At 37.6% G+C, this 41,068-nt stretch carries 48 protein-coding genes and 1 pseudogene; 13 read left to right on the top strand and 36 right to left on the bottom strand.

Features of this window, described 5'->3' with window-relative positions; translation table 11 throughout:
• Positions 1 to 287: 287 nt before the first annotated feature.
• Positions 288 to 2,165, bottom strand: a complete 1,878-nt coding sequence (locus tag A1D25_RS03530; protein WP_157394318.1) for an LTA synthase family protein — start codon at positions 2,163 to 2,165, stop codon at positions 288 to 290.
• Between the two features lie 164 nt (positions 2,166 to 2,329).
• Positions 2,330 to 2,728: a helix-turn-helix domain-containing protein gene (locus tag A1D25_RS03525; protein ID WP_157394317.1), complete on the bottom strand. Its 399-nt coding sequence runs from the start codon at positions 2,726 to 2,728 to the stop codon at positions 2,330 to 2,332.
• 102 nt (positions 2,729 to 2,830) lie between these two features.
• Between A1D25_RS03525 and A1D25_RS03520 the strand changes: the two genes are divergently transcribed.
• Both A1D25_RS03520 and A1D25_RS03515 read left to right on the top strand, forming a co-directional pair.
• Entirely contained in the window at positions 2,831 to 3,139 is a 309-nt protein-coding gene (locus A1D25_RS03520) for a hypothetical protein (RefSeq protein ID WP_157394316.1), read from the top strand.
• Between the two features lie 39 nt (positions 3,140 to 3,178).
• Positions 3,179 to 3,568 carry a hypothetical protein gene (locus A1D25_RS03515; protein WP_157394315.1) on the top strand — a complete coding sequence of 130 codons (390 nt, stop codon included), beginning with the start codon at positions 3,179 to 3,181 and terminating at the stop codon, positions 3,566 to 3,568.
• Positions 3,569 to 3,717: 149 nt separating this feature from the next.
• Here the strand turns inward: A1D25_RS03515 and mnmE are convergent, their stop codons facing one another.
• Positions 3,718 to 5,076 carry a tRNA uridine-5-carboxymethylaminomethyl(34) synthesis GTPase MnmE gene (mnmE, locus tag A1D25_RS03510; protein ID WP_157394314.1) on the bottom strand — a complete coding sequence of 453 codons (1,359 nt, stop codon included), beginning with the start codon at positions 5,074 to 5,076 and terminating at the stop codon, positions 3,718 to 3,720.
• A gap of 78 nt (positions 5,077 to 5,154) precedes the next feature.
• On the bottom strand, positions 5,155 to 5,715 hold the full coding sequence (locus A1D25_RS03505) for an LOG family protein (RefSeq protein ID WP_157394313.1): 561 nt from the start codon (positions 5,713 to 5,715) through the stop codon (positions 5,155 to 5,157).
• Between the two features lie 64 nt (positions 5,716 to 5,779).
• On the opposite strand from A1D25_RS03505, the gene A1D25_RS03500 reads away from it, so the two are divergent.
• Positions 5,780 to 6,115 (top strand): MazG nucleotide pyrophosphohydrolase domain-containing protein, encoded by a 336-nt coding sequence (locus A1D25_RS03500; RefSeq protein WP_157394312.1) that lies wholly within the window; start codon positions 5,780 to 5,782, stop codon positions 6,113 to 6,115.
• Positions 6,116 to 6,201: 86 nt separating this feature from the next.
• On the opposite strand, the pseudogene rplP (A1D25_RS03495) reads toward A1D25_RS03500, so the two are convergent.
• The 12 genes and pseudogenes from rplP (A1D25_RS03495) to rpsJ form a co-directional block, all read right to left on the bottom strand.
• Positions 6,202 to 6,285 (bottom strand): annotated as a pseudogene (gene rplP / locus A1D25_RS03495) (50S ribosomal protein L16); the annotation flags it as partial.
• 81 nt (positions 6,286 to 6,366) lie between these two features.
• Positions 6,367 to 6,624 carry a 30S ribosomal protein S17 gene (gene rpsQ / locus A1D25_RS03490; RefSeq protein WP_157394311.1) on the bottom strand — a complete coding sequence of 86 codons (258 nt, stop codon included), beginning with the start codon at positions 6,622 to 6,624 and terminating at the stop codon, positions 6,367 to 6,369.
• Positions 6,624 to 6,815 (bottom strand): 50S ribosomal protein L29, encoded by a 192-nt coding sequence (gene rpmC / locus A1D25_RS03485; RefSeq protein ID WP_157394310.1) that lies wholly within the window; start codon positions 6,813 to 6,815, stop codon positions 6,624 to 6,626. The genes rpsQ and rpmC overlap by 1 nt, the downstream gene beginning before the upstream one ends.
• Positions 6,815 to 7,225 (bottom strand): 50S ribosomal protein L16, encoded by a 411-nt coding sequence (rplP, locus tag A1D25_RS03480; RefSeq protein ID WP_157394309.1) that lies wholly within the window; start codon positions 7,223 to 7,225, stop codon positions 6,815 to 6,817. Before rplP (A1D25_RS03480) ends, rpmC begins: the two co-directional genes overlap by 1 nt.
• A gap of 12 nt (positions 7,226 to 7,237) precedes the next feature.
• Complete coding sequence (gene rpsC, locus A1D25_RS03475; protein ID WP_157394308.1) at positions 7,238 to 7,945, bottom strand: 30S ribosomal protein S3; 708 nt, start codon at positions 7,943 to 7,945, stop codon at positions 7,238 to 7,240.
• 18 nt (positions 7,946 to 7,963) lie between these two features.
• Positions 7,964 to 8,296: a 50S ribosomal protein L22 gene (gene rplV, locus A1D25_RS03470; protein ID WP_005599292.1), complete on the bottom strand. Its 333-nt coding sequence runs from the start codon at positions 8,294 to 8,296 to the stop codon at positions 7,964 to 7,966.
• Between the two features lie 10 nt (positions 8,297 to 8,306).
• Complete coding sequence (rpsS, locus tag A1D25_RS03465; protein WP_005539416.1) at positions 8,307 to 8,582, bottom strand: 30S ribosomal protein S19; 276 nt, start codon at positions 8,580 to 8,582, stop codon at positions 8,307 to 8,309.
• Positions 8,583 to 8,608: 26 nt separating this feature from the next.
• Positions 8,609 to 9,430, bottom strand: a complete 822-nt coding sequence (rplB, locus tag A1D25_RS03460) for a 50S ribosomal protein L2 (protein WP_157394307.1) — start codon at positions 9,428 to 9,430, stop codon at positions 8,609 to 8,611.
• 19 nt (positions 9,431 to 9,449) lie between these two features.
• Complete coding sequence (rplW, locus tag A1D25_RS03455) at positions 9,450 to 9,755, bottom strand: 50S ribosomal protein L23 (RefSeq protein ID WP_005599290.1); 306 nt, start codon at positions 9,753 to 9,755, stop codon at positions 9,450 to 9,452.
• Positions 9,752 to 10,354, bottom strand: a complete 603-nt coding sequence (gene rplD, locus A1D25_RS03450; RefSeq protein WP_157394306.1) for a 50S ribosomal protein L4 — start codon at positions 10,352 to 10,354, stop codon at positions 9,752 to 9,754. The genes rplW and rplD overlap by 4 nt, the downstream gene beginning before the upstream one ends.
• Before the next feature lie 15 nt (positions 10,355 to 10,369).
• Positions 10,370 to 10,996: a 50S ribosomal protein L3 gene (rplC, locus tag A1D25_RS03445; protein WP_157394305.1), complete on the bottom strand. Its 627-nt coding sequence runs from the start codon at positions 10,994 to 10,996 to the stop codon at positions 10,370 to 10,372.
• Positions 10,997 to 11,012: 16 nt separating this feature from the next.
• Complete coding sequence (gene rpsJ / locus A1D25_RS03440) at positions 11,013 to 11,324, bottom strand: 30S ribosomal protein S10 (RefSeq protein ID WP_001181005.1); 312 nt, start codon at positions 11,322 to 11,324, stop codon at positions 11,013 to 11,015.
• Positions 11,325 to 11,746: 422 nt separating this feature from the next.
• On the opposite strand from rpsJ, the gene A1D25_RS03435 reads away from it, so the two are divergent.
• Together A1D25_RS03435 and A1D25_RS03430 are read left to right on the top strand one after the other, a co-directional pair.
• A complete protein-coding gene (locus tag A1D25_RS03435) occupies positions 11,747 to 12,382 on the top strand; it encodes a TfoX/Sxy family DNA transformation protein (protein ID WP_157394304.1) in 636 nt (211 codons plus the stop codon).
• 124 nt (positions 12,383 to 12,506) lie between these two features.
• Positions 12,507 to 13,571, top strand: coding sequence for an MFS transporter (locus A1D25_RS03430; RefSeq protein WP_157394303.1), 1,065 nt, complete (start codon positions 12,507 to 12,509; stop codon positions 13,569 to 13,571).
• A 73-nt stretch (positions 13,572 to 13,644) separates the two neighbouring features.
• Here the strand turns inward: A1D25_RS03430 and accA are convergent, their stop codons facing one another.
• The 3 genes from accA to A1D25_RS03415 form a co-directional block, all read right to left on the bottom strand.
• On the bottom strand, positions 13,645 to 14,598 hold the full coding sequence (accA, locus tag A1D25_RS03425; protein ID WP_157394302.1) for an acetyl-CoA carboxylase carboxyl transferase subunit alpha: 954 nt from the start codon (positions 14,596 to 14,598) through the stop codon (positions 13,645 to 13,647).
• 123 nt (positions 14,599 to 14,721) lie between these two features.
• Entirely contained in the window at positions 14,722 to 16,128 is a 1,407-nt protein-coding gene (locus A1D25_RS03420; RefSeq protein WP_157394301.1) for a multicopper oxidase domain-containing protein, read from the bottom strand.
• 13 nt (positions 16,129 to 16,141) lie between these two features.
• Positions 16,142 to 16,867: a 1-acylglycerol-3-phosphate O-acyltransferase gene (locus A1D25_RS03415; protein WP_157394300.1), complete on the bottom strand. Its 726-nt coding sequence runs from the start codon at positions 16,865 to 16,867 to the stop codon at positions 16,142 to 16,144.
• Positions 16,868 to 17,049: 182 nt separating this feature from the next.
• Between A1D25_RS03415 and tpx the strand changes: the two genes are divergently transcribed.
• Entirely contained in the window at positions 17,050 to 17,547 is a 498-nt protein-coding gene (tpx, locus tag A1D25_RS03410) for a thiol peroxidase (protein WP_157394299.1), read from the top strand.
• Positions 17,548 to 17,636: 89 nt separating this feature from the next.
• On the opposite strand, the gene A1D25_RS03405 is transcribed toward tpx, so the two are convergent.
• Positions 17,637 to 18,959, bottom strand: a complete 1,323-nt coding sequence (locus A1D25_RS03405) for an anaerobic C4-dicarboxylate transporter (protein ID WP_157394298.1) — start codon at positions 18,957 to 18,959, stop codon at positions 17,637 to 17,639.
• Between the two features lie 157 nt (positions 18,960 to 19,116).
• Here A1D25_RS03405 and dapF point away from each other — a divergent pair, with 157 nt between their 5' ends.
• A complete protein-coding gene (gene dapF / locus A1D25_RS03400; RefSeq protein WP_157394297.1) occupies positions 19,117 to 19,941 on the top strand; it encodes a diaminopimelate epimerase in 825 nt (274 codons plus the stop codon).
• 92 nt (positions 19,942 to 20,033) lie between these two features.
• Here dapF and A1D25_RS03395 read toward each other — a convergent pair whose 3' ends face one another.
• From A1D25_RS03395 to A1D25_RS03335, 13 genes are all read right to left on the bottom strand, one after another.
• Positions 20,034 to 20,453 (bottom strand): F0F1 ATP synthase subunit epsilon, encoded by a 420-nt coding sequence (locus A1D25_RS03395; RefSeq protein WP_157394296.1) that lies wholly within the window; start codon positions 20,451 to 20,453, stop codon positions 20,034 to 20,036.
• Positions 20,454 to 20,492: 39 nt separating this feature from the next.
• Positions 20,493 to 21,866, bottom strand: coding sequence for a F0F1 ATP synthase subunit beta (gene atpD / locus A1D25_RS03390; RefSeq protein ID WP_157394295.1), 1,374 nt, complete (start codon positions 21,864 to 21,866; stop codon positions 20,493 to 20,495).
• A gap of 20 nt (positions 21,867 to 21,886) precedes the next feature.
• Positions 21,887 to 22,753, bottom strand: a complete 867-nt coding sequence (atpG, locus tag A1D25_RS03385; protein WP_157394294.1) for a F0F1 ATP synthase subunit gamma — start codon at positions 22,751 to 22,753, stop codon at positions 21,887 to 21,889.
• Positions 22,754 to 22,776: 23 nt separating this feature from the next.
• On the bottom strand, positions 22,777 to 24,318 hold the full coding sequence (gene atpA / locus A1D25_RS03380; protein ID WP_157394293.1) for a F0F1 ATP synthase subunit alpha: 1,542 nt from the start codon (positions 24,316 to 24,318) through the stop codon (positions 22,777 to 22,779).
• Positions 24,319 to 24,330: 12 nt separating this feature from the next.
• On the bottom strand, positions 24,331 to 24,864 hold the full coding sequence (gene atpH, locus A1D25_RS03375) for a F0F1 ATP synthase subunit delta (RefSeq protein ID WP_157394292.1): 534 nt from the start codon (positions 24,862 to 24,864) through the stop codon (positions 24,331 to 24,333).
• Positions 24,865 to 24,877: 13 nt separating this feature from the next.
• The gene (atpF, locus tag A1D25_RS03370) at positions 24,878 to 25,348 is read right to left on the bottom strand and encodes a F0F1 ATP synthase subunit B (protein ID WP_157394291.1); all 471 of its coding nucleotides are present in this window, start codon (positions 25,346 to 25,348) and stop codon (positions 24,878 to 24,880) included.
• A gap of 63 nt (positions 25,349 to 25,411) precedes the next feature.
• The gene (gene atpE, locus A1D25_RS03365) at positions 25,412 to 25,666 is read right to left on the bottom strand and encodes a F0F1 ATP synthase subunit C (protein ID WP_157394290.1); all 255 of its coding nucleotides are present in this window, start codon (positions 25,664 to 25,666) and stop codon (positions 25,412 to 25,414) included.
• Between the two features lie 99 nt (positions 25,667 to 25,765).
• Entirely contained in the window at positions 25,766 to 26,557 is a 792-nt protein-coding gene (atpB, locus tag A1D25_RS03360) for a F0F1 ATP synthase subunit A (protein ID WP_157394289.1), read from the bottom strand.
• Between the two features lie 28 nt (positions 26,558 to 26,585).
• Positions 26,586 to 26,972, bottom strand: a complete 387-nt coding sequence (locus A1D25_RS03355; protein ID WP_157394288.1) for an ATP synthase subunit I — start codon at positions 26,970 to 26,972, stop codon at positions 26,586 to 26,588.
• A gap of 173 nt (positions 26,973 to 27,145) precedes the next feature.
• The gene (locus A1D25_RS03350; protein ID WP_157394287.1) at positions 27,146 to 27,973 is read right to left on the bottom strand and encodes a fimbrial protein; all 828 of its coding nucleotides are present in this window, start codon (positions 27,971 to 27,973) and stop codon (positions 27,146 to 27,148) included.
• Positions 27,974 to 27,983: 10 nt separating this feature from the next.
• Positions 27,984 to 30,458 carry a fimbria/pilus outer membrane usher protein gene (locus tag A1D25_RS03345; RefSeq protein ID WP_157394286.1) on the bottom strand — a complete coding sequence of 825 codons (2,475 nt, stop codon included), beginning with the start codon at positions 30,456 to 30,458 and terminating at the stop codon, positions 27,984 to 27,986.
• A gap of 21 nt (positions 30,459 to 30,479) precedes the next feature.
• Positions 30,480 to 31,181: a fimbrial biogenesis chaperone gene (locus A1D25_RS03340; RefSeq protein ID WP_157394285.1), complete on the bottom strand. Its 702-nt coding sequence runs from the start codon at positions 31,179 to 31,181 to the stop codon at positions 30,480 to 30,482.
• A 60-nt stretch (positions 31,182 to 31,241) separates the two neighbouring features.
• Complete coding sequence (locus A1D25_RS03335; RefSeq protein WP_157394284.1) at positions 31,242 to 31,829, bottom strand: fimbrial protein; 588 nt, start codon at positions 31,827 to 31,829, stop codon at positions 31,242 to 31,244.
• A 240-nt stretch (positions 31,830 to 32,069) separates the two neighbouring features.
• Here A1D25_RS03335 and A1D25_RS03330 point away from each other — a divergent pair, with 240 nt between their 5' ends.
• Positions 32,070 to 33,248: an ATP-grasp domain-containing protein gene (locus A1D25_RS03330; protein ID WP_157394283.1), complete on the top strand. Its 1,179-nt coding sequence runs from the start codon at positions 32,070 to 32,072 to the stop codon at positions 33,246 to 33,248.
• A 9-nt stretch (positions 33,249 to 33,257) separates the two neighbouring features.
• Positions 33,258 to 34,010, top strand: a complete 753-nt coding sequence (locus tag A1D25_RS03325) for an esterase family protein (RefSeq protein ID WP_157394282.1) — start codon at positions 33,258 to 33,260, stop codon at positions 34,008 to 34,010.
• 86 nt (positions 34,011 to 34,096) lie between these two features.
• Here A1D25_RS03325 and A1D25_RS03320 read toward each other — a convergent pair whose 3' ends face one another.
• The 3 genes from A1D25_RS03320 to mnmG are packed head-to-tail and all read right to left on the bottom strand — an operon-like array spanning position 34,097 to position 37,446.
• Complete coding sequence (locus tag A1D25_RS03320; protein WP_157394281.1) at positions 34,097 to 34,912, bottom strand: alpha/beta hydrolase; 816 nt, start codon at positions 34,910 to 34,912, stop codon at positions 34,097 to 34,099.
• A gap of 20 nt (positions 34,913 to 34,932) precedes the next feature.
• The gene (gene rsmG, locus A1D25_RS03315) at positions 34,933 to 35,544 is read right to left on the bottom strand and encodes a 16S rRNA (guanine(527)-N(7))-methyltransferase RsmG (protein WP_157394280.1); all 612 of its coding nucleotides are present in this window, start codon (positions 35,542 to 35,544) and stop codon (positions 34,933 to 34,935) included.
• A 12-nt stretch (positions 35,545 to 35,556) separates the two neighbouring features.
• On the bottom strand, positions 35,557 to 37,446 hold the full coding sequence (mnmG, locus tag A1D25_RS03310) for a tRNA uridine-5-carboxymethylaminomethyl(34) synthesis enzyme MnmG (RefSeq protein WP_157394279.1): 1,890 nt from the start codon (positions 37,444 to 37,446) through the stop codon (positions 35,557 to 35,559).
• Between the two features lie 643 nt (positions 37,447 to 38,089).
• On the opposite strand from mnmG, the gene A1D25_RS03300 reads away from it, so the two are divergent.
• From A1D25_RS03300 to A1D25_RS03285, 4 genes are all read left to right on the top strand, one after another.
• Positions 38,090 to 38,365 (top strand): hypothetical protein, encoded by a 276-nt coding sequence (locus tag A1D25_RS03300; RefSeq protein WP_157394277.1) that lies wholly within the window; start codon positions 38,090 to 38,092, stop codon positions 38,363 to 38,365.
• A 31-nt stretch (positions 38,366 to 38,396) separates the two neighbouring features.
• Positions 38,397 to 39,044 carry a tetratricopeptide repeat protein gene (locus A1D25_RS03295; protein WP_157394276.1) on the top strand — a complete coding sequence of 216 codons (648 nt, stop codon included), beginning with the start codon at positions 38,397 to 38,399 and terminating at the stop codon, positions 39,042 to 39,044.
• Between the two features lie 80 nt (positions 39,045 to 39,124).
• The gene (locus tag A1D25_RS03290; RefSeq protein WP_157394275.1) at positions 39,125 to 40,009 is read left to right on the top strand and encodes a hypothetical protein; all 885 of its coding nucleotides are present in this window, start codon (positions 39,125 to 39,127) and stop codon (positions 40,007 to 40,009) included.
• 147 nt (positions 40,010 to 40,156) lie between these two features.
• Complete coding sequence (locus A1D25_RS03285; protein ID WP_157394274.1) at positions 40,157 to 40,951, top strand: tetratricopeptide repeat protein; 795 nt, start codon at positions 40,157 to 40,159, stop codon at positions 40,949 to 40,951.
• The last annotated feature ends 117 nt before the right edge of the window (positions 40,952 to 41,068 follow it).

Here is a 41,068-nt window from a genome sequence, read left to right as displayed (position 1 = left end):
ATTTTAATTGGTTTATTGATAGTAAAAGCTAGGCTCAATGCCTAGCTCAGACTGATGACAAACCCCAATTTGTTGTATCCAATTAACGGACGCCAGCGTGGCGTCCCTACATAACAAAATAAAATCTGTTATTTTTCAATTGGTTATAACTTTCCTTGTAGGGACGCCACGCTGGCGTCCGAATGAAAAAAGACTTTGTCAATAATCTGAGGTGGGTCTTAGCCCACCTTACATTAAATGACTTTGTTAATAATTCGACTGCTTTCATTTATAGAGCAATTTTTTATTTAATCTGCCACCCAACGATTCTCTCGTAAAAGCTGATCGGCATATTGCATTTTTAGTTTAAGGTTTTGCAGAGCCTGCTCATCTTTAGTGGAGTAGTTTTCAGCCTTCTCTTGAATACCTTCAGGTGTAAAACCTACCCACGTTGTTGGTGTAATCATTCCAACTGTATCCCCTTGATTAAGCATTACGCTTTCACTCTTTTCATTGGCAAATAACGATTTCCCGAAAGTATAAATAGGCTGGTTAAATCCTAGTAAATCCATAATGGAAGGGAATAGATCGTACTGTGAGGCTAATTCAGTATGACGTGTTGGCGGTAATGAGCCATCAGGGCTGAATATGACCAACGGAATATGGAAACGCTGTGGCAAATTATCATCACTTTCTGCATTTAGGGTGTGGTCAGCTGTAAAAATAAAGATAGTATTTTGATACCAAGGCTGTTTTTCTGCCGATTGCATAAACTGCTGTAACGCCCAATCACTATATTTTAGCGTATTTAGGAAACCATTTTCGCCTTGGTCATCGTGTGGATATAGCTCAAATTCACTGCCAATTTTAGGAAATGGCTCGTGTGTTGTTCCTGTAAACATAAATGCAAAGAATGGCTGTTTCTTTGCTGGCTCACTTAATTTTTGATTAAAGGCTTGCAACGCATCGTAATCCCAACCAAAGCGAGGCTGCTCTTGCGGATATTCTCGTAAGAGCGGAACATCTTCTTTACCATAATATTCTTGGAAACCCAGTGCATTAGCAATGCTATCCATATGGAATGAACGGCGAGCAGAAGATTGCATCATTACAGTGCGATAATTTTGTTGATTGGCAATCTGAGCAATACGACTCATCTCTTTTAATTCTAAGCCAAAGCCAAGAGTAGGCTGACTTTGTAACGAAGGTGTAGAAGAAAGAACCGCTTGAATACCCACAATACTACGTTGCCCTGCTGCGTAGTAGTTATCCCACACTTGAGATTTCGCCACAAGGCTATCCATAAATGGTGTAACGTTATAACTCCCACCTGCTAACGCATCAATATATTTGTAGCTCCAACTTTCTAATAACACGAGTACCACATTTTTATTCGTTGGCTTATTTTCAGGGTGTTGCCATTTAAAAATAAGCGGTTGTTTGCTGGCAAAATTTTGCAACTCCGTTGAAGAAACGTAATTGAGTGGTTGCTCTTTTAAACGATTACGGCTTTCTCGATAAGTGGTATAAACAGGGTTTAAGGCAAGATTAGCTTGCTGTAATTTACTTCCTGTAAAAGCATCACTTAAATTGATTGGGCGACCAGAAAGAATAATCCCTCTAAATAAAATGAAATAGATCCCTGCAAGTAATAGCCAAATAACTAAACGTAGCCATTTATTTTGCGGAAGAACTGCCTGCTTTGTGAGTGGACGTTGAATGGCGTAGTACCACAAAACGCCCAACAACACTAAACCAACTAAACTACCTAAGGTATAAGCTAAGCGAGAGCTAAGTGCAATTTCAATTAACGCACCTTGATCGGCACTCAAATTGAGAATTTCTGCACCGATATGGTGCTGTACTTCGCCAAAATAAGTGAGATCGCCTAAACTGTAAGCACACATTACAAAAATCATTAAAGCACACAGCCAAACTAACAATGTACGGCATTTCGTTTGTTGAATGGCTTTGAAAGGCAAACTTAACAGCACCAACATTGGAGAACAAAAAAGCATTGTGGTGGCACTATCAAATTGAATGCCTTTAACCAACCCTTTGGCAACTTCAGAAAGCGTTAATGGTGAGAAATAATCATAATGAACAAAATATAAACCAATACGGCATAATCCAAAGGCAAATAATGCAAAGAGAATGATCCGAATCGGTAGAATGGCGAAGTGCATAGTGCAACCTAACAAGATAACTAAATGTTGTGAAATAGTAAGCTAATTTTGCTAAATAGAAAAGTAAGCGGTTGCTTTTCCATAAAAATTTGTAAAAGATTATGAATTATAACGAGCAATCGAGTCAAATTTGACCATTCTACAAATAAAATAAGGTTGTCTTCCTAAAAATTAGAACTCTTTAGTAGTGCTAACATCTCTTTGAGCAAATTCACTTCTTGTTGCAGATGTTCAATTTTCTCATCTTTATGGGAAATGATCAGTTGTAGTTTTTCATTCTCATTTAAGAGTTCTTTAGTGCTACCACTAATACTAAAGGCATTTGTGCCTGAACCATAATGCATTATTTGATAAGATGTTTTTTCTCCCGAATTAATTAGTTCAATTACATCAAGATCAAAAATATTCGCAATTTGTTCTAACTTATCTAATGTTAATTTCGTTTCTCCACGCTCTAATTTCCCATAACTATTTGCTGAGATTCCCATTTTTTCAGCAATCTGTTCTTGTGAAAACAGATGTTCTTCTCTCAAGATTCTGATTCGCTCATTGATTTTTGTCATAATGCACTCTTTTTTCGATAGATAAGTAACGGTTTTGGAAAGTAAAAACTACTTTTACGAGATGGCGTAAAACTGTTCTTATAAATAAAATTTAGGATTTTTATGAAAAAATTTTTATTTTCTATATTTGTTCTAGGATTGACTAGTTCTACTATTGCAGGAATAACAAATATAGTAAAACCAAAAGGATACACTAGAGACGATGAGAGCGAAGATGGATTTTATCTTGTCACAACCAAAGGAAAATTATATATTTATTTTCCTGGTTTAAGTGAACGTGATTCTCAAATAATGGATAAAGCAATTAAGAATAAATCCTGTTTACAAATCACTGAAATTGGTGGAATGTTCCTAAAAGTAAAGGAAGTTAAATGTCCATCTAAATTAAAGCCAATTAAACAATTTTATTAAATGATTTTATGATCATATGACTCCTAGAGGATATTTAGAATGAAAAAATTAGCTCTAATAACAGTTTTGCTCACAGCGACTACCCAGACTACTATGGCTAATAGCACCATCTTTTCTTGCTTTATGAAAAATGGAAAGCATCTTTCAATCGAAAAAGTTGGAAGTAATTACCAGTATAGTTATGGAAAACCAGGCAAACCTGAAATGGTATTCACAAATAGAATTTCTGATGTTGAAAATACTCGTGATAGCGGTACTCAGGCGATGAATATTACAATGTTCAATAAAGGAGTTGAATATTTTATTTGGAATAACTTTGTTAGGGAAGCTGGGGGTGGAGTATCCGTTAGTAAAAATGGTAAAGAGTTAGCAAATACATATTGTGATCCTAATCGAGAAATTTATGGATTAGAAAATTCGGCACATTAGCCTCATTATAATTTTTTTATAAATAGATAAAGCGGTCACTTCCCCATAAACTTTTGCAAAGAATTGTTGGAAAGTGACCGCTTAATTTATTGGTGTAATGGACAAAATAGTTGCTGTTTTATCCATTAAGCCTTTATTAGAAAGACTAGCTACTTACCAATACAGAAAGAGCTGAAAATGTTACCAAGTAGATCGTCAGAAGTGAATTGCCCTGTAATTTCGCTTAATGCGTTTTGCACAAGACGTAACTCTTCAGCGAGTAGCTCACCTGCGTGGAATTGCGTTAATTGAATGTGTCCACGCTGTAAATGTTCTGCGGCAGTTTCCAATGCAACTAAATGGCGGCGGCGAGCGATAAATCCACCTTCCGTAGAGCTTTGATAACCCATTGATTTTTTGAGATGTTCACGCAGTAAATCTACGCCCACTTTAGTTTGAGCAGAAAGACGAATGAGCGTAAAGTTATCCACATTGACTAAACTTTCACTTTCGCCTGTAAGATCCACTTTATTGCGGATCACCGTAACTGGAATGTTTTTCGGCAATTTACTTAAAAAATCGGCCCATTCTTGTTGGAAATGTTCACTTTGCGACTCAGTGCTATCAATCATCAATAAGACGTGGTCGGCTTGAGCAATCTCGTCCCAAGCTCGTTTGATCCCGATTTTCTCTACTTCATCACTGGCTTCTCGCAAACCAGCAGTATCAATGATGTGTAACGGCATTCCGTCAATATGAATATGTTCACGCAATACATCACGGGTTGTGCCTGCAATATCAGTCACAATCGCTGCTTCTCTCCCTGCCAATGCGTTGAGTAGGCTTGATTTGCCTGCATTTGGTTTGCCTGCAATCACCACTTTCATTCCTTCTCGCAAAATTGTGCCTTGCTTGGCTTCTTGGCGAACATTCGCTAATTGGGCAATAATTTCGTTTAATTTTGTTTCGATTTTACCGTCCGCTAAGAAATCAATCTCTTCATCAGGGAAATCAATCGCTGCCTCAACATAGGTGCGAAGATAGATTACAGAATCTACTAGTTGATTGATTTTATTAGAAAATTCACCTTGTAGTGATTTTAATGCCGAGCGAGCGGCTTGTTCTGATGTCGCATCAATCAAATCGGCAATCGCTTCTGCTTGAGCAAGATCGAGTTTATCATTTAAAAAGGCTTGTTCAGAAAATTCCCCTGCTCGTGCAATACGAATACCTTTCACTTTGAGAATGCGATTAAGCAAAATATCTAAAATCACTTGTCCGCCGTGCCCTTGTAATTCAAGGACATCTTCCCCTGTAAATGAATTTGGTGCTTTAAAAAAGAGAGCGATTCCTTGGTCTAAAATTGTGCCATCTTCATCTTTAAAAGGAAGATAATCAGCCATTCTCGGCTTTGGACATTTACCCAATACCGCTTGAGCCACTTCGGCAGCTTGTGGGCCAGACACGCGTAAAATACCGATCCCCCCACGTCCGATTGGAGTAGCTTGTGCCACAATGGTTTCTTTCATCTATATGTTCTCTACTTGGATTTGAAAATGAGCCTATTGTACCTGACAAGCGGTAGGTTAAGGCAAATTTTTTGCAAATTAGTAACGTCTTACTTCAGGTGGCATATAGTGAGCAATAAAATGGGTGATTTCGTTTAGATCATCGGAAAAAAGTGTTTTTTGGCGGTCTGTTGTGGTTAAAAAGCCTTGTTCGACCATCTTATCAAAGAATTGTCGGAGCGGTTGGTAGTAATTGTCGCTATTAAATAAAATACAAGGGTTATTATTTTGCCCGATTCTTGCCCACGAAATCACTTCGCTGATTTCTTCTAAAGTTCCTGGCCCACCAGCAAGAGCGATATACACATCACCAAGTTCAATCATTTTCTGTTTACGCACAGACATTGAATCAACGCTGATCATTTCTGTTAAGCCTGTATGAGCAAGCTCTCGTTCTTGTAAAAAGGTTGGCATAATGCCGATTACTTTACCGCCGTTTTCTAAGACAGTATTAGCAATTAGCCCCATTAGCCCTGCATTTCCACCGCCATAGATGAGAGTATACCCCTGTTGAGCAATCCATTGCCCTAATTGGACGGTAGCTTGTTGATGTTTTGGGTTATTACCAAGGCTTGCACCACAATAAACAGTAATATTCATTTCTTTTTCTTCCTATTTTCAGTAAAGTGTACTGAAATCATAACAAACTTTTAAGGTAAACCAAATGCAGTTTTCAGAGTATCAACAATGGGTTAGTGAGTTCTATCAACAACAAAATTGGTATCGTCACGATGTTTTTAGACGCTTGGCTTATTTAGCTGAGGAAGTCGGGGAAGTGGCTTGTGCGGTGCGAGCCATTGAAATTGGGCGTGAGCGTCCTGATCAAATCGAACAAGATCAGGCTCAAAAACGTGAAAATCTGATTGAAGAACTTGGTGATGTGTTTGATAACTTATTTATCTTGGCAGATAAATACGATATTTCGATTGAAGAAGTGATACACAAACATAAAGCAAAATTTATTAAGCGTTATGTTGATGATGTTCAGCCAAAAGAATAGGTAATATGTAGAAGATCAGGTTTAGAAGGGATCATTATATCGGACGCTTCATTAGCGGATTGGATATTTTGTCCATTACACCTATTTCCATCATGGATTAAGGCTACCCAGTACTCAACGTTACCTTGACCCATACGGACTTCTAAAGATTTTTCTGTGATTGGTTTGTCCATTACACCGAGATTTTAGGAAAATTTTACAAAAAAATCCCCAGCATTTCTGCTAGGGATTTCTTATTTGAACTGAGTTAATTAAGCAACGATTGCTTTTTCAACTACACGAACTAAAGTCCAAGATTTAGTTTTTGAAACAGGACGACATTCCTTAATTTCAACAACATCACCTAATTTAGCTTCGTTATTTTCATCGTGTACGTGAAGTTTAGTAGTACGACGGATAAACTTACCATAGATTGGGTGTTTAACTGTACGTTCGATAGCAACTACGAAAGATTTTTCCATTTTGTCGCTAACTACTTTACCTTGTACTGTACGAATTTTATCAGTCATTACTCACCCGCCTTCTCGGTTAATACAGTTTTTACTTGTGCAATGCTACGACGCACTTGTTTTAACTGATGGGTTTGTTGAAGCTGACCGGTGGCTGCTTGCATACGCAACTTGAACTGCTCACCTAAAAGGTTTACTAATTCACCATTCAGCTCTTCAATACTTTTTGCACGTAATTCTTGAGCTTTCATTACATCACCGTCTTAGTTACAAATGTGGTTTTAAACGGAAGTTTAGCTGCTGCTAATGCAAATGCGTTGCGTGCAACTTCTTCTGAAACACCATCCATTTCATAGAGAACTTTACCCGGTTGGATTAAGGCTACCCAGTACTCAACGTTACCTTTACCTTTACCCATACGGACTTCTAAAGGTTTTTCTGTGATTGGTTTATCTGGGAATACACGAATCCAGATTTTACCTTGACGTTTTACCGCACGGCTCATCGCACGACGAGCTGCTTCAATTTGACGCGCAGTTAAACGGCCACGACCAACCGCTTTTAAACCGAATGAACCGAAGCTCACTTCTGTACCGCCAGCTAAACCGCGGTTACGACCTTTGTGAACTTTACGGAATTTTGTACGTTTTGGTTGTAACATTCAGTGATCTCCTTATTTACGACCTTTGCCACGTGGCGCCTTTTTAGGCTGTGCCGCTGGTTCTTTCTCTGATTCAATCACTGCAGCCATACCACCAAGAATTTCACCTTTGAAGATCCACACTTTAATACCGATTACACCGTATGTAGTGTGTGCTTCTGCAGTGTTATAATCGATGTCAGCACGAAGAGTATGTAGAGGTACACGACCTTCACGATACCATTCTGAACGTGCGATTTCTGCACCACCTAAACGACCGCTAACTTCAACTTTGATACCTTTAGCACCTAAACGCATTGCGTTTTGTACTGCACGTTTCATTGCGCGACGGAACATTACACGACGCTCAAGTTGAGATGCGATGCTATCTGCAACTAATTTTGCATCTAGCTCTGGTTTTTTCACTTCAGCAATGTTGATTTGAGCAGGAACACCAGCAATTTTAGATACTGCGTTTCTTAATTTTTCAACATCTTCGCCTTTTTTACCAATTACGATACCTGGACGAGCTGTGTGAATAGTTACACGGATGCTTTTCGCTGGACGCTCAATAGTGATGCGTGAAACAGAAGCACTCGCTAACTCTTTGTTTAAAAATTGACGTACTTTGAAATCGCCTTCTAAATTGTCTGCGAAATCTTGTGTATTCGCGAACCAAGTAGAGCTCCAAGGCTTAACAATACCAAGGCGAATACCATGTGGATGTACTTTTTGACCCATTTGTTATTCTCCTACTGATTAACGATCTGACACAACCACTGTGATGTGGCTTGTACGTTTTAAAATACGATCTGCGCGACCTTTAGCACGTGGCATTACACGTTTCATGCTTGGACCTTCATCAACGAAAATCTTCGCAACTTTAAGATCATCGACATCTGCACCGTCATTGTGCTCTGCGTTTGCAATAGCTGACTCTAAAACTTTCTTAACTAAAGCTGCTGCTTTTTTGTTTGTGAAAGTTAAGATTTCTAATGCTTGCGCAACTTTTTTACCGCGAATTAAGTCAGCAACTAAGCGAGCCTTTTGTGCAGAAGTACGAGCGTAACGATGTTTTGCAATAGTTTCCATCTTTTACCTCTTATTTCTTAGCTTTCTTATCTGCGGCGTGACCGCGGTATGTACGAGTCGGTGCAAATTCACCTAATTTATGACCGATCATTTCATCAGAAACATAAACTGGAACATGCTGACGACCATTATGGACTGCGATGGTCAATCCGATCATTGATGGAATGATCATTGAACGACGGGACCAAGTTTTGATTGGTTTTTTATCCCCGCTTTCCACCGCCTTCTCTACCTTCTTCAACAAGTGTAGGTCAAGGAAAGGACCTTTCTTGAGAGAACGTGGCATGGCTTACCTCTTTTTAATGAATAAAATTATTTACCACGACGACGTACGATGAATTTATCAGTACGTTTGTTATGGCGAGTTTTCTTACCTTTGGTTTGAACGCCCCAAGGTGTAACAGGGTGTTTACCGAAGTTACGACCTTCACCACCACCGTGTGGGTGGTCAACTGGGTTCATCGCAGTACCACGAACTGTTGGACGAATACCTCTCCAACGGTTTGCACCTGCTTTACCAAGAACGCGAAGCATATGTTCTGAGTTACCTACTTCACCAATAGTTGCAGAACACTCAGCTAATACTTTACGCATTTCACCTGAGCGAAGACGTAAAGTTACATAGTTACCTTCACGAGCAATAATTTGCACATATGCACCAGCAGAACGAGCGATTTGACCGCCTTTACCTGGTTTTAATTCAACGTTATGAATTGTTGAACCAACTGGGATATTGCGCATTGGTAATGAGTTACCTACTTTAATTGGAGATGAAGCACCCGCTTGAATTTGATCACCAACAGATAAACCTTTTGGTGCAAGAATGTAGCGACGCTCACCATCTTTATAAAGTACTAATGCAATGTTTGCAGAACGGTTTGGATCGTATTCTAAACGCTCAACAACAGCTGGAATGTCTAATTTATTACGTTTGAAATCAATTAAACGATAGTGTTGCTTATGACCACCACCGATGTGGCGAGTGGTAATACGACCTAAGTTGTTACGACCACCAGTTCTAGATTTAGTATCTAAAAGTGCTGCAAAAGGTTTACCTTTGTGAAGCTCTGGATTAACAACTTTAACTACATGACGACGACCAGCGGAGGTCGGCTTACATTTAACGATAGCCATAGTTTTCTATTCCTCCGAATTACTCTGCCGCACCTTCAACAAAGTCAAGAGATTGACCTTCCTGAAGTGTCACGTACGCTTTTTTCCAATCACTACGACGACCTGATTTAGCACCGTGACGTTTAGTTTTACCTTTAACAACCACTGTACGAACAGAATCTACTTTAACTTCGAAAAGTTGCTCTACTGCATTTGCAATTTCTACTTTATTTGCATCTAAAGCGACTTTGAAAACGATAGTATTGCCTTTTTCTGCGTTATTTGTTGCTTTCTCAGAGATATGAGGTGCTTTAAGCACTTTTAGCAAACGTTCTTGTTGAATCATGCTAACATCTCCTCAATTTGTTTTACTGCATCTACAGTAACAACCACTTTATCGAAAGCGATTAAACTTACTGGATCAATTCCTTGAACATCACGCACATCTACTTTATATAAGTTGCGTGCTGCTAAGAATAGATTTTCATCTAAGCTCGCAGTAATGATAAGTGCGTCAGTTAACGCCATATCTTTTAATTTTTGTACTAAAACTTTAGTTTTTGGTGCGTCAATTTCAAATTTATCAACAACAACTAAACGATCTTGACGAACAAGTTCAGAAAGAATGCTTTTGATTGCACCACGGTACATTTTCTTGTTCACTTTTTGGCTGTGATCTTGTGGTTTAGCTGCGAAAGTTACACCACCAGAACGCCAGATTGGTGATTTAACATCACCTGAGCGAGCACGACCAGTACCTTTTTGACGCCAAGGTTTTTTACCTGAACCAGACACTTCAGCACGAGTTTTTTGAGCACGACTTCCTTGACGAGCACCTGCTGCATACGCAACAACTACTTGGTGGATTAACGCTTCGTTAAACTCACGTCCGAAGGTAGTTTCAGAAACAGTTAGTGCGTTTGCACCTACAACTTGTAATTCCATCTCTATCTCCTAGACTTATGCTTTAACAGCTGGTTTTACGATAACATCACTATTAGTTGCACCAGGTACAGAACCTTTAACTAATAATAATTTACGCTCAGCATCTACACGAACAACTTCAAGTGATTGAACGGTTACACGCTCAGCACCTAAGTGTCCAGCCATTTTTTTACCTTTAAACACACGACCTGGAGTTTGGTTTTGACCAATAGAACCAAGTACACGGTGTGATAAAGAGTTACCGTGAGTAGCATCTTGAGTACGGAAGTTCCAGCGTTTAACACCGCCAGCAAAACCTTTACCTTTAGAAGTACCAGTAACATCTACTTTTTTAACATCTGTAAAGATGTCTACGTTGATTTCTTGACCTAAAGTGAATTCTTCACCTTCAGTACGAAATTCCCATAAACCGCGACCAGCTTCAACACCTGCTTTAACGAAATGACCTGCTTCAGGCTTAGTTACACGATTCGCTTTTTTCGAACCAGTTGTAACTTGAACTGCAGTATAGCCATCGTTTTCAAGAGTTTTAACTTGAGTCACACGGTTGGCTTCGATTTCGATTACGGTAACTGGAACTGACACGCCATCTTCTGTGAAGATACGGGTCATACCAACTTTACGACCGACTAAACCAATCATTGTAATAACCTCTTAATTAACCTAGGCTGATCTGCACGTCAACGCCGGCAGCCAAATCTAAACGCATTAATGCATCAACAGTTTTTTCTGTTGGCTCAACAATATCAACTAAACGTTTGTGAGTACGAATTTCATATTGGTCACGCGCATCTTTATTAACGTGTGGTGAAATCAATACTGTAAAACGCTCTTTACGCGTTGGTAAAGGAATTGGACCACGAACTTGTGCACCAGTACGTTTAGCTGTTTCTACGATCTCCGCAGTTGATTGATCGATCAAACGATGATCGAACGCTTTTAAGCGGATACGGATTCTTTGGTTCTGCATTAGACCAGAGCTCCATTAAAATTTAGCTAATAAAAAAACCGAACCACCAAACTTAATAAATTACATTAAGGGGGCACAGTCATACCTTGTTATAGCTCCCAAATCGGGGGCATTTTATGTACTACAATATCTGTAATACCACCTAGTAAATGATTACACTAAGTGACGCTATCTATACATCAGTGAAAGCGTCTGATAATTATAAGGGAATTTACTACAAATAACAAGCATCAATTCAATTTTATAGCAAATAATTTATCTATTGATCTAAGTACAAAAGTACACTTTTTTCTATTTTTCGATATATATCACAAAAAAAATCAGATTATTAGATTGAAAACTATCACTACCTAGGCGATATTTGAACAGTGGGATAACCACTTGGATTTAATACATTAGTTCACATAAACGGAGGGAGCTGTATGAACCACATCAATCAACAAACACTAAACATTCGAACTTTATTATTACCGATAATTGGAGAAACCAAGGCTAAGACATATTTCTCTTATTATGGGATTTTTAAAGATGATCTTATGTTTGGGTTGTATAAAGAGGGGCTTTTTTATCTGAAACTAGCAGAAAAAGATGTTTCAGAAGCCATTTCTTTAGGTATGAAATGTTTAATTGATCCTAAAATAAGCAAAACAAATATGTTTTACTTAATCCCCGACCCAATTCTACATAACTTATCTACTTACACTACTTGGTTTACTGCCAGTTTAGCCGAAATTCAATCAAATAAAGTTTCACTTTACAAACAACGAAAGAGGCAAATTCGATCATTACCTAACTTGAATCTAAATCTAGAAAGAACATTGAAAAAGGTAAACATAAATTCTGTTGAAGACTTAATTGAAAAAGGGGAGGTGAAAGTATTTATTGAGCTAATTAAAATTGGAATTGATGTCGATCATTCCCTTCTATTCAAGCTCTACGGAGCAATAAACCACCAATTTATCTATACCCTTTCTGAAAAAACTAAACGTGACTTACTTACCGAAACTGATGAAGCGCTTTACGAAGCAGGTCTTCGGAAACGATTCAACTCAAAGTAAAAATTACGATAAATATGAGAATATAACTCTCTAAATTACTAAGTAAACAACTTATTATAACCTAGAACCGACCGCCTTTTATTGTTGTATAATAATGTTTTCTGTTTATATAGGTGTACCCTTAATGTCCTTAGAAAACCTATTATTGTGGCGGCGGTTTATTTCCACCCTTGCCTTTTTCTCAATGCAAACCGTCTTTTTTGTGTATCTACAACAAAAAGGCTTGTCTAATGCACAAATCGCATTTTCGCTCTCGTTGCTATTCTTTTGTAGCCAAGCATTAGCCATTGTGGCAGGAATATTAGGCGATCGTTATGGCTTAGCCAAAATGATGTTATTAGGTTGCTTACTTGATGTGATTGCTTATATTTTCTTTCTCTCCGCAGAACACTATGTCGTACTATTATTGGCAACGATCTGCTTTGGATTAGGGAGCTGTCTATTTGCAACGAATGCAAGAGCCTGTTTATTAGCGTTAGCGGGAGATGAATACTCTGCTAAAACCCGTTTACAAGGGAAATTCTTAAAAGTAACGAGTATGTCATCAATGGCTGCACCACTATTAGCGATTCCTTTTATTAAATTTGAGCAAATTGAATGGCTTATTTGGTGCTGTTTTTTATTAGAAACGGTGCTTTTTGTTTTTATGGCAAAACCCTTCTATCAAATGGAAAATGTGAATAGCTTAGTTAAATTTCGTTGGGGACAAATTCGAGAAATTATTACAAAAGAGTTTCTATTCGTACATTTAATGCTACTTGTGCCGATTAGCGTAGCAATGTCTTTCTTCGTGATTTTCCCTTATCTATTTGATAATAAATTAAGTGTGCCTGAGCAGATTCCTGTTGCATTATTTATCAATGGTTTAATGACAGTAGGGTTACAATCAACCTTTTCTAAACATATCAACTTAACTAAAAAACAACTACTTTGGATCGGGCCATTATTGGCACTGGGGATGATTTTACCTTGGTTTATTACCTTGAAATATGTATCACTAGTTTCGGCGTACCTTTATTTGATTGTATTTACTGTGATTGAAGTTTACGTTTTAACCGCAATGGCAAATTTATTAGTGAAATTTGATAATGGAACAAATCGCGGATTTATCTTCGGATCTTCCCGCTTATTACAATCCATTTCTACAATGATTGTAATGAACTTGATTCCACATCTGTTTTTAATTTGATTGATAGTACTTGTATTTTGCTCCCTATTTAGCTGGAATGGGAGCAAAATTTAGTAGCAGTATATTTTTCTAACTACACATATCCATAATTCATTAAGCGTTGATAGCGACGGTCAAGCAATGATTCTTGATCTAACGGTGCAAGGTCGGCTAAATCATCAAGTAAGCGTTGCTTTAAATTTGCCACCATTTCATCTACATTACGGTGTGCTCCACCTAATGGCTCTGGTACGATATTGTCGATGAGTTCTAACTCTTTTAAACGTGGAGCAGTTAAGCCCATTACTTCGGCTGCCGTAGAGGCTTTATCCGCACTTTTCCATAAAATAGAGGCACAGCCTTCAGGTGAAATAACAGAATAAGTACTGTACTGTAACATATTCACTTTATCGCCAACACCGATAGCTAAAGCACCACCAGAACCGCCCTCACCGATAACCGTACAAATCACTGGTACTTTTAAGGTTGCCATTTCACGCAAGTTACGAGCAATTGCTTCCGATTGTCCACGTTCTTCTGCTCCAATTCCTGGATATGCTCCTGGCGTATCAATGAACGTAATAATTGGTAGATTAAAGCGTTCTGCCATTTGCATTAAACGTAATGCCTTACGGTAGCCTTCAGGTGCTGGCATTCCGAAATTACGTTTTACTTTTTCTTTAACATTACGCCCTTTTTGATGGCCTATAACCATTACAGGACGACCTTCTAAACGAGCAATACCGCCCACAATAGCTTTATCGTCTGCAAAAGCACGATCACCTGCAAGTTCATCAAATTCTGTGAAGATTTTTTCAATATAATCTAAAGTATAAGGACGACTAGGGTGGCGAGCCATTCGGGAAACTTGCCAAGCATCAAGATCAGCAAAGGTTTTTTTGGTTAATTCTTCGCTTTTCTTTTGTAAGCGTGCAATTTCATCATCCAAATTAATTTTATCGTCATTGCCAACCGCAGAACGTAACGCGTCAATTTTTGCTTCTAATTCGGCAATCGGTAACTCAAAATCTAAATATTCTTGGTTCATAATTTTTCCTATCTGTTTTCGCAGAAATAAAACTGTCGTATTCTATCAGCGATTTTCGTCTCAAGCGGTTTATTTTCACGATTTTTTGCAAAAAATCTGACTGATCAGACCGCTTATTCAAACCTAACTCACGCTAAACTGCCCTATACAACCTTTATCTTTTAACATTAAATCGGTAACACCGAAAGTAAAAGGCAACGCATCAGTGGCAGAGTGTTCAAAGCGAACAAGTAAGGTAATCTCTTGATCTTTTTCCAACCAAACAGTATCTCGCCACGCTAGTTGTTGAATGGGGCGTTTTTGGCGGTTCTCCGTTTCGATGATAAATTTTGCCCCTTGTAAACTAAAACCAATCGCTTCATTACTGGTTAAATACCAACGTTCTACCGTGCCTTTCTGAACGGTAAAATCAATTCGTTTAGGATCAAAACGTTGTTGGTTGATTAAGCGATCAAAAGGTCGTAAGGTAAATTTACGCTCTTGGGCAATCTTCAAGTTAAAATCGTTTTTATCAAATGGCGGTAAGGTTACATTTGAATGTAATGCCGAAGGCAGACCTTGTGGGCGAAATTCCACCACAACATTATCAATCAATTCATCATCGTTTTCAAAGAGCTGTTCAATTTTGTGAAAAAATCCACGTTTCTGACCGCTTATTAGCGAGATCTTTTCCCCTTCATTGAGATCGATGAGCAACTCTACTCGTTCTGACGGAGCGAGAGAAATCGAGTTACTTTCAATTGGCTCTGCAAAATAGCCCATTCCAGTGGCAATAAGATAAAGGGGTTTATCATTATCTAAGCGTAAATCATAGCGACGAGAGAGAGACGCATTCACGATGCGTAGTCTCACCCAACCTCGTGGTACTTCATAATAAGGGGATTCTTGCCCATTAACGAATAAACGTTTGCCAAAAAACTGTGGTGCTTGACTATCCAGAACTTGCACTCCCGCACTGTTTGTGAGCTGGTCTTGTAAAATCAATGGAATATCATTTACGCCATATTTATTAGGAAGCTGTGCTTTGCGGCTTTCGTTATCTTCTATGATCCATAAACCTGCAATACCACGATAAACTTGATAGGCGGAATTAAGCATTGTGTCTGCCGAATACCAAGCAGTACAAGCTGGTTGATTAACGGATAATATTGGCGACCAACTGCTGTTGGGGGTAAATTGGCGATGAATCGAGCCGATCATTTCTGTAGGGGCTAATAGCCCTTGAATATTCACCGACATTTTTTGTGGGAGGCTGTTTGTGTAAGTGAGTTTCACAAAATCGCCCGATTTTACTCGAACAGTAGGAGCAAGATAGTGTCCATTAACGCCCCATACATCAGCAAGTTTTCCTTGATCAAACTGAGTTTGTGCAGAGCGGAAATCTAAACGCACAGGTCGCCCTCGCCCAACATCAATTAAAGGTGGAATGGTTAATGATCGGCGAGTTTTTGCCCAAAGCATATTAGGTGCTAGAGCGATTCCGCTTGATAGTACAGTTCTTGAAAGAAATTGTCGGCGAGAAAGTTTCATCTTAATTACGGTTCTACTTTTTTTGTTTTAATTGAGCAACTTCTTGATCTAATTCAGCTAATTTATTTGCCATTAGCGTGTGACATTTTTCAATGAACTCTTTAATATTTTCTCGGTTGTAGCCCGCTGTATCAATCGGCTCAAGCATTTCGCAAATAGCAGTGCCATTATCCCAGCGATTTAAATCAATTTTATTATGTAAGCTAGAGCAGACTACTGGCACAATAGGTACGCCTGCGGCAATCGCTGTATGGAATGCTCCTGTTTTGAAAGGCAATAAACCACGCCCACGACTTCTTGTTCCTTCAGGAAACATCCAAATCGACACTTGTTGCTCTTTTATAATATCTGCGACTTTATTCATTGTGTTGATAGCACTACTGCGTTTTTCTCTATGAATAAAAATATTGCCCGTTGCCCAATAAACCAGACCAAAGAACGGGATCCAAATTAAACTGCGTTTTCCAACGCTGACGGTTCTTGGTGGTACCATTGATGCAATAGATAACATATCGTAATTATTTTGATGGTTACCGATATAAATGGCAGGTTGAACTTCGTTTTGCTTGCCACGAATAATCAATTTAAGACCGACTAGACGGTGAAGCGAACCAAAAGCTCTCGCAACAACGCCAACAGAACTTGGGTGGCGTAAGCGAATTAAGGCATAAATTGTACCCACTAAACAGATTGCAATAGCAGCAACAACAACAGCAATAACACGCAATAACTTCAACATAATAAAAACCTTTGAATAAAAAATTAGGGATAAAGTATAACGAAAATCGCTGAAATTACCATAAACAAACGCTAGGATTTACGTTGAATCAATTTATTAAATCAATTTTAATTACGTTAAAAAATCGTTATATTAGTAAAGCTTTTAAAGCATCAACCCATTTTTTTGATGAAGGATAAATTATGACTCAAATCACATTAGGCGGTAATCCGATTGAAGTAGCTGGTACATTCCCAGTAAAAAATGCAACTGTTGAAAATTTTACTTTAGTAAACAATGGATTAGAAAATGTTGCATTAGCAGATTTTGCGGGAAAACGTAAAGTATTAAACATCTTCCCAAGTATTGATACAGGTATTTGTGCAACTTCTGTGCGTGTATTCAACCAAAAAGCAGCAGAGTTAAATAATACAGTGGTGCTTTGCATTTCAGCAGACTTACCTTTTGCACAAGCTCGTTTTTGTGGAGCTGAAGGTATTGCCAATGCTCAATCACTCTCAACTTTCCGTAATAAAGCACTACATACCCAATTAGGCGTCGATATTGCAACAGGGCCTTTAGCTGGTTTAACCGCTCGTGCTGTGATCGTGTTAGATGAAAATAACACCGTTTTACACAGTGAGTTAGTACCTGAAATTAAACAAGAGCCAAACTACGATGCTGCATTAGCAGTACTTTAAAATATTTAATATAAAGCGGTTAGATCTTTGCAAAAATTTGCAATAATCTAACCGCTTTATTTATTCAAGCTAATATAACGATGTTGTCGTTACAGTAAGATACTTGAGAATAATAAACCGAAGCCTAAGCAGAATGCCATACTTAATAAGCCTGGTAACATAAAGCTGTGGTTGAAGATATATTTCCCGATTTTCGTTGTACCTGTACTATCGAAGTCAATAGATGCAATGATTGGTCCGTAGTTTGGGATAAAGAAGTAACCATTTACTGCAACAAATACCCCAATTAAAACAGGTGCTGGGATACCTAGTGCCACAGCGATTGGGAATAATGTCGCAACCGTTGCACCTTGGCTATTTACTAATACAGAAAGAACAAACAGAGCAAAGGCAAACGCCCAAGGAGCAGCTTCTACTAATCCTTGAACCATTCCTTTTACTTCTGTCATATGACCTTGCATTAAAGTATCACCTAACCAGGCAATACCAAAGATAGCAATCACCGCACGCATACCTGCGTGGAATACAGAACCTTGAGTAATTTCATTTCCGTTTGGTTTGCAAATTAAGATAATTAACGCACCAACTGCTAACATTACGATTTCAATTGTATGTGCCATTCCCATTGGTTTACCATCAAATACTGGACGAAGTGATGGAATAGCCCCCATTACAACAACAAGTAACGCACCGAATAAGAATAAGCCCACTGATGTTTTTGCAGTTGATTTAATTTCGATAGTTTCTGGGTTAGTACCTGCGTGGTTTAATTTTACATACTCAGGATCTTGTAATAAACGTTGATAATGTGGGTCATCTTTTAACTCTTTACCCAATTTATTAACGATTAAACAAGCACAAAATAAACCTAGGATAGTAGCAGGAATTGTTACGCCTAATACACTACCTAATGTAATGCCTTGTGGCTCAAGGTACGCAACCACAGCAACTACAGCTGCAGCAATCGGACTTGCCACAATCGCAAATTGAGAGGCAATTACTGCCATTGAAAGTGGACGCTCTGGACGAATACCATTATGGCGGCTTACTTCTGCAATAACAGGTAATACAGAATAAGCAACGTGCCCTGTACCAGCAAGAACCGTAAATGTCCAAGTTACTGCTGGGGCGATAAATGTAATATATTTAGGATTACGACGTAAAATATTGGTTGCGATTTTGATCATATAATCTAAACCACCAGCCGCTTGCATTGCAGCGGCGGCAGAAACGACTGCCATAATCATCAACATTACATCAATAGGTAAACCTGCTGGTTTTAACCCAAAGCCGAAAGATAAGATAGCTAAGCCAACACCGCCCATTACTCCAAGACCGATGCCGCCAATTCGTGCACCAATCAGAATACAAAGTAATACAACGGCAAATTGAAGAAGAAACATTGCGGACATAATTGCTCCATTGTAATTTTCAAAAAAAAACTTCATACTGACGAAAAATTCTAGCGATCATTCGCCCCTTCCCAATAGAAAGGCGAGCAATATATCAATAAATAAATATAATCGCTATAACTCAGATCAATAAAAATTTCTAATTATAGGAAAATATATGCAATTTTCTAAAATGCACGGTTTAGGTAATGACTTTATGGTCATTGATGGCGTTACGCAGAACGTTTATTTAACGGAAGACATTATCCGTAAATTAGCTGATCGCCATCGTGGCGTTGGCTTTGATCAACTCTTACTGGTTGAACCACCTTATGATCCTGATTTGGATTTTCACTATCGTATTTTCAATGCAGATGGAAGTGAAGTCTCTCAATGTGGTAATGGTGCGAGATGTTTTGCTCGTTTTGTTACATTAAAAGGGCTGACTAATAAATCAGATATTGGTGTAAGTACCGCCAAAGGCAAAATGGTATTGAGCCTAAAAGAAGATGGAAAAATTACAGTCAATATGGGCGAGCCAATTTGGGAACCAGCTCAAATTCCATTCACAGCTAATAAATTTGAAAAAAATTATATTCTTCGTACCGCTATTCAGACCGTATTGTGTGGTGTGGTTTCAATGGGTAATCCACACTGCGTGTTGCAAGTTGAAAATATTGAAACGGCTAACGTAGATGAATTAGGTCCATTACTGGAAAACCACGAACGTTTTCCAGAACGAGCCAACATTGGTTTTATGCAAGTCATTAACCGCAATCACATTAAACTGCGTGTTTTTGAACGTGGAGCAGGTGAAACTCAAGCTTGTGGTAGTGGTGCTTGTGGTGCTGTCGCTGTCGGTATTATGCAAGGACTATTAGATAATCAAGTACAAGTCGATTTACCAGGTGGCTCACTTAACATTGAATGGAATGGCGAAGGTACACCGCTTTATATGACTGGCGATGCAGTGCATATTTATGATGGTTATATTTATTTATAGGTGTAATAGTTGCTAACCATATTTTTCTTATGTTGTCAGCAACTCTTTTTATAAAAAATGCTTTAACTGTTCTGTTAAAGCATTTTATTTTCCTAGCGTTTATTTGCCAATTTCGTTTTTGTAAGCTCGTAAACTCGTAGTTTCGCAATCTCTCTTGCTAATTTTGCAGTGAGATCTGCATCATTAGTTTTGCCAAGATTTTCTTCTGCTTTACGTTTTGCAGCTAAAATGCGTTGTTCATCTAGTTCATCACCACGAATTGCTGTATCAGCTAAAACTGTTACTACGGTTGGTTGAACTTCAAGGAAACCACCAGAAACATAGATAAATTCTTCTTTGCTATCGGCAAGGTTAAACTTTACCATTCCTGGTTTTATTGCGGTTAATAATGGGGTATGCCCAGCATAAATACCAAGCTCCCCATCAATTCCTGAAACTCGAACACTCGTGACTTGACCTTTGAAGATTTCACGTTCCGCACTTACGACGGTCAATTCAAATTGAGATGCCATTTTGTTCTCCTGTTTACCTAATTAAAGTTTAGGGAACAATTACATCTTGTTCGCTCTTTCGATCACTTCGTCAATTGAACCCGCCATATAGAACGCTTGTTCTGGAATATGGTCGTATTCACCTTCCAAGATGCCTTTGAAACCACGAATAGTTTCTTTTAACGGTACATATTTACCTGGTGTGCCGTTAAATACTTCAGCAACGAAGAATGGTTGAGATAAGTAACGTTCGATTTTACGCGCACGAGATACAACTAATTTATCTTCTTCAGATAACTCGTCCATACCTAAGATGGCAATAATATCTTTTAACTCTTTATAGCGTTGAAGTGTTTTTTGTACACCGCGAGCAACGTTATAGTGTTCTTCACCAACAACGAGTGGATCTAATTGACGTGAAGTTGAGTCAAGTGGGTCAATCGCTGGGTAAATACCTAATGATGCGATTTGACGGCTTAATACTACTGTTGAGTCTAAGTGAGCGAAGGTTGTTGCTGGCGATGGGTCAGTTAAGTCATCGGCAGGAACGTAAACTGCTTGTACAGATGTGATAGAACCTGTTTTTGTTGAAGTAATACGTTCTTGAAGTACGCCCATCTCTTCTGCAAGAGTTGGTTGGTAACCTACTGCTGATGGCATACGGCCTAATAATGCAGATACTTCGGTACCAGCAAGGGTATAACGATAAATATTATCTACGAAGAATAATACATCACGACCTTCATCACGGAATTTTTCTGCCATTGTTAAGCCAGTTAATGCAACACGTAAACGGTTACCTGGTGGCTCATTCATTTGACCGTAAACCAGTGATACTTTATCTAATACGTTAGAGTCTTTCATTTCGTGGTAGAAGTCATTACCTTCACGCGTACGCTCACCTACACCAGCAAATACTGAGTAACCTGAGTGCTCAATTGCGATATTACGGATTAACTCCATCATATTTACGGTTTTACCTACACCCGCACCACCGAATAAACCAACTTTACCCCCTTTAGCAAATGGGCAGATTAAGTCGATAACTTTAATCCCCGTTTCTAAGAGTTCTGTACTGTTTGCTTGTTCTTCGTAGCTTGGTGCTGCACGGTGAATTGACCAACGCTCTTCTTCGCCGATTGGGCCAGCTTCGTCAATAGGATCGCCTAACACGTTCATAATACGACCAAGTGTTTTTGTCCCTACGGGTACTTTAATCGCTTCGTTCGTATTTTCAACTTTTAAACCACGTTTTAAACCATCTGAAGTACCTAGTGCGATACAACGAACTAAGCCTCCACCTAATTGTTGTTGAACTTCTAGGGTTAAACCTGATTCAACTTTTAATGCATCATAAACTTTTGGTACTGCATCTTGCGGAAATTCAACGTCGATGACTGCACCGATGATTTGTACAATTTTTCCAGTTGCCATTACCGTTCCTCTATTCTTGGTTAAATTGCTGCGGCACCCGCAACAATTTCATTTAATTCATTCGTAATACTCGCTTGACGCGCTTTGTTATACACCAACTGTAATTCGTTAATTAAATTACCTGCATTATCAGTTGCTGCTTTCATTGCGACCATTCGAGCTGCCTGTTCAGACGCAAGGTTATCGACAATTGCTTGATACACTTGAGATTCTAAATAACGGACTAATAAGCTATCTAATAGAACCTGTGGATTTGGTTCATAAAGATAATCCCAAGAGCCTTTTGTTTCTAGATTATCGTTCTCAAGTGCTGGCAACGGAAGAAGTTGTTGAACTGTCGGTTTTTGTGACATTGTATTTACAAAACGGTTATAGACGATATGAACTTCGTCAATCTCACCTTCTCGGTAAGCATTTACCATTCCATTTACAATACCAACTAAATCTTCCATTGCAGGAGTATCGCCTAAACCATTCACTTGGGCTTTGATCTCAATTCCCATATTTTGGAAAAATGAAATTGCTTTATTTCCAACTAAACCCAAGCGAACGCTTACACCTTTATCTTTTTGTGTTTTCAACTCATTTAATACGGTTTTAAATAAATTGACGTTCAAGCCGCCACATAAACCGCGATCGGTTGAAACGACAAGATAACCTACTTTTTTCACTTCTCTAGGTGTTAAGAAAGGGTGTTTATAACCAATACTTCCTTTGGCAATATGGCTAATTACCTTACGGATAGTTTCTGCATAAGGACGAGATGCACTCATTCTTTCTTGCGTTTTACGCATTTTTGATGCAGCAACCATTTCCATTGCTTTAGTAATTTTTTGTGTATTACGAACACTTGCAATTTTGGTTCTTATCTCTTTAGCACCTGCCATATTATTTCTCCGCTAAAGTAGAATTACCACGCACTATTCTTTTTGAAACTACTTAAAATCTCAGTTAATTGATCTTTAATAGCATCATTATAGTCGCCTGATTTCGATAGTTCTTTCATAAAGTCGGCATATTGAGTATTTGCATACTCTAACAACGCAGCTTCAAATGAACCAATACGTTCAACTTCTACATCGTCTAAGAAACCAAATTCAGCGGCAGCTAACACTAAACCTAATTGTGCTACTGACATCGGTGCAAATTGTTTCTGTTTTAATAATTCAGTTACTTTTTGACCGTGTGAAAGCTGTTTACGTGTTGCATCATCAAGATCTGATGCGAACTGTGCGAATGCTGCTAATTCACGATACTGTGCTAATGCTGTACGAATACCGCCAGACATTTTCTTCACAACTTTAGTTTGTGCAGAACTACCTACACGAGAAACTGAAATACCAGGGTTTACCGCAGGACGAATACCAGCATTGAATAAGCCTGATTCTAAGAAGATCTGACCATCAGTAATTGAAATTACGTTAGTTGGTACGAATGCAGATACGTCACCAGCTTGGGTTTCAATGATTGGTAATGCAGTTAAAGAACCTGTTTGACCTTTTACAGCCCCTTTAGTGAAACGTTCTACATAATCTGCATTTACGCGTGATGCACGCTCTAATAAACGAGAGTGTAGGTAGAATACATCACCTGGGAATGCTTCACGACCTGGTGGACGGCGTAAAAGTAGAGAAATTTGACGGTAAGCAACCGCTTGTTTAGATAAATCATCATAAACAATTAACGCATCTTCACCACGATCACGGAAATATTCACCCATTGCACAACCAGCATAAGGTGCTAGGTATTGTAATGCCGCAGATTCAGATGCTGATGCGACAACTACGATTGTATTTTGTAACGCACCGTGTTCTTCTAATTTACGAACTACGTTTGAAATTGTTGATGCTTTTTGCCCAATCGCAACGTAGATACATTTGATACCTGAATCGCGTTGATTGATGATTGCATCAATAGCTAATGCAGTTTTACCTGTTTGACGGTCACCGATAATTAACTCACGCTGACCACGACCGATTGGCACCATTGAGTCAACTGCTTTATAACCAGTTTGAACTGGTTGATCAACAGATTGACGATCGATAACACCTGGTGCAATTACTTCAATTGGTGAGAAACCATCGTTTTCAATTTCGCCTTTACCATCAATTGGCTGACCTAAGGTATTAACAACACGACCTAATAAACCACGACCAACAGGCACTTCTAAAATACGGCCAGTACATTTTACTTCCATACCTTCCGCTAAATCAGCGTATGGACCCATTACTACTGCACCAACAGAATCTCTTTCTAAGTTTAATGCAATCGCATAACGATTGCCTGGTAATGCAATCATTTCCCCTTGCATTACATCAGATAAGCCGTGGATACGAATAATCCCATCGCTTACTGAAACGATTGTACCAGTACTCTGTGCATCACTTACCACATTGAACTGTGCAATACGTTTTTTAATCAATTCACTAATTTCTGTAGAATTTAGTTGCATTTTTTATTCCTCTTACAAGCACAACTCAGTTGCTAAACGATTTAGTTGTCCACGACTACTACCATCAATAACGGTATCATCATAACGAATAATTACACCAGCAAGTAGTGAACTATCTACGTGTGAAACAAGACGTACTTTGCAATCAAGTCGCTTCTCCATCGCAGTTGCGATTTTAGTTTTTTGAGCTTCACTTAATTCTGTTGCAGAAACAACTTCAACTTCTTTAGTCGATTCGTAATCCGAACGAAATTCAAGAAATGCATTTAACACCGAAGGTAACGCACTTAAACGTTTATTTTCGGCCATAATACGAATGAAATTTTGCCCATATTGGTCAAGTTGCTCTGCACAAATTGCAATAAACATCTCTGCAATTTTGCTAGGTGCAAGTGAAGAACTAATAAAATCAGCTACTTCGTCATTTTCTGCAACGAGTGCTGAAAACTGTAACATCTCTTGCCATTTATCCAACTGACGCTGTTCTAAAGCAAAATCAAAAGCTGCTTTAGCATAGGGGCGAGCTACTGTAGTTAATTCTGACATCTGCCCCCCTCAATTATAGTTCTGCAACTAGCTTATCAATAATGTCATTGTTTGCCGCTGCATCAACAGAACGACCGACAATTTTCTCTGCACCAGCAACTGCTAATGCTGCCACTTTTTGACGAAGCTCTTCTTGAACTCGTTTACGTTCGTTTTCAACTTCTGCGTAACCTTGTTCAATAATTCTTGCTTTTTCTGCCTCAGCCTCAGCTTGAACAGATTCTAAAATTTCGTTACGACGCTTCGTAGCTAAATCAACAATTTCTTTAGCTTCCTCACGTGCTTTTACAAGCTCTTGTTCAACTAACATTTTAGTATCAGCTTGTTCTTGCTTAGCTTTTTCTGCACCCGCAAGAGCGTCAGCAATATTTGCTTGACGTGTTTCAATCGCTTTAATCAGCGGTGGCCATACAAACTTCATACAGAACCACACAAATAGTGCGAACGCAATCAGTTGGCCAATTAGTGTTGCATTTAAATTCACAACGCCCTCCTCAAAGTTGGATGTATCACTCTAACGAGTAATGATGTTATTTGCCCAACTTGATTAGCCTAGTAAACCAATAAATGGGTTTGCAAAGATAAATAGTAATGCGATACCTACCGCAATCATAGAAATAGCATCTAAAAGACCAGCAACGATGAACATTTTAGTTTGTAAACTTGCTGCAAGTTCCGGTTGACGAGCTGATGACTCTAAGAATTTACCGCCTAATAAAGCAAAACCAATTGCAGTACCTAAAGCAGCAAAAGCTAATAAGATTACAGAACCAAAGATTGTTGCAGTAATTACGTTTTCCATAAAAGTTCTCCTATAAGATGGAAAGATGATTAATGATAGTAAAAAAATAAAATGATTAGATGAGATTAACCCAAAGGCAAATCACTCTACTCAAAAGTTTTAGTGATCGGCCTTATTATAGCCAATACTTAAATAAACAACCGTTAGCATCATAAAGATGAACGCTTGCAGTGTAATCACAAGAATATGGAAAATAGCCCAAATTAAATGTAAAGGAACACCCAATGCTTGTGGTACAAAACTTTCAGCCATATACATTACAGCGATAAGCACAAAAATCAGCTCACCTGCATACATATTTCCAAATAAACGGAATGCTAAAGAGATAGGCTTCGCTAACAAAGTTACAACTTCTAATAGGAAATTTACAGGAATAAAAGCCCAGTGGTTAAAAGGGTGAAGGGTATATTCCTTAACAAATCCACTGAAACCTTTTGATTTAATCGTATAGAAAATAATTAAACCAAATACCCCGATAGACATACCTAATGTTGCACTAATATCAGCGGTAGGAACAGCTCGCAAATAATGAATACCTAATAACTCAGCAAATTGTGGAGGGAAATCAACAGGAATTAAGTCGATAGCATTCATAACAAATACCCAACAAAAAACTGTTAAAGCCAATGGAGCAACAACATCTCTTGGTCCATGGAAATTATCCTTAACAACACCATTTACCCATTCAACGAGCATCTCAACAAAACATTGAAATTTACCAGGTACGCCTGAAGTAGCATTTTTAGCTACTTTATGAAAGAAAAATAGGAAAAGTCCCCCTGCTAACAAAGAAAAGAACAAGGTATCCAAATGTACATGCCAAAAACCATCCCCAGTTTTGAGAAAGGTTAAGTGGTGACCAATATAATCAGCGGTAGTTTGACCAGCCATAATTTATCCCTTTGAAATTAAACGAAACCTATTTTGCTCGAAGCTTTAATAAAATGGGCAACAAGCTATTACATAGCAACATAAAAAAATAACCTACAAAAAAAGCCACAAAGTTCATTGTTGGATAGCTTTTAAAAGCAACCACAATCAGCACAATAGTGAGCAACCATTTAAGCCCTTCACCACGATAGAAAGCGGTCATTTTATTCGTATTTTTTGTAGATTGACGGAAAAAAATCCAATAAACAAATAAGCAATGAGGTAATAGGCTAGCTAAACTACCTACTAAAAAGGAAAGACCAGTCCCCATTGAATAAAAAAAAGTAATGCTACAAAACAGAATTAACAGTAAAACAATCTCAATAGAAATTACTTTATAGTAAAGTTGCCTTGCTTGACGAATAACTATCGACATTCCTTTTACTCTCAAAATTTGGTTAGTGCTTACAGAATACACTTCAAAATTACACAACCTTGCAAATTATACGTTACTCTATTTTTAATGCCAACCTCTAAACGAGAGAAAAAGTGTTAAGTTATTAACATTTTTGACATTTTTATTTATTTTTTGCAATAAAATAAATAAAACTAACGATAGGAAAAAGTAACGGTTGCAACAGCATTTACAGTTCCAGCCGAAACATTTCCCAAACTGACATATTTTGCAGAGAATCTATGTTGTGGATTTAACTGGTCTTTAGAAAACAGCCATTCTTTACCGAGTTCAATCGCTGTATTATCCTCTTTATAGAGTTTAATACCCACTCCTTTGGCTGTTGATTTATTAGTATCTAAACTAAGTATAGAACTATGATTCTGTATGTTATTTTGATCAAAGAAGGTTGTAAATGCTTTAACGTTTGGATCACAGAGCAATGCTAAATTAAAGTATCCACCAAAAACCTCAGAACCTTTATTGGTTAATTCACTTTGGAATGCACTAGCTAATTTTACGGTTTGATTGGCTTGCTGTAATTGGCAAGATCGTGCTTTTATTGTTAGTTGGGTAGGCTGTAAATTTATTGTATAAATAGTCTGATTATCGCTATTAAGTAAAGTCGCCAGTGTTTTGGATGCGATTGAGTAAGTACCTGCTTGCAAAGGTTTATATGCGATAAGATTCGTTGAAAGATTGCTATTATTCACACTTAAACTAATACCAATTCCATCAATATTTGTCGGATATACTTTTTGTCCTAATAGCTCAAGGGCTTCACTTTCAGTTTTTATATCAAACTGTAAGGAAACGTTTTCTGGTATTTTTATATTTTGTTGAGTTTGAGAAATGGTTTCAACCATAAAATTATCTCTTGGATAATCCCAAGATGTTGTAGGAAAAGTAATAGAAATAACTCGTGGATTAGCATAAAGAGGGCTAATCAATAAAGCAAAGAATAAACTCAATACTGGTTTCATTTTCTGTTCCTTATTCCTTGGTTTTGCATTGTACTGCGATTGCATCGTCTGAGTTAGGATCAATCTGATAATTGAAGTGGCATCGTTCTGTTTCACTGTTACCCCAAATAACTGTTAATGTTCCAGAGTTATCAATCCCACGAACAAATACTCGCCCACCTTGAACAACATAACCGATCAACTGGTTTTGTTTGTCAAAGACTTCAGCAGCTAATGGTGGTGGTGTTCCATCTGTTTTTACTACATCAAATAGGATATTTTTGCCTGTTTTTGTATTGAATTTAACCAACGAAATACTATTCGCTCGTGGAATAATCTCTTGTCCTGTTGCTTCAATTTCTACATCAGCAGGAATATTATTGGGGTCAATACCAATATAATTTGTCTGATAAGGTGAAACATAAGGAACAATTCCATTACCAAACCAATCAAGATTAGCAGCATTACCATTATTTATCTTCGCACCTGTTGCTCCTTTAGCAGAAATAATAGCGAAAGTATCGCTTAAATCATTGCTTAAAGTAACACCTTCTGGATGCGCTACTAAGGCACCAGATACCGCAAAATTCGTTTGTTTAGTTTGCTTGGATTGCCCCATTCCAAGATTAAATTTAGCAAATGATGCCTTATAACCAGAATTGATAGAATAGTAGTTGCTATCACTAGATTTATTGGCATTAATACCATAGGTAAATTGATTATCTTCTCCCAATGAACCATTGAGAGAGGTATAACTCGTATATCCTTGTTGCGTTTTATTATAGGCTGCATATACCGTAGGGCTATTCAAACTTGCCCCAAAGGTAAAGAAAATATTAGCGTAGAATTGTTTATCTTGAATGGCTAAATTGCCATCTTTAATTTGTGAATAGCCTAGCTGATACTGAATTCCTTTAAATGAGTTACCATAACTAAATTGGTATTCCTTAACGGGCTTGTTTAAATTCCAATAAACATTACGGATTGCCGAGACAGATATGCCACCGAAAGCCGAGCCTAGTGATTGGTTTAAAGAAAGGCTAACACGCTGTTTTAAGCGGTGAGATTGTTCAAATTTTTTACTATTTCTATTGATATCTAAGACTTGGGCTAGTGAGTAATTATTTTCTGACAAAGACTTGTAATATGATGCGGAAAAATAACTTCCCCAACGGTTAAGATTCAAACTATATCCTACATTTACACCATAGTGCTTATTTGATTGTTTTAAATAAGGAAATTTATTACGGGTATAGTTTATATTGGCAGAAAAAGCCCCCAATGGTGTATCAAATGCTGCCCCAATTAAGCCTGATAAATAGTTTCTACTCCCCATTCCACCTAAATTTAGGGTAACCCCATTGGCTAAACCGTACTGTAATTCAGCTTGTACAATGTTTTCGTTAAAGACTTTAGTTTGCTCACGATAACGACCACCTGAGAATCGGTAATAAAGTTGTCCTGCTCGTACTAAACGAATTGCATTAGAAAAAGGTACAGAGAAAGTTCGTGTTTGTCCGTTTGATTCAATAATTTCAACGTCTAATTTTCCTGAATAACCCACAGGATAAAGGTCATCAATACTAAATGCACCTGCGGGGACGGAAATTTCATAAATAATATGATTATCTTGACGTACGATAATTCTTGCAGGGTTATTCACTACACCTTGAATACGAGGGGCATACCCTCGCAAGGAATAGGGTAACATTCTTTCATCATTTTCGATCTGAATCCCTCGAATGCTAAAGTTTTCAAAAAAGTGACCGCTTGTATAAAGATCACCTAGGGTTAAACGCCCATTGATTGCATCAATATCACGTTGTAAATAGGTATATTGATATTGGTAGGGGAACCCTTTTTGTTCTTGCCAACTTTTTGAGCCACGATGACGTAACGACCACAGTCCTAAATTTGCACCAGAATGAAGGCTAAGGTATGAATTTTTGCTAGAGCGATCACCAAATTTATGAATGTAGTGATTTGCATCATAACGAATAAATAGTGCGGGAACGCCAGATTGCCAAAGGCTAGGATCAATATAACCACGTGGTCTTTTTTTTACTAAAATTTGTGGGATCTCAATATTTAACGCTAAAGTAGCTACATCAAACTGTATTTTAGCTTCAGGAATAGCATTTATAATGCTTATGCAATCGTGATCTGATACAGATTGCTTAATGGCATCACTTTGTAACGATAAAACGGATAATAAATTGGGTGTTAAACACAATCCTTTTAAAGGATTATCGCTATCTTCAATAACTTTAATGACTGTATTGCCGTGTTTAGTTCCATTTACAAAAATATCAGCCGTATATTCGCCAGTTGGAATAGGATTTCCAAAACGGTATTTAGCGACATCGGCAGTCGGTTGCCCTGCAACCGTGCCAAGAAAACGCTCATCAAATTCAAATTCGTCTGCATTAGCAATAGTAGCCCCAAATAGTGCGAGACTACAAAAATAGGCAACTTTGTGGTATTTGAAGGGCTGTTTTACCGTCATAGCTATAAAAGGTTTAAATTATTATTTTGAAATACCGTTTGTTTCGCCACCATAGTCATTGATAACAGACCATTCAATCTGACCTGTTGAGACAGTTTGGTTAAAATTAAATGTTTTGGTCGAAAATGGTGCAACCATATCCGCATCTCGAGTAGCTACTGATTTGTTACCTTGTTTTACTGCCACTTTACTATAAGTAATAAAATACGGTGTTGGGTTATTTACCGTAATTTGTTTACCACTTATCTTCCAACCGACTTTGTGATAAGCATCTTCTACGGGATAAGGCAAATTCGCAGGGCGGAAGAAAAACTTCAAGCGACTACGAACTGAAAATTGCAAATAATTGGGATTTTTTTCAAGTGACTCTTTACTTGGCTTAGGTGGAATATCTAAGACATTAAAAAAGAATAAGGTTTCACGATCTTTTGCTAACGACTCACCTGTATAGCTAATGCGTAAGGTTTGTTGCTTTTGTGGATCAACACGAGAAACGGGCGGTGTAATAACAAAAGGAAGTTTTAATTTATTTGGATCAGCTTTTTCATCGCCATTGTCGATCCAAGACTGAACTAAGGAAGGAAGACTACCTTTATTCGTTAATTGTACGCTAATATTTTTTTGATCACTCGGATAAATAACTCGAGTGCCTAATATCACAATATTGGCTTGAGAAGTAAAAGTAACTCCAGCCAATACAATCCCTGCTAGCCATTTAAACATCTTTACATTTCCTTTATAAAGTTACCCCCAGCGTAAAGCTGGGGCTGATATGACAAAGTACTATTTATAAATAACAGTAAACGGCAGAACTGCACTAACAATACCTGGTCTTACATTCCCTTCATCTCCTTTTGCATATTCAACAGAGAAATTAAAACTAAACTCACCTTTATCTAGTACTTTTGGTTGTACAGAGACACCGTTAGATAATACATTTAATTCACCTTGAGTAACTTTCAAATAAACATTTGATTCTGTCCCAGTTGGCTCTGTTCCTACTTGATTTTTCAGTAATCCATTTTCAAGAGTATTTTCTGCCGCATCAAATCTTATAGAAACAGATTTACTAGCAAGGTTATTTTCATCAAAGAATGGAGAGCAACCATTTAAATCTATTGAAAAGTCTGTTTTTTTAGAATCTGTCTCTAATTCATTAGCCCAAACAGTAGGTAAAGTAACTTTTTTATAGGCATCTTTAATTATACAAGTTGGGTTTACAATTTCACCTCTAAAAGAATATTGCCCTTTAGCCCCTTCAATTACAACACCGTTACCAATAGGATCTTCTGCAACAATTTCTGTTTCATTAGCAAGGGTAGAACCAGTAAATAAAGAAGCAATGCTTAAAGCAACTAATAATTTTTTCATAGAATTAATCCTCTAAAAAGAATAAATGTGACAGGTAGGATAGTAGCCATCGTAAACAAATAACGGCTAAGTATAAAAATTATACCACAGAATACAATTTACACAATATTACACAACAAAATAAAACTGACAAATCAAAATAATTATAGTCCAAAATATTTATTAATAAAGTCTTACAATAAAGCGAAATTAGATTAAAATTTATCACAATTATTTTTCATTTTTATTATAAGGAAACATATGCCTAGAAAACTCAACTTTGTGATGATTTCGCCACATTTCCCTGCGAACTTTGAAACTTTTGCAGTGAGATTAAGGGAGAATGGATTTAATACTTTAGGGATTGCCGATACGCCCTATGAGCAGTTAAGTGAAGGGTTACGCAATTCATTAACGGAGTATTATCGTGTGGATAATATGGAAGATTATGAGCAAGTCTATCGTGCGGTAGGTTATTTTGCTCATAAATATGGGCGAATCGATCGTATCGAATCTCATAACGAGCATTGGCTAGAGCTTGATGCTAAATTACGTACCGATTTCAATGTCTTTGGTTATAAAACGGAAGATATGTTGGCAATCAAAACAAAATCACAAATGAAGGAAGTTTTCCGTAAAGCGGGTTTAAAAGTTGCTCAAGGACGTGTTTTTAAAAATGATGAAGATGCTCTTAAGTTAGTTAAGCAACTCAAATATCCTGTCATCATTAAACCAAACTCAGGTGTTGGAGCTAGTGATACTTATAAAGTAAAGAACAGTCAAGATTTAGCTGATTTCTTCAACAATAAAAATCCGAACGTAGAATATATTATGGAAGAATTTATCGAAGGCGATATTGTTACCTTTGATGGTTTAACCGATCACGAAGGTAACATAGTTTTCTACTCTGGGCTTGAATACTCCGAAGTTGTGATTGATATTGTATCTGAAGATCGTGATATTTATTTTTACGTTCCTCGTGAAATTCCGCAAGATCTGATTACTTTAGGTAAAAAATGTGTGGAAGCATTTAAAGTAAGAGAGCGTTTTTTCCATTTTGAATTTTTCCGTGTTAAAGGTTCAAATGAATTGATGCCACTTGAAATTAACTGCCGCCCACCAGGTGGATTAACCATTGATATGTGGAACTATGCCAATGATTTTGATGTGTTTAGAGAATATTCAAATATTGTTAAAGAGAATAAGTTCTATACTGAAATTACGCATCCTTGGAATGTGGTTTATATTGCACGTAAAGCCAATAAAAATTACGTTAATTCTATTCAAGATGTTTGTGAGAAATATGCAAGCAATATTATTAGCGTTCAAAGTGTACCTGGTATTTTCGCCAAAATTATGGGCGAACAAGGCATATTGGCAAAAACCGCAAGCATTGATGAAATGCACGAGATTGCTCACTTTGCTCAACAAAAACAATAAGGAATAACTATGTATTTTGAAAAAAGAAGTCATTGGAGTGGTGAGCTCGGTAGAGAAATGCACTTTAATGTTTATGGACACTCAGGCAAACCCGTTATTGTTTTTCCATCATCAGGTGGAAACCAAAATGAATATGGCAATTTTGGAATGATTGATGCTTGTCGTTCATTTATTGAGAGAGGGCTAATAAAATTTTATACCCCCGATTCGTTTGATAGTGAATCTTGGTTAGCAGAATGGAAATCAGGGCAGGATATGGCTCAAGCTCATAATGCTTATGATCGCTATATTATCAATGAATTAGTGCCGCTTATTCGTTATGAATCCAACTTGAGCGGTACGATGATAGCAACAGGTTGTAGTATGGGCGGGTTTCATACGATTAACTTTGCATTACGCCACCCAGATTTATTTGATGTCGCTATTGCACTCAGTGGTGTATATGATGCTCGTTTCTTTACTCACGAATTTAATGGTAATCCAACAGTTTATTTCAATTCTCCTATTGATTATCTTTGGAACCAACAGGATAACTGGTTTTTAGATCGTTATCGTCAAAATCACTATATTGTTGCCGTAGGGCAAGGTGCTTGGGAAGAACAACATATTGAAGATACCAAACGCTTAGAATACGCCTTTAAAGCAAAAGGTATTGACGGTTGGTTTGACTTTTGGGGAAAAGATGTTGATCACGATTGGCCTTGGTGGCGAGTTCAAATGCCTTATTTCTTAGGTAAGTTAGAAGAGCAAGGAATTATTTAACTTAATATATCATCTTGTAAAATTAAGCTATAACCGGTCATTTTATAAAATATTGCAAATTTTCAAGGAAAAATGACCGCTTATTTTTAATTATCCACTAATGAAAACCGCAGAAAATCCACAAAATGATCTGCCCAGTGCATTTCGTGGTGGATTTCATTCGCCATTATGCGTAAGCGAATATGATCAAGTGGATGTCCTGTACGCAATAGTGCTTGATAATAATGCAAGGTACAATCAATGTAGCCTTGGTTCATATTTGAAATAAAATGGGAATCCACTTCATCGCCTTCATTTGTCCCAACTTGAATAAAAACTTTACTCCCTTTGGCTAGTGAATGATGATGAATAAATTGCAGAAAAGCAGGTTCACTAAACCAAGATGCTAAAGAAAACACCCCAAGATGTCCGAAAATATGTGGATATGCTGCTCCCATATAAGCGGTAATAATACCGCCCATTGAGCTACCTGCAAGTAAGGTTTGTTCACGCTCTGGTAGAGTACGATAATGCTGATCAACAAAAGGTTTAACCGTTTCAACCACCCATCTTGCATAATCCATTCCTTTTCCGCCAGCATTAGCAACAAAGCCTTTTCCTACATCCGTTTTCCAAGGCCCATATTCATCAAGACGATCAACGCCTGCATTATCAATTCCAACAATAATTAGCCTCGGTAATTCGTGCGTATTTTTAATTGTTGGAATAATTTTCCAAGAATGCCCTGAATAAGACTCTTTGCTATAAAACACATTTTGCCCATCGTGCATATATAACACTGGATAACGTTGCCACTGCTCGTGGTGATAATCTTTCGGTAGCAATACTCGAATTCGTCTATGATGCTGATAATAAGGCACATAAAGAAAATGCTCTTGCATTTCAAGATAATGATGTTGCATAACTACTTAACCGTTGTAATTTACTTTTTTAATACAATTAAATGACGCTCTCCAACAAGCTCTGGCACTTGTAATGGAATAACCTCTAACAATTCAATCGGACGTGTAATTTGCTCAATTTCTTCGCTTTGATAAATCCCTTTTAACGCATAAAAACGCCCATTTTGATTAGGTAGATGGTAACACCAGTCCACCATATCATTTAATGAAGCAAAAGCTCGACTAAGTACGCCATCAAATTGCGTTTCTTGAAATTCTTCCACACGACTAAGCACAGGTTCAACATTGGTTAATTTCAGCTCACGAATGGCATTTTTAATAAAAGTAATACGTTTTCCTAAACTATCTAACAGCACAAATTGTTTATCTGGATTAGCTATCGCAAGGGGAATACCCGGCAACCCCGGCCCTGTTCCAACATCAATAAAATGCGATCCTTGCAGATGCTTACTTACCACAAGACTATCCAAAATATGTTTAATCAACATTTCGTTCGGATCACGCACCGATGTTAAATTATAGGCTTTATTCCATTTATCTAATAATTTAACAAAATCAATAACTTGCTGTTTTTGTTCAGGGCTTAGTTGAATATCCGCTTGAGCTAACAAGCGGTCTAATTTTGCTAACATTTTACAAATTCCTTACTCACCACGTTTCAACATACCTTGTTTTTTCAAGGCGACTAATAAAATTGAAATCGCAGCAGGAGTAATACCTGAAATACGGCTTGCTTGCCCGATTGAAACTGGGCGATGTTGGGTTAATTTCGCACGCACTTCATTTGATAAACTTTCCACTTTATCATAATCAAATTCCGCAGGAATAAGTGTATTTTCGTGGCGTTTATGACGTTCAATTTCCTGATATTGATGTTCAATATAACCTTGATATTTAATTGCAATTTCCACTTGCTCTGCTGCTTGTTTATCTTCAATAGCAGGAGCAAAAGGCTCAATTTGAGTTAATTTTTCATAGGTTACTTCTGGACGGCGTAATAAATCTTCACCACTGGCTTCTCGTGCTAATGGACTACTGAGTAAACGATTAACTTCATCAAGGTTTACGCTCTGTAAATGCACCCAAATCTGTTTTAAACGCTCACGCTCTTTCTCAATATTATCCATTTTCTGATTGAAACGAGCCCAACGAGCTTCATCAATTAGCCCCATTTGGTAAGCAATTGGCGTTAGACGAATATCGGCATTATCTTCACGCAATAATAAGCGGTATTCCGCACGAGAAGTAAATACTCGATAAGGCTCTTTTGTCCCTAAAGTACAGAGATCATCAACTAATACCCCTGTGTAAGCTTGATCACGAGTAGGGAACCAAGGCTCTTTTCCTTGCACTTGTAACCCTGCGTTAATCCCTGCTAATAAGCCTTGAGCCCCAGCTTCTTCATAACCTGTTGTACCGTTTATTTGCCCTGCAAAAAATAAACCATCAATGGCTTTGGTTTCTAAGGTTGGTTTTAAATCTCTCGGATCAAAGTAATCATACTCAATTGCATAGCCCGGTTTTAAAATACGCGTTTTTTCTAAGCCTTTCATCGAATTAACAATGCCCATTTGCACATCAAAAGGCAAACTTGTTGAAATACCATTAGGATAAACTTCAATAGTGGTTAAACCTTCAGGTTCTAAATAAATCTGGTGGCTATTACGATCACTAAAACGCATCACTTTATCTTCAATAGAAGGGCAATAACGTGGGCCAATCCCTTCAATAATTCCAGTGTACATCGGACTACGATCTAAACTATTGCGGATCAAATCGTGAGTTTGCTCGTTTGTGTGAGTGATATAACAAGGAATTTGGCGAGGGTGTTGTTCAACCGATCCCATAAAAGAAAATACAGGTAATACATCATCACCGTGTTGTTGTGCTAACACTGAAAAATCAATGGTTCTGGCATCTAAACGAGGGGGTGTCCCTGTTTTTAAGCGATCCACACGCAAATTCAGATCACGCAAACGATCAGCCAACATAGTCGCTGCAGGATCGCCTGCTCGACCGCCTGCATAATTATCTAAACCAATATGGATCTTACCGGCTAAGAAAGTACCTGCCGTTAAAATAACGGCTTTCGCTTTAAAGGTTAAACCCATTTTAGTCACTGCACCAACAGCTCGATTATTTTCCACTAAAATATCCACGACTTCCTGTTGGAAAATATCTAAATTAGCTTGGTTTTCTAATGCAGTGCGTACCGCTTGACGATATAGCACACGGTCCGCTTGAGCACGCGTTGCACGAACTGCAGGGCCTTTACTACTATTTAACGTTCTAAATTGAATACCTGCGTGATCCGTTGCCGTAGCCATTAAACCACCCATTGCATCAATCTCTTTGACTAAATGCCCTTTACCAATTCCTCCAATAGCAGGATTACAAGACATTTGTCCTAGTGTATCGACATTATGGGTTAATAATAACGTTTTTAGCCCCATTCGAGCAGGAGCAAGTGCCGCTTCCGTACCAGCGTGCCCACCACCAACCACAATCACATCATATATTTCACGATAAATCATATAAACCTTTAATACATTCAAAAATCAAAACGATCTATTGTACCTGAAAAAAGAAGATCCTAGAAAAGCTATTTTGAAGATCGGTTCAGGATAGTTGCGATCTATATAAATAAGATCTTTATATAGAGATCTTTATTATTATTTTTATTAGATAACCTCAATTTTTAGGATAAGTCTAAAATAAAGAGTAAAAACAATAAGTTAAAATGGATCTAAAACTGTATAAAATGATCAAAAAACGAGGATCTTTGTTGTGAATAAGATCATTACTTATCCACAGATCATTTTTTACGATCACTTATCCTTGAATAGATCTCAACTTAATGACAGTTTTATTATAAGTTATCCACAGGGGGATTTTGGCGTAATTCAGCGAAAAGTTGCAAAAGCTAAGAGTAATCTTACCGCTTATGTTTTCAATAACGGCCCTTCATCAAGCAAAACTACATTTTTACCTCAAAAGCCTAAAACAGCGATATAACGCTTATTCAACACGCCTCTTTATTTTTGACATTTTTCTCATCTTTCTTCTTTTACCTATCTTAAAAGGCTCAAAAATTCCAATGAGTATACTCATTGTTAGCTTTCCTTTACAGGAAAGCTAACACTATCTTGCTAAACATAAACTATTTTGGAGTACGGTATGATCGATAAATATACGCTAGAACGTAAAGAGCATATCAAAGATATTTGGCGTGAAAAACTTTACCCACAGTTATCTCAACTTGATTTTTTAGATAAAGACTTACTAATAAAGGTTAGGCTTAAATTTTTAAACGATTTACCCGACGAGTTTGAGAAATTACAGCATATCTATTCATTAATGAACGATATCCAAGCCATTCTAAATGGTCGAGCTGATTTAGCTGAACAGCCCACCATTGAAGCCAATCTATATGCCATTTTAGCTATTCAATAACATTTTTACCCAATTTTATAAGGAAGAAAAAATGAAAAAATTTAAAACATTATTTGTCACCACCCTTCTTGCCACCGCTACGTCAAGCTTGGTTTACGCCAACACCCCTGAACAACAGTTTCAACAAGGGATTGAGGCTTATAAAAAACAAGATTATCATCAAGCAGTGAAATGGTATCAAAAAGCCGCAGAACAAGGGAATGCAAAGGCTCAATTTTATTTAGGGTATATGTATTCCACTGGACAAGGCGTCAAACAAGATTATCATCAAGCAGTGAAATGGTATCAAAAAGCTGCTGAACAAGGGAATGCAAATGCTCAATATAATTTAGGGGTGATGTATGCCGACGGACAAGGCGTCAAACAAGATTATCATCAAGCTGTGAAATGGTATCAAAAAGCCGCAGAACAAGGGGTTGCGGTGGCTCAATCTAATTTAGGGGTGATGTATGACAACGGACACGGCGTCAAACAAGATTATCATCAAGCAGTGAAATGGTATCAACAAGCTGCTGAACAAGGGAATGCAAATGCTCAATCTAATTTAGGGGTGATGTATGCCAATGGACGAGGCGTTAGACAAGATAAAAGTAAAGCAAAAGATTATTTTGGGCTAGCTTGTGATAATGGTGAGCAAGTTGGATGTGACAATTATCGTATATTGAATAGCGGGAGATAGTAATGATAAATAAAAAGAATTGTTGCTATCTTATTTATGTGCTATTGGGTCTTGCCCTTTTGATTTTTTCGATAAGTTTTTTGATAAAAATCCACGAAGTCAAACGTTTATGGGACATTAGTCTTTGGGTGTTTGCCCTATTTGGGGTGTTAATCACGGCTGGTACAGCTGTGCCCGTTATTGCGGCAATATTTACTTATCAATCCTTTATAAAAGAGAGTGAAAATGCACAAAAAAACTTAGATAAACTTAATAAACAGCAGGTGCAGTTAGAGCAGAAAATAGATGCGTCTTTACCAAATTTAAAGCAGAAATTTGATAGCGTAGCAGTTTTATTACAACATAATGATATGAAAAAGTGGGCTTATGAATGGTCGAGAAAGGATAAGGAACTCACCCAACAGGAGCGAGATGAAAGGTTTAATTGTATAGATTTTTTATATTCTCAGCTTTACGATTGTTCTATTTATCAACTTATTGTCCTAAAACAGCACGAAATTGAGCAATTTGAAGGCGAAATTGCCCAAAATGAAGCCCAATATGGCGAAGTGCGGTTATGTGATTATGAAATGCGGTTAGACAGTCTAAATCAAGAGTTGGCGGAGCTTTATCACATCGCTTCACTCAGCGATAAGGATTTTAAACCGCTCTATTTGCAACAGTTAATTTATATTTGGGCAATTTTAGCGGATAGAAAAGAAGCTGTGCAACAAACAGCAGAGCAAGAAAAAGCAGGCGAAGAAGCTAAAGAAACCAAAGAACAATATCTCACCGAACAGATGAAAGCCATTTTACTACGTTTTATTCAATGCAATGAAAATAATGTGGCACATATTCAAGTAAATGAAAAAGTCGGTAAAAGATTAATTGAATTTGCTAAAACTCATTTATCTCTACAAGAAATAGAAAAATGGATTAATCCTTATAAATCATCGGACATCAAATTTTCTAACATCATCAAGTAAGTTGAAAAGTAAGGTTATTTATAAAAATAACGAAGCAAATACGCTTAATTAAATTTATGGTTAAAACAAGCGGTCAATTCTTCGCAAAGATTTGCAAATAGCAAAAATCTGTGAAAAATTAACCGAACTTTTATATAAGGATAAACAATGAAAAAATTTTTGTTCTTTTTAAGTTTTCTTGCACCTTTTGCATTGGCAGAAAACTTGGCATTTCTGACTATTCCTCAACTTACTGAAAAAGCTGAACAGGGCAATCCAATGGCACAAACGATACTGGGGACAGCTTATCATTTCGGGCAAACTAAAGATTATCTTGAAAAAGATTATTCAAAAGCCTTGCATTGGTATAAAAAAGCAGCGCAACAAAATGAGCCAATCGCCCTTTATCAACTCGGAGTGATGCACGAGTTTGGGCGTGGCGTGGAAAAAGATGGAAAAGAAGCCTTTAAGTGGTATTTAAAAAGTGCAGAGCTGGGGGAGCGAGATGCACAAAGCAGAGTGGCATTTGCTTACTACAAAGGTGAATGGGTAGCAAAAGATGATAAACAAGCCTTCTATTGGTTTAAGAAAGTTACCGAACAAGGTTTGTATTACGATATGTTAGGCATTTTTTATTTTCACGGTATTGGAACAGAACGCAATGATGAAAAAGCCTTTGAGAATTTTATTAAGGCTTATCAACAGCAACCCAAAAAGGCAAGTTTGCAGGAACAATTAGGCATAATGTATGAATTTGGCTTAGGCACAAACGAAGATGTTCATCGAGCATTTGATTTTTATCGCCAAGCCGCAGAACAAGGCAAAGCGTATTCGCAATATCGCCTCGCTTATTTTTATGAGATGGGTAAAGTGGCAAGCCCAAATAAAGAAATGGCATTAGCCTATTACCAATTAGCTTGTAAAAACGGTGAACAGAAGGCGTGTGAGACTATGGGAAAATAAATTGGTAAATTTTTACTAAGAATTAACCGCTATTTGAATGTTTTTTCTTTGTTTTGCTCTGTTTTTCATCAAGCGGTCAGTTTTTCCAATTTTTTTGCAATTTTTCTGAAAAAAGTA

The sequence above is a fragment of the Ursidibacter arcticus genome, assembly GCF_009761375.1.
Classification (GTDB): Bacteria; Pseudomonadota; Gammaproteobacteria; order Enterobacterales; family Pasteurellaceae; genus Ursidibacter; species Ursidibacter arcticus.
Note: the sequence above shows the minus strand (reverse complement) of the source record. Positions and strands in the feature narration are given on the sequence as shown.

Bases quoted from the DNA above. Each gene is read 5' to 3' on its own strand.
- A1D25_RS03530 (WP_157394318.1), bottom strand. From the start codon at position 2,165: ATGCACTTCGCCATTCTACCGATTCGGATCATTCTCTTTGCATTATTT.
- A1D25_RS03525 (WP_157394317.1), bottom strand. From the start codon at position 2,728: ATGACAAAAATCAATGAGCGAATCAGAATCTTGAGAGAAGAACATCTG.
- A1D25_RS03520 (WP_157394316.1), top strand. From the start codon at position 2,831: ATGAAAAAATTTTTATTTTCTATATTTGTTCTAGGATTGACTAGTTCT.
- A1D25_RS03515 (WP_157394315.1), top strand. From the start codon at position 3,179: ATGAAAAAATTAGCTCTAATAACAGTTTTGCTCACAGCGACTACCCAG.
- mnmE (WP_157394314.1), bottom strand. From the start codon at position 5,076: ATGAAAGAAACCATTGTGGCACAAGCTACTCCAATCGGACGTGGGGGG.
- A1D25_RS03505 (WP_157394313.1), bottom strand. From the start codon at position 5,715: ATGAATATTACTGTTTATTGTGGTGCAAGCCTTGGTAATAACCCAAAA.
- A1D25_RS03500 (WP_157394312.1), top strand. From the start codon at position 5,780: ATGCAGTTTTCAGAGTATCAACAATGGGTTAGTGAGTTCTATCAACAA.
- rpsQ (WP_157394311.1), bottom strand. From the start codon at position 6,624: ATGACTGATAAAATTCGTACAGTACAAGGTAAAGTAGTTAGCGACAAA.
- rpmC (WP_157394310.1), bottom strand. From the start codon at position 6,815: ATGAAAGCTCAAGAATTACGTGCAAAAAGTATTGAAGAGCTGAATGGT.
- rplP (WP_157394309.1), bottom strand. From the start codon at position 7,225: ATGTTACAACCAAAACGTACAAAATTCCGTAAAGTTCACAAAGGTCGT.
- rpsC (WP_157394308.1), bottom strand. From the start codon at position 7,945: ATGGGTCAAAAAGTACATCCACATGGTATTCGCCTTGGTATTGTTAAG.
- rplV (WP_005599292.1), bottom strand. From the start codon at position 8,296: ATGGAAACTATTGCAAAACATCGTTACGCTCGTACTTCTGCACAAAAG.
- rpsS (WP_005539416.1), bottom strand. From the start codon at position 8,582: ATGCCACGTTCTCTCAAGAAAGGTCCTTTCCTTGACCTACACTTGTTG.
- rplB (WP_157394307.1), bottom strand. From the start codon at position 9,430: ATGGCTATCGTTAAATGTAAGCCGACCTCCGCTGGTCGTCGTCATGTA.
- rplW (WP_005599290.1), bottom strand. From the start codon at position 9,755: ATGATTCAACAAGAACGTTTGCTAAAAGTGCTTAAAGCACCTCATATC.
- rplD (WP_157394306.1), bottom strand. From the start codon at position 10,354: ATGGAATTACAAGTTGTAGGTGCAAACGCACTAACTGTTTCTGAAACT.
- rplC (WP_157394305.1), bottom strand. From the start codon at position 10,996: ATGATTGGTTTAGTCGGTCGTAAAGTTGGTATGACCCGTATCTTCACA.
- rpsJ (WP_001181005.1), bottom strand. From the start codon at position 11,324: ATGCAGAACCAAAGAATCCGTATCCGCTTAAAAGCGTTCGATCATCGT.
- A1D25_RS03435 (WP_157394304.1), top strand. From the start codon at position 11,747: ATGAACCACATCAATCAACAAACACTAAACATTCGAACTTTATTATTA.
- A1D25_RS03430 (WP_157394303.1), top strand. From the start codon at position 12,507: ATGTCCTTAGAAAACCTATTATTGTGGCGGCGGTTTATTTCCACCCTT.
- accA (WP_157394302.1), bottom strand. From the start codon at position 14,598: ATGAACCAAGAATATTTAGATTTTGAGTTACCGATTGCCGAATTAGAA.
- A1D25_RS03420 (WP_157394301.1), bottom strand. From the start codon at position 16,128: ATGAAACTTTCTCGCCGACAATTTCTTTCAAGAACTGTACTATCAAGC.
- A1D25_RS03415 (WP_157394300.1), bottom strand. From the start codon at position 16,867: ATGTTGAAGTTATTGCGTGTTATTGCTGTTGTTGTTGCTGCTATTGCA.
- tpx (WP_157394299.1), top strand. From the start codon at position 17,050: ATGACTCAAATCACATTAGGCGGTAATCCGATTGAAGTAGCTGGTACA.
- A1D25_RS03405 (WP_157394298.1), bottom strand. From the start codon at position 18,959: ATGTCCGCAATGTTTCTTCTTCAATTTGCCGTTGTATTACTTTGTATT.
- dapF (WP_157394297.1), top strand. From the start codon at position 19,117: ATGCAATTTTCTAAAATGCACGGTTTAGGTAATGACTTTATGGTCATT.
- A1D25_RS03395 (WP_157394296.1), bottom strand. From the start codon at position 20,453: ATGGCATCTCAATTTGAATTGACCGTCGTAAGTGCGGAACGTGAAATC.
- atpD (WP_157394295.1), bottom strand. From the start codon at position 21,866: ATGGCAACTGGAAAAATTGTACAAATCATCGGTGCAGTCATCGACGTT.
- atpG (WP_157394294.1), bottom strand. From the start codon at position 22,753: ATGGCAGGTGCTAAAGAGATAAGAACCAAAATTGCAAGTGTTCGTAAT.
- atpA (WP_157394293.1), bottom strand. From the start codon at position 24,318: ATGCAACTAAATTCTACAGAAATTAGTGAATTGATTAAAAAACGTATT.
- atpH (WP_157394292.1), bottom strand. From the start codon at position 24,864: ATGTCAGAATTAACTACAGTAGCTCGCCCCTATGCTAAAGCAGCTTTT.
- atpE (WP_157394290.1), bottom strand. From the start codon at position 25,666: ATGGAAAACGTAATTACTGCAACAATCTTTGGTTCTGTAATCTTATTA.
- atpB (WP_157394289.1), bottom strand. From the start codon at position 26,557: ATGGCTGGTCAAACTACCGCTGATTATATTGGTCACCACTTAACCTTT.
- A1D25_RS03355 (WP_157394288.1), bottom strand. From the start codon at position 26,972: ATGTCGATAGTTATTCGTCAAGCAAGGCAACTTTACTATAAAGTAATT.
- A1D25_RS03350 (WP_157394287.1), bottom strand. From the start codon at position 27,973: ATGAAACCAGTATTGAGTTTATTCTTTGCTTTATTGATTAGCCCTCTT.
- A1D25_RS03345 (WP_157394286.1), bottom strand. From the start codon at position 30,458: ATGACGGTAAAACAGCCCTTCAAATACCACAAAGTTGCCTATTTTTGT.
- A1D25_RS03340 (WP_157394285.1), bottom strand. From the start codon at position 31,181: ATGTTTAAATGGCTAGCAGGGATTGTATTGGCTGGAGTTACTTTTACT.
- A1D25_RS03335 (WP_157394284.1), bottom strand. From the start codon at position 31,829: ATGAAAAAATTATTAGTTGCTTTAAGCATTGCTTCTTTATTTACTGGT.
- A1D25_RS03330 (WP_157394283.1), top strand. From the start codon at position 32,070: ATGCCTAGAAAACTCAACTTTGTGATGATTTCGCCACATTTCCCTGCG.
- A1D25_RS03325 (WP_157394282.1), top strand. From the start codon at position 33,258: ATGTATTTTGAAAAAAGAAGTCATTGGAGTGGTGAGCTCGGTAGAGAA.
- A1D25_RS03320 (WP_157394281.1), bottom strand. From the start codon at position 34,912: ATGCAACATCATTATCTTGAAATGCAAGAGCATTTTCTTTATGTGCCT.
- rsmG (WP_157394280.1), bottom strand. From the start codon at position 35,544: ATGTTAGCAAAATTAGACCGCTTGTTAGCTCAAGCGGATATTCAACTA.
- mnmG (WP_157394279.1), bottom strand. From the start codon at position 37,446: ATGATTTATCGTGAAATATATGATGTGATTGTGGTTGGTGGTGGGCAC.
- A1D25_RS03300 (WP_157394277.1), top strand. From the start codon at position 38,090: ATGATCGATAAATATACGCTAGAACGTAAAGAGCATATCAAAGATATT.
- A1D25_RS03295 (WP_157394276.1), top strand. From the start codon at position 38,397: ATGAAAAAATTTAAAACATTATTTGTCACCACCCTTCTTGCCACCGCT.
- A1D25_RS03285 (WP_157394274.1), top strand. From the start codon at position 40,157: ATGAAAAAATTTTTGTTCTTTTTAAGTTTTCTTGCACCTTTTGCATTG.